Genomic DNA, 57,671 nt, shown 5'->3' on the forward strand with positions numbered 1-57,671 from the left:
CGACGTGGTGCGGATGGCGACGAGGCCGACGCAGAAGTTGATGGCGCCGACGAGGAGGCCGGGAAGGAGCCGAGAGAAGGAAGAGACAGAAGGCCGCCGGGCTCATTAAGCCCGGAAGGACCAGGTAGACCGGGCCGGGGAGGACGCCGATGGGGACCGTGAAGAGGACGAGGCGGAAGGCGCTCTCGCCGAGCGCCTGCGAGGAAGGGTCATGGCCCGGATGTCGACGGGCTTGGTAAGGCGTCATCACGAGCCGCCCCTCGCGGACCCGGCTCGCGATCTCGCGGTCGACCTCATTGAAGTAGATGCTGCGCAGGGCCACCCGTCGTGACGTAAGTGAGCATCTGCGGGAAGGTGAAACCGCCGAGCGTAGCGCCGTCGCCCTTCTCGTGGAAGAGGGCGCGCCAGATGTAGTACCAGACATTGGCGTTGAAGAAGTACGTCAGGATGCCGACGAAGTAAGCGCGCACGGTAGGCGGGAGGTTCAGGAACGACGCGTGCGCGCGAAGGCGAGGTAGGGCCGCGCGAAGGCGAAGGCGGGCCGCGCGAAGGCGAGGGCGGTCGTCTCGGACATCTCTCTGTCCGCCGCCTCAGCCCCGGCGGACGCCGCGATGGGCGACGACGCCGGGAGCGCCGCCCTCGGCCAGGAGCGTCCTCAGCGGGCTTGCGGAGTGCGGCGTTCTCGCGGTAGATGCGGGCGACGACCTCTTCGATGTCGGGCTCGCCGACTGCGAGGTCGAGGACGGGGAGGTCGCGGACGACCCCCCGGAGGACGTCGGCGGTGGAGACCTCGCGCTTGTCGACGACGATCTGGTACCGGCCCTGCGAGACGCGCGCCGCGCGCCTCACAGGCCGACAGCGAGCTCGGCCGGAGTCGCCCGCGGGATCAGGTTCAAGTCGAAGCGGATGCGCGCCTCGAGGAGGTGCCGGTCGCGCAGGCCTCGCAGGCTGCCGTCCCAGAGGACCTGCCCGTGGTCGATGGGGACGACGCGCTCCCACAGCTCCTCGATGTCGTCGAGGTCGTGCGTGGTGAGGATGACGGTCGTGGCGAGGCGCTTGTTCGCTTCCTTGAGGAACGATCGGACGTTGGCCTTGGCGACGACGTCGAGGCCGATGGTCGGCTCGTCGAGGAAGAGGAGCGTCGGCTCGTGGAGGAGCGAGGCGGCGAGGTCGCAGCGCATCCGCTCGCCGAGGAGAGCTTGCGGACCGGCTGCGGGAGGAGGCGCCCGACGTCGAGAGGTCGTCGAAGACCTTCATCCTCCTGGCGTAGTCGGCCTCAGAACGCCGTAGATCTCGCGCAGGAGCCGGAAGCTCTCGACGACCGCGATGTCCCCAGAGCTGGGTCCGCTGGCCGAACGACGCCGATCGACTTCGTGTAGGCACGGCGGTCGCGCCGAGGACGTAGCCGAGGGCGGAGACCTCGCCGGACGTCGGCGTCAGGATTCAGTGAGCATCTTGATGGTCGTCGACTTTCCCGCGCAGTTCGGGCCGATTTAGCCGACCATCTCGCCGCGGTCGGTCGAAGGAGACGCGGTCGACGGCGGTGAGGTCGTCTCCGCGCGGAAGAGCCCCTTGAGCGCCTTAAGCGAAAGGCGGGCGACTTCCGTGTGACCTCGAACGTCTTGACGAGGTCGCGGACGCGGACGGCGGGCTGGCTCATTCGCCGGTGGCGGAGTCGTCGTCGAGGGGCTCCCCGTCGGGACCGCCCTCCGGCAGCTCCGACGGGCCGGTGGGCACCGCTGCGGCGACGGCGCGGCGGCCACGGCGATCTCGCCCTTGATCCCGGGGCGCTTCGCGAGGATCGCCGCAACTGCGGACGCGGTGCCGCGCAGGATCTCCTCGTGGAGCTTGGTCAGCTCGCGCCCGAGGCAGACCTGCGGATCGCCCCAGGCGCGGCCCATCTCCTCGAGGGAGGCCACGATGCGGAAGGGGGACTCGAAAGAGATGCGGGTCTCATCGCGCGGCGAAGCGCGCGTACCAGCGGATCGCTCGCCGTGGCGCGGGGGCGGAAACCGAGAGGGAAAAAGGAATCGCGGGAAAGCCCGAGACGGAGAGGATCGCGGCGACGGCCGAGGGCCCCGCGATCGGCTCGACGCGGTACCAGCTCCGGCGACGGCCCGCGGCGAGAGGCGTCCCGGGTCGGAGACGCCCGGCGTGCCGGCGTCGGAGACGAGCGCGAGCGTCTCGCCCGCCGCGAGGCGTTCGAGCATCTCGGGAATCCGGCGGAACTCGTTGTGCTCGTGGCAGGAGACCCGCGGCGTCGTGACGCCGTACCTGGCGAAGAGGTTGCCGGTGCGGCGGGTGTCTCCGCAGAGGACGAGGCTCGCGTCGCGCAGGGCCGCGAGAGCCCGGGGAGAGGTCTTCGAGGTTGCCGATGGGAGTGGCGACGACGAGGAGGCGCCCGGGGGCGCCAGCGGAGGAGGTCACTCCCGGATGCTACCAGCGGGAACCGATGGGCAAGGCCGCCGCGCGCCGGCCGGGCGTCGTACGATCGGGTCGATGGGGATCTTCGCCGCCGCCCTTCTGCTCGCTCTCGTTTCGGGCGGGGCCGCCGCGGCAGAGAATCCTCCGCCGCCGACGACCGGGCCGGCGGTGACGCTCGACCGGATCGCGGCGGTCGTCGGCACGAGGTCGTCCTGGAGGGGGAGATCTCGCGGCTCGCGGCGATCGGGTTCCTGCCGCGGCGGGAAGGGGAGGCCGAGCTCGCCTACCGCGACCGGCTTCTGGACCTGCGGGTCGTCGAGCTGCTGCGCGAGAAGGAGCTGCGCCTCCTCACGGGCCTCGAGCCCGACCCGGCGGAGGTGAACGCGAAGCTCGACGTGGTGGCGGCCCGCTACGAGGCGGGGGCGGGCGAGCCGTTCGACCGCGTGCTGGAGAGGGCGCGAACGAGCCGCGACGAGGTGCGCGACTGGATCCGGCGCGGCATGGCCCTCGAGAGCTACGCCCGCGAGGCTCCTGCCGACGGTGAAGGTGACGGACGAGGGATGCGGGCCTTCTACGACGGGCCGTTCCGGACGGAGGCCGCCGCGCAGGGCGTGGAGACGCTCCCTCCGTTCGCCGAGGTGCAGGACCAGGTCCGCGAGCTCCAGCGCGAACGCCTCCTCAACGAGGAGGTGGAGAAGTGGACGGAGGGGCTCCGCGCGAAGACGCGGGTCCTCGTCTACCGCCGTCCGCCGATCGACTCCTCGGCGGGCAGCGCGAGCCGGTAGGCCCGGCGGTTCGCCAGGACGCGCCGCACGTAGGTGCGTGTCTCGGTGTAGCTGATCGCCGCCAGGAGCGCCTCGGCCGGCCGGTCGCTCCCGCCGCTCCAGAGGACGGTCTGGCCGGCGCCGGCGTTGTAGCCAGAGGCGGCGAGAGCGGCATCGTTGCCGAAGCGGTCGAGAAGCGAGCGGAGCGTCTGCGCCCCGAGGCGGATCGAACGCGCCGGGTCGTAGAGCTCGGCGTAGGCGGGGGGCTCCTCGTTCAGCTCGCGCGCCGCCTCGCCCGCGGCGGGGAGAGTGAGCTGCATGAGGCCGCGCGCGGCCGCGGGAGAGGCCGCCTCGCGGTCGAACCGGCTCTCCTGGCGCATGACGGCGTAGAGGAGATCCCTCGGGACGCCCAGCTCGGCCGCCGTCTGCGCGACCAGACGGTCGAAGGGGCGGGGGGCGAGGCCGCGGCGGACGGTGCGCGGGGCGAGGTCGAGAGAAAGTCGCGCAGGACTTTTCGGGAGAGGGCGTCGGCGGCCTCGAGCGCCGCGGGGCCCGCGTCGGCGTCCTCGGCGAGACGCGCGGCGACGAGGCAGCCGAGGAGGGTGTCGAGCCGGCGCGCGTCGCGGACGATCGGCTCGGCGTCCTGGGCGAGGCCGAGCTGGAGCCGGCAGGCGGCGGCGTCGCCGCAGAGGTCTGGAAGAGTCTCGTCCGGGGAGCTCGGGGGCGAGGAGGATCTCCGCGTAGCCAGGAAGGCGCGAGTAGGCGAGCCTGAGGGACGCGAGGGCGGCGGCGTCGCCGAGCATCGCCGCGGGGAGGAGGCGCTCGCGGGCCGCGCGGGAGTTCCCCGACGAGAGGAGCTTCTCGCCCTCGCTGCGCGAGGATTTCACGAACTTCTCGCGGACGCCGGCGGGGAGCGTGGCGATGCGGGCGGCGGCCTGCTCGGCGGCGAAAGAGCCCGGGACCGACGCGAGGACCGACGCCCAGCTGGCGAGCGCGGCCTCGGGGAGCCGCCGCGTGTGAGCGACGAGGCCCCTCCAGAAGGCGATCTCCGAAGCCCAGGGCTCCTCGAGGCGGCGCGCCTTCGCGAGCGCCTCGACCGGCGCCAGGGCCCGGGCGGCCCCTGCGCCGTCGCCGGCCTGCGCGCGCCTCTCGACGAGGAGGAGGAGCGCTTCGATACGGCCGGCCTCCGCCGCGATCTTCGGCCGGAGAAGGAGCTCCTCGGCGCGGTCGAGCTGGCCGCGCCGGATCTCGAGGCGCGCCCGCTGGAGAACGGCGAGGCCGGCGGGCCCGGCCAGGCCGAGCTCGACGCGGCGGAACTCGGCGACGGCGCCGTCCAGGTCCCCGAGCTTCTCCTTCATTGCACCGAGGTTGAATCGGACGCGGCCGGCGAAGGAGGCCGTCCGTAGCCGTCGTCCTTCTTGTCGCGCGGGGCGCAGAACGTCTTCGGCAGCGCGGCGAGGAGCGTCTCGTGCCCCTTTGCGGCCTCGGCGAATCGGCCGCGGGAGCCGCGCAGGCGGGCGAGCTCGAAGCGGGCGGTCGCGGTCTCGGCGGCGTCGCGACCGGCGAGGGCGCGCCGCTCGCGCTCGGCAGCGAGCCGCTCGGCGAGCTCGAGGTCGCGCTGGGAGCGCGCCGTGTCGACGAGGAGGCGCAGGACGGCGTCGGGAAGGTCCTTCGGCTCCCTTCCCTTGAGCTCCCGGGCGAGAAGCGTCGCCGCGGCGTCGTCGCGCCGACCTTCGGCGAGGAGGGAGAGGCGCAGCGCCGTGGCCTCCGCGGCGGCCCCTTCGCGCTCGAGCCCTTCGGCCCGGAGCGCCTGGAGACGGCGCCGCTCGCGGGCCGGCGTCTGCGGCTGCGCGGCCACGAGTCGCGAAAGGGCGACCGGGTCGAAGCGGGTCTCGAGGGCGTCGAGGGCGGTGCGCAGGGCGCGTCGGGCGACGGCCCCCTCCTTTCGTTGGAGAAGCGGGAAGAGGAGCTCGAGGGCGCCGAGGCCGTCTCCTTCTGGAAACGGAATCGCGCGGCGGCGAGGCGCGCCGGGACGTCGAAGAGGTCGCCCGTCGCCACGTAGCGCTCGAACCTCACGAGCGCCTCGTCGAGGCGGCCGAGGCCCGCGAGGGCGCGCGCCGCGAGGAAGTCGAAGCGGCCGTCGGCGTAGCGCGCGGGGGCGAGGCGGTAGAGCTGTCCGAGGTGGGCGAGGACGTCTGGCCAGTCTTCGGCGCGGGCCGCCTCGGCGGCGTCGCGCTCGAGGGACCGGAGCACCTCGGCCGTGACGCGCGGCGCGGGGGCTGGCGCCGGCGCCGGTGTGGAGGCGGCGGGGCGGGCAACGGCCGCGGACGTCTGCGCGGCCGCCGGCGCGAGCGCGAGGAGCGCGGCGGCGGCGAGCGCCGCGCACGAAACCCCGCGCCGCATGCCGCTCACCCCGCGACGCGCGCGACGCGGGCGCCGAGCGAGGAGAGCTTCTCCTCCATCGCCGCGTAGCCCCGGTCGAGGTGGTAGATGCGCCTCACGAGGGTCTCTCCCTCGGCGACGAGGGCGGCGAGGACGAGCGCCGCCGAGGCGCGCAGGTCGGACGCGGTGACGGTGGCCCCCTCGAGGCGCGCCGGGCCCGTGACCCAGGCGGTGTGCCCCTCGACACGGACGCTGGCGCCGAGCCTGACGAGCTCGGCGGCGTGGAGGAAGCGATTCTCGAAGATCGTCTCCACGACGCGCGAGGTGCCCCTCGGCTTGCGTCATCAGCGCCATCCACTGGGCCTGCAGGTCGGTCGGGTAACCGGGGTGCGGGGCGGTCTCGACGTCGACGGGGCGGAGCGGGCCGCTCTGCGAGACGCGAAGGCCCGATTCGCCGGCGGAGACGTCGGCGCCGGCGGCGCGAAGGGCCGCGACGAAGGCGGGCAGATCCTCCTCGCGGGCGCCGCGGAGCGTGACGTCGCCCCCTGTGATCGCGGCGGCGGTGGCGTAGGTCCCCGCCTCGATCCGGTCTGCCAGGACGGCGTGCGGAACCGAGCGAGCCGGGGAGAGCCTCGAGCCCTTCGACGACGACCGTCGCCGTGCCGGCACCCGAGATGCGTGCCCCCATCGAGACGAGGAGCGTCGCGAGGTCGACGACCTCGGGCTCGCGGGCGGCGTTCTCGATCGTCGTGACGCCACGGGCGAGGGTCGCCGCCAGCATCACGTTCTCGGTGCCGGTGACGGTGACCTGCGGAAAGCGGACCGTGGCGCCGGTGAGCCGCCCGCGCCCGGGGCCGACGCGGGAGACGTGCGCGTGGATGTACCCCTTCTCGACGGCGATGCGCGCCCCCATGGCCTCGAACGCCATGATGTGGAGGTCGACGGGGCGGACGCCGATGGCGCACCCGCCCGGAAGCGAGACACGCGCCTCGCCGAACCGGGCGAGGAGAGGGCCGAGGACGAGGATGGAGGCGCGCATCGTCCGGACGAGGTCGTAGGGCGCCTCGGTGGAGACGATGCGGGAAGCGTCGAGCGTGACGGTCCCCGGCGCCTCGCCCGACACGATGACGCCCATGCCGGAGAGGAGCTTCTTCATCGTCCGGATGTCGGCGACGGCGGGGAGGCGGTCGAGCGAGACGGGGCGTTCGGAGAGGAGGGCGGCGGCGACGGCCGGAAGCGCGGCGTTCTTGGCGCCGGAGACGGCGAGCTCGCCGGAGATGCGGCAGGGGCCGGAGACGAGGAAGGCGTCCAAAGCGGGCGGAGTTTAGTACGGGGTCGGCGACGGAACGGGGTCCGTCGGCGCCCTGCTATCGCCGCCGGGCGACGACCGTACGCGGGATCCCGGCCGGGTCGAGGCGGACGTCCTCGAGCGAGAAGAGGGGCGACGCCTCGACGAGTCCGCTCACCTCGCTGGCCTGCCCGTAGCCGATCTCGAAGAGGAACGGCGCTCCGGGCCGGAGCCTCTCGGGGAGCTCCCGGAGGAGGACGCGGACGGCGTCGAGGCCGTCGTCGCCGCCGAAGAGGGCGAGATGCGGCTCGTGGTCGGAGACGGTCCTGTCGATGTGCGGCGCGTCGAGGCGCGGGACGTAGGGGGGGTTCGCGACGGCGAGGTCGAAGAGGGGCTGCGGCGCCAGGCCCGAGAGCCAGTCGGAGGCGACGAAGGAGACGCGCCGGGAGACGCCGTGGAGGCGGGCGTTCGTCCGCGCGAGCGCGAGCGCGGCCTCGGAGCGGTCGACGGCGACGACGTGCGCTTCGGGCCTCTCGAGGGCGAGGGAGACCGCGAGGATGCCGCTCCCGGTGCCGGCGTCGAGGATCGCACGGGCCGCGGGCGCGGCGGCGCGGGCCATCTCGACGATGGCCTCGGTCTCGCCGCGGGGAATGAGGGCGCGCGGGTCGACGCGGAACGTGCGTCCGAGAAACTCCCACTCGCCCAGGAGGTACTGGAGCGGCTCTCCCGAGGCGCGGCGCGTGGCGAGGGCGAGGAAGCGCGCCGCGTCCCCGGCGTCCGCCTCCTCGCGCCGCCGGGCGTGGAACCAGGCCCGGGGCCGCCCCGCCGCGAAGGCGAGGAGCTCCTCGGCCTCGTAGGGCGCGAACGAGGGGGAGGAAAGAAGGGAACGCCCTTCGGCGAGGAGGTCGGCCCAGGTCGGCACGCGCGGATCTTGCCATCGCATAAGCTTCGGGCGTGTCGCGCTCCCGAGCACTGCTCCTCCTCTCCGGTCTCGGCCTGATCGCCGCGGGAGGTCCGGCGGCGGCGGGCGCGTTTCCCCCGGCCGTCGAGAGGCTCCGCGCCTACCTGCGCCTCGACACGACGAACCCGCCCGGCAACGAGATCCGTGGGGCGCTCTACCTGAAGGAGCTCCTCGCGAAAGGCGGCGTCGCGTCGGAGATCTTCGAGCCGGAGCCCGGCCGGGCGAACCTGTACGCGAGGCTGCGCGGGACGGGCAGCGCTCCGGGGCTGGTGCTGCACCATCACATCGACGTGGTGCCGGCGAGCGCCGCGGGCTGGCTGCGCCCGCCGTTCGCGGCGGCCGTCTTCAACGACAACTCTCCTCCACGGCCGTGGCGTCCTCGACACGAAGGGGCTGGGCATCGCCCACCTCGAGGCGTTCCTGGCGCTGAAGCGCTCGGGAAAGGCCCTCTCGCGGGACGTCGTCTTCCTCGCGACGGCGGACGAGGAGCGGGGCGGGCGGCTCGGAGTCTCCGCGGTGTACGAGAAGCGGCCCGCCTGGCTCGCCGGCGTCGGGGAGGTCCTCGGCGAGGGGGGGGACGTCGAGACGATCGTCGACAAGGCCCGGTGGTTCGGCATCGAGGTGCAGCAGAAGGGGGCGCTCTGGCTGCGTCTCGAAGCGAGTGGGGCGGGCGGGCACGCGGCGTCCGCGGACGAGTCGGGTCCGGCCGTGCGCGTGGCCCGGGCCGCCGCGCGCCTCGCCGCGATGACGAGGCCGGTGCGCCTCGAGCCGGTCCTCGAGCGGCAGCTCGCCGCGCTCGCGCGCGTGCGCCTGACCGACCAGGCCGCGGCGCTGCGCCGCATCGCCGCCGACGTGGCGCGCGATCCCGAGGGCGTGCGTCGGCGGGTCACTCCGTGGCAGAGGCTCCTCCTCTCCGACACCGTGTCGGTGACCCGCCTCGGCACGGACAGCGACGCGGTGAACGCCCATCCGCAGAAGGCCTGGGCCGAGGTGGACGTGCGCCTGCTCCCCTCGACGAGCCCGGAGGCGTTCCTGGCCGACGCGGTGAAGGTGATCGACGACCCGGGCGTGAAGGTGACGACGCTCCTCTCGGCCAGGGGCGAGGCCGCGTCGCCGGAGACGGGGCTCTACACGGTGCTGCGCAGCGTGCTGGTGAGCCGCTTCCCGGGCGCCGTCGTCGCTCCCGTCCTCGGTCCCGGGCTTTCGGAGAACCGGGTCTTCCGCTCCCGCGGGATCCAGGCATACGGGGCGCTTCCGTTTCGCGTGAACTACTACGACGCGGCGGGAATCCACGGCGTGAACGAGAGGATGCGCGTCGACTGGTTCGCCGAGGGGGTCGAGACGGTGACGCGGATCGTCCGCGAGGCGGCCGCGAGCCCCGCCCGGGGCGTTCCGCCCCGCTGAACCCGTCGCGGCGGGGGCCTCTCGCCCGGCGGGACAGGCCGCGTCAGAAGCTCATGCGGTAGAGCATGAGGTAGATGACGACACCGGTGACGGAGACGTAGAGCCAGATGGGGAGGGTGACGCGGGCCAGCCGGCGGTGGCTCTCGAACCGCTCCCTGCGCGCGAGGACGAGCGTGCCGACCGCCAGGAACGGAACGGCGGCGGCGAGGACCGTGTGCGTCAGGAGGATCGAGAGATAGACCGTCCGGACGGCGCCCGTCCCCTGGAAGCGAACGCTCCCGACCGCGGCGTGGTAGACGAGGTAGGAGACGAGGAAGAGGACCGAGCAGGCGAAGGCCGCGGTCATGGCGCGCCGGTGGGCCTCGCGCCTGCCGGAGCGGATCAGGAAGAAGCCCGCGAGCAGGAGCGTCGCAGCCGTGCCGTTCAGGATGGCGTTGACGGTCGGGAGGTCGGTGAAGCTCACCGTCATTCCGGCAGCGCCGCCGCGAGGGCGCGGGCGTCCTTCTCGAGCTGGTCGACCGGGGGCTGCTCCATGCCGTCGTAGTAGCCGCGGATCGTCCCCTCGCCGTCGACGAGGACGAAGCGCGTGGAGTGGAGGATCGGCTCGACGCTGTCGGCGACGCCGTCCTCGATGGCGAGCTTGAAGCCGTCCTTGATGAGGGCGCGGATGCCGGGCCTGTCGCCGTGGAGGAAGGTCCAGCGTGCGGGGTCGGCGCCGAGCTTGCGTCCGTACTCGGCGAGGATCTCGGGAGTGTCGTACTCGGGGTCGACGCCGAAGGAGACGAAGCGGATTGCGGGCACCGCGGCCGTCCGCTCGGCGAGCGCGGCCATTCGCGAGGAGAGGATCGGGCAGCTGCCGCCGCACCGCGTGAAGATGAAGTCGGCGATCCAGACCTTTCCTGCGAGGTCGGCGCGCGTCACCGTCTTGCCCTGCTCGGAGACGAGAGTGAACTCGGGCGCCGCGCCGAGGCGGGGAAGGTCGGGGCCGCCCGAGGGGCGGCTCATCACGAGCCAGAGGCCCGCCGCGACCACGGCGAGGAGAAGGACGACGAGGACGGTGGCGACGGCGGGGGAGACCCGCCCAGCGGCGGCATCGGACTTCACGGCTTCTTCCTCCGGGTGCGGAGCGCGGCGCGGTCGGGACCGGCAGGATACCGGTTGATGACGGCGGCGGCGACGAGGACGGCGCCGAGGGCGAAGGCGAACGTGACGGCGACGGAGAGGCCGGACGACGGGAGGCCGGACGCCCCGGGGTCGAGGGCGTGGCGGAGGGCGGCGACGCCGTAGGTGAGGGGATTGACGGCCATCGCGGCCCGCAGCCAGGTGGGAGCCCCCTCGGCGGGGAAGAACGAGCCCGACAGGAACCACATCGGGATCAGGAAGAGATTCATGATCGCGTGGAAGCCCTGGGTCGACTCGAGCATCCAGGCGATGGCGAGGCCGAGGCCCGTGAGCGCGAGCGCCACGAACGCGAGGACGAGAAGGGCCGGAACGAGCGCCGCCACCGACGGCGTGTATCCGAGGACGGGCGCCAGGAGGAGAAGCACGCCTCCCTGCGCGAGGGCGAGGAGCGTGCCGCCCGCGATCTTCCCGGCCGCGACGGCGAGCGGGGAGACCGGCGAGACGACGACGGCCTGCAGGAACCCCTCGCGCCGGTCCTCGATGACGGAGATCGTCGAGAAGATCGCCGCGAAGAGGACGACGAGGACGACGGTGCCGGGAAAGAAGTACGCGACGTAGCTCGCGCCGCCCCCGCCCGGGACGCGGAACGAGGAGCCGAAGCCGGCGCCGAGGAGGAGCCAGGCCACGAGCGGCGGCGCGAAGGCCCCGACGATGCGGCTCGGCTGGCGGAGGAAGCGGACGACCTCTCGCCAGGCCAGTGCGCGTGCGGCCCTCACGCGACCCTCCCGTCATTCCCGTCGACGGCCCCGGCCTCCTCGAAGGGGTGGCCGGTCCGGTCGACGAAGACGTCCTCGAGGGACGGGGCGCCGAGCGTGAGGGAGCGGAAGCGCCCGGGGAATGCGGCCGCCAGGACGGGGACGAGCGCGGGGCCGTCGGGGCGCTCGACGCGCACCGTCGCGCCGACGGCGGCGACGCGGCCCGGCTTCGGCGCGAGGTCCGGCCCGAGGGAGGCGCTCACTTCGGTCGCGAGGGCCGCGGCCTCCTCGTCCGAGTCGGTCGCGAGGACGAGGACGTCGCCGCCGACCTCGCGCTTCAGGTCGGAAGGGGCGCCGAGGGCGACGAGGCGGCCGCGGTCGAGGATGCCGATGCGCCCCGCCTCCTCGGCCTCGTCGAAGAGGTGCGTCGTGAGGAGGACGGTGGTGCCGCCTCGGGCGAGCTCGGCGAGGAGAGCGCGCAGGCTGCGCCGCGCGAGCGGGTCGAGGCCGGTGGAGGGCTCGTCGAGGAGGAGGACCTTCGGGGCGCCGAGGAGCGCCTTGGCGATCTCGACGCGGCGCGCGAGGCCCCCGGAGAGGGTCTCGACGAGGTCCTTCGCGCGGTCGCCGACGCCCATCCGCGCGAGGAGCTCGCCGGCACGGGTGCCGAGCGCGCGCCCGCCGAGGCCGAGGATCGCCCCGTGGACGAGGAGGTTCTCCTGGACGGTCAGCTTGCGGTCCAGGCTCGGCGACTGGAAGACGACGCCGAGCCGGCGGCGCAGCTCGCGCAGGGAGCCGTCGGGCGAGAGGCCGTCGACGCGGAACGTCCCCCCGGACGGGGGGATCAGCGTCGCGAGGAGCTTGAAGAGGGTGGTCTTGCCGCCGCCGTTCGGTCCGAGGAGGGCGAAGAGCTCGCCCGGCGCGACGTCGAAGGAGACGCGGTCGAGGGCGAGGCGGTCGCCGTACGTTCGGCTCAGCCCCTCGACAGAGACGAGGGGAAGAGCGCTCATCCGCCCGTGACGCGGTCGGCGAGGAGGAGGACGACGATCGCCGGGAGCCAGGCGATGGAGGCGAGGAACATCGACTTCGCGGCCGCGTCGGTCGTCTCGCGGAAGAAGCGGACGGCGGTGCCCGCGAACCAGGCCGAGAGGAGGAGGGCTCCGGCGGCGTAGACGAGGCCCGCGGTCCCGAGGAACGTCGGCAGGACGCTGACGGGGACGAGCAGCAGGCCGAACGCGAGGGCGTGGCGCGCGGAGCTGCGCCCCGTGGGGTCGACGGTCGAGAGGATCCGGAAGCCGGCGGCTCCGTAGTCCCCGCGGTGCCTCCAGCCGATGGCGTAGAAGTGCGGCATCTGCCAGAGGAAGAGGATGGCGAAGAGTGCGAGGCCGGGCGCGCCGATCGCCCCCGCGGCGGCGGTGTAGCCGCCGAGCGGCGGCAGGGCGCCGGGAATGGCGCCGACGATCGTGGAGAGGGGCGAGCGGGTCTTCATGGGCGTGTAGACGAAGACGTAGCTCGTCAGCGTGAGAGCCGCGAGAAACGCGGTGATGCCGTTGGCGAAATACCAGAGCTCGCCGACGCCGAGGACGGAGAGGACCGTGGCGAAGGCCACCGCCTCGGCGAAGGAGAGACGCCCCGCGGGGAGGGGCCGCGTGGCGGTGCGTGCCATCCGCCGGTCGAGGTCGATCTCGGCGATCTCGTTGAAGGCGCTCGTGCCGGAGGCGACGAGGGCCGTGCCGAGGAGCGTGTGCAGGAGGAGGACCGCGTCGAGGCCCGCAAGCGGGCCGTCCGTGCCCGCGGCGAAGCCGAGGAAGGCGGTGAGGACGACGAAGACCGTGATGCGCGGCTTCGTCAGCTCGAGAAGGTCCGACAGGTGCCGCTTCATGCGGCCGCCGGAGCTCCGTCGCCCGCGGGGATCTCGGACGACGCGCGGGCCGTCGAAAGTGCTCCCAGGCGGGCGAGGAGCACCGCCGCGAGGACTCCCGTGATCCAGAGGAGGCCTCCGACGGCCAGGTGGGCCGAGGTGATCGCCACGGCCTTCGCGGTCCAGACGGACGTCGCGCCGAGAGCGACCTGCGCGCCGAGGAGGACGAGCCAGAGAGCCCAGAGCGTTCCGAAGGCGGGGACGCCGCGCAGCTTCCGGAGCGCGAGGGCCGCCGCGACGACGAGGGCGACGACGACCCAGGCGAACGTCCGATGGGCGAAGTGGGCGATAACGCCGCTCGCGGCCCAGTCGGCCCCTGTCGGCACGACCTTGCCGAAGGAGAGGGGCCAGTCGGGGATGGCGAGCCCGGCGCCCGTGTGCCGGACGATGGCGCCGAGGAGGATCTGCACGTAGCTCGCCCCGGCGGCCAGGAGCGCGAGGCGGTAAGCCCTCGAGAGCGCGGCGGGGTCCGGGGCGGTGCGCGGCGCCTGCTCGGTGAAGCGGCTCCAGGTGCGCGACGTGCGGAGCGCGATCGTCGCGGTGAGAGCGAAGACGATCTGGGCGAGCCCCGCGTGCGCGGAAGAGACGGCGGGCGGAAGGAGGAAGAGGACGGTGATCCCTCCGAGGACCGCCTGCCCGAGGATCGCGCCGAAGGCGGCGAGGCCGAGGCGGAACGTCGTCCTGTCGGTCCGGCCGAAGCCGAGGACGAGGATCTGCAGGCCGACCATCGTCGCGACGGTGGCGGCGATGAGCCGGTGGCCGTGCTCGTAGAGGATTCCTCCCACCATCGGCGGCATCAGCTTGCCGTAGGAGAGCGGCCAGTCGGGGACGGCGAGCCCGGAGCCGGTCGAGGTCACGAGAGCCCCCGCGACGAGCAGGAGGAAGACCGAGACGGCGACGGTGCGCGTTGCGACGCGGACGAACGTGCCGGGTTCCATTGCTCCTTCGTCCTCGGGTCTCATGCGGGCGGGGCGGCGGCGGCAGTGAACGTGAGGTCGTGGACCGTCGTCTCGCCGTCGGTGACGGTGACGGTGAACGTCTGTGCGGGAGCTTCTCGTGCCATGCCTCGACGGCGTAGGACCCGGCAGGGAGCCCCTGGATCTCGTAGCGGCCGTCGGGCCCGGTGACCGCGAAGAACGGGTGCGGAACCACGGCGACCCAGGCGCGCATCCAGGGGTGGACGTCGCACTTGAAGGGGACGATCTCGGGCTTGCCGAAGGTCCGCGTGTAGCGTGTGCCGGGAGCGGGCATGCCGAGGTTGAAGGGCTGGTTCTGCTTCGCCGCGGCGTGGACGTTGTGGAGCGTGGCGTCCGACGAGACGATGTCGAGCGGCTGGCCGGTCATCAGCGCCAGGACGCGCGGGGAGAACGCGCACCCGATCTGGTCGAGCTGCTTCGCCTCCGCCGGCGCGGCGTAGACGCCCGTCACCCCGGCCGTGACGCGGAGAAGGACGTTCGCGAGGGCGCCGTCGGCGCCGACGGCGTAGGCCGGCAGCTCCGTCTCGCCCGGGTTGTGGCCGGCGCAGAACGGATCGGTCGTCATCGTCACCTTGTCGTTGACGGGCGGCACCCCGGTCAGCGCAACCCGCCCCGACACGACGGCCGTCCCGAGCCGGCCCGCAGGTCCAGCCGGGGCCTTCGGGGCCTCGGTGACTTCAGGGCTGCAGGCGGCGACGAGGAGCAGCAGGGCGAGGGGTACGAAGACCCCCCGGCCGGCGCGGGAAGGGGGGAGGCTCTGCATGCGGCTTTTTCTTGCAGGAGTCGGGGCGGGGATCCGCCAGGCTCCAAAACTCTTTATGCTATTTCTGCCCCGCACCCCTGTCAATCGACCGCCAGCCGGAGGGGGTCTGGTCTACGCTCTACACTCTGCTCCGCGGAGCAGAGTGTAGAGCGTAGACCAGACCCCCTGGGAAGGGAGACGCCACGGAGGGAGATCCTCGGGGAGTGCCCGTTCCGCTACGATGCCCGGCGGCTGCCCGAAGGGGAGGAAGCGTGAGGATCGAGAAGGTCGTCCTTCGGCTCGTCGAGATGCCCCTGAAGTTCCGGTTCCGGACGTCGTTCGGCGAGACGGCGGCGAAGAGGTTCCTCCTGGTCGAGGCGGTCTCGGAGGGCTTCTCGGGCTGGGGTGAGTGCGTCGCCGAGGACGGGCCGTTCTACTCCCCCGAGACGACGGACTCGGCCCGGTCGGCTCTCTCGCGGTTCCTGATTCCGCTCGTCCTCGGAAGGGACCTTCCGGACGCCCCTGCCTTCGACCGGCTCGCCGAACGCGTCCGCGGGAACCGGATGGCGAAAGGGGCGCTCGAGGCGGCCCTGAGGGACCTGTTCGCCAGGGCGGACGGCGTGTCGCTCGCGCGCAATCTCGGCGGCCCGCGGACGGCGATCGAAGTCGGTGTCTCTCTCGGCCTGCAGCCGACGGTCGAGGCGACGGTCGAGAACGTGCGCAGGCACGTGGCCCAGGGGTACCGGCGGATCAAGGTGAAGATCGAGCCGGGGTCCGACGTGGACCGGGTGGCGGCCGTCCGGGAGGCATTCCCCGACCTGCCGCTGACGGTCGACGCGAACGCCGCCTACACGCTCGAGACCTCGGGCCCTCTCGTCGCGCTCGACGCGTTCGGCCTCGACTACATCGAGCAGCCGCTGCACCACGAGGACCTCGTGGACCACGCGCGCCTCGCCGGGCGGCTTTCGACCCCGATCTGCCTGGACGAGTCGATCCGCTCCGCCTCCGACGCCGCCGCGGCGATCTCGCTCGGCGCGTGCCGCGTCCTCAACGTGAAGCTCGGGCGCGTGGGCGGGTACGGCGAGGTCCTCCGGATCCACGACGTCGCCACGGCGTCGGGAGTCCCCCTCTGGTGCGGCGGGATGCTCGAGTCGGGCGTCGGGCGCGCGCACAACATCGCCGTGGCGGCGCTCCCGGGGTTCACGAAGCCGGGCGACACGGCGTCGTCCTCGCGCTACTTCGACGAGGACATCGTCGAGCCGCGGCCCGAGGCGGCGGACGGCCTGATGCCGGTGCCTCAGGGTCCGGGTATCGGCGTGGAGGTGCGGCGTGACGTGCTGGCGCGCTTCACGCTCGAGACGCTGGAGCTGCCCGCGTGACCGAAGCGCCGGGCGCGCTGGAGCTCCTCGCGCACTTCTCGGCGAGGACCGGCGCGATGCTGGGCGACCTCGAGGCGCTCGTGACGAGGGAGAGCCCGTCGTCGGACGCCGCGGCGGTCACGGCGCTCGCCGGATGGGTCCGCGCGCGCCTCGCGGAGTCCGGCGTTCCCTCCGAAATCGTGGCGTTCGAGGGCCGAGGTGACGGCGTCCTGGCCCGGCTCGGCCCGGAGCGCGGCGGGACGCTCCTCCTCGGGCACCTCGACACGGTGTGGCCTGCCGGAACGCTCGCCCGGCAGCCGTTCCACGCCGGGGGCAACCTCGCGACCGGACCGGGGGTCTTCGACATGAAGGGAGGCGTCGCCGTCGTCCTCGCCGTCCTCGCGGCGGCGTGCGAAGGAGCGTTCGCGCCTGCGCGGGGCGTCTCCCTCCTCCTCACGTCCGACGAGGAGGTGGGGAGCGGCGCGTCGCGCGAGCGGATCCTCGAGGAGGCGCGGCGGCGGGAGCGCGTCTTCGTTCTGGAGCCGTCGGGCGACGGCGGCGCGGCGAAGGTGGCGCGCAAGGGGGTCGGGCTGGCCGTGGCGCGCTTCCACGGGGTGCCGGCCCACTCCGGGCTGGAGCCGGAGAAGGGAGCGTCGGCCCTCCTGGAGATGGCCCGCTTCGCCCTGCGGGCCGACGCCCTCGCCGACCGCGACGCGGGGACGACCGTCGTTCCGACGCTCGCCTCCGCGGGAAGCGCGCGAAACGTCGTTCCCCCGGCGGCGGAGGTGACGGTCGACTTCCGGTTCTGGACGGCGGCGGAGGGAGAGCGGATCTGCGAAGGGCTGAAGGCGTTCGCACCCTCCGACGGGAGGGCCGGCGCGGAGATCTCGGCGGTCGTCTCGCGCCCGCCGATGGAGCCGACGCCGGAGTCGCTGGCACTTCACCGGACTGCCCGTGCGCTTGCGGCGGCCCTCGGCTTCGGCCTGGCGGCGGCGCGCGTCGGCGGGGCCTCCGACGGCAACCTGACGGCGGCCGCGGGAATCCCCACGCTCGACGGGCTCGGTCCGCGTGGCGGCGGTGCTCACGCGCGCGGCGAGCACGTCGAGCTGGACGACCTGCCGCGGCGCGCGGCGCTCGTCGCCGCGCTCCTGGCGGAGGTGGAGGCTTGAGGGCGCGGCGCGTTCGGGTCCGCGAGCTGCGGAGCCCGGCGGAGTTCGCGGAGGCGTCGCAGGCCGCGAAGGCGGCGTGGGGATTCCCCGACCTGATGGTCCCGCCGCCACCCGACATGATCACCGCCACGCACTCGGGAGGGATGACGGCGGGTGCGTTCGAGGGGGAGGTCCTCCTCGGCTTCGTCCACGCGGTGCCGCGGACGAACCTGGGGCAGCCGGCGATCCACTCGCACCTCCTGGCGGTGAGGCCCGAAGCGCAGCGGCGCGGGCTGTCGGTCCTCCTGAAGCTCTACCAGCGCGAGTGGTGCCTGGCCCGGGGAATCGGGCTCGTCACCTGGACGTACGACCCGTTCATGCTCCGCAACGCGCGGCTGAATCTCGTGAGGCTCGGCGCGGCCGTTCCCGTCTTCCTCCCGGACTTCTACGGAAGGGTCGGCGGGATCTACGGCGACCTTCCGAGCGACCGGTTCGAGGCGCACTGGCGGCTCGACAGCCCGGGTGTCGAACGCGCCGTCCGCGGCGAAACGTCCGAGGTGCCGGCCGCGGACGCGGCGTCGCTCCCGGTCGCGGCGAGCGGTCCCGCGCGACGCCAGCCGGGCGGGGGGGGGGGCGGGCCCCCCGCGGGGGGGGGGGGGGGGGCGGGGGGCGGGGGGGGGGGGGAGCCTTTGCAGGCGGGTCCTGCTGCCGTTTCCGGCGGGGTTCCCGAAGGTCTTCCGCGACGACCTCGCCGCGGGTGTCGCGGCGCGGCGCCGGTTCGGGCGTACCGCGGCAGCGTTCTTCGCCGCAGGCTTCGAAGCGGTCTCGGTCGTCGAGAGGCCCGCCGGCCCGGCCTACGTCCTCGAGCGGCCCTGAAGGGCTTCTCCGGCCGCTACAGCGCCTCTTCCAGCCGGTCGCAGAGCGTCTCGAGAACCGTCAGCCGCGCCGCCTTCTTGTCGGTGGCCGAGACGAGCGACCACGGGGCGTCGTGCGTGGATGTGCGGGCGACCATCTCGTCGATCGCGGTCTCGTAGGCGGGCCACTTCTCGCGGTTGCGCCAGTCCTCGTCGGTGATCTTGTGCTTCTTCCACTCCACCTCCTGCCGCTCGCGGAAGCGCCGCAGCTGTTCCTCCGGCGAGATGTGGAGCCAGAGCTTGGAGAGGGCGATCCCCGACTCGACGAGCTGGGCCTCGAAGTCGTTGATCTCGAGGTACGCGCGCTTCCACTCCTCCTCCTTCGCGAAGCCCTCGACCCGCTCGACGAGGACGCGCCCGTACCAGGAGCGGTCGTAGATCGTGAAGCTCCCGCCGGGCGGGATGTGCCTCCAGAAGCGCCAGAGGTAGTGGTGCGCGCGCTCCTCGTCGGTCGGCGCGGCGATCGGGATCACGCGGTAGAGGCGTGCGTCGAGCGCCCACGTCACCCGGCGGATCGCCCCTCCCTTGCCGGCCGCGTCCGAGCCCTCGAAGACGGCGACGCTCGAGACGCCTTTCTTCTTCCCCTCCCAGGCGAGCCTGGCGAGACGCTCCTGCAGGCGCGGGAGCTCCTTCTTGTACTCGTCCTCGGTCACCGTCCGCTCGAGGTCGATGGTGGAGAGGATCCCCGCGCCCTTCGCCGCGTTCGCCGGGGCGGCCTTCGTCGCGCGCTTCGGCGGCGCCGGCGCCTTCTGGGCGGCCGCCTTCTTCAACGTCGCCTTCTTCTCCTCGGCCTCCCGCACGGCGGCGAGGCGCGCCTCGAGGGCCTCCACGAGCGCCCGCCCGACGGCGAGGTCGCGCCAGCGGTCGTCGGCGGCCTCGACGATCGTCCAGGGGGCCTCCGCCGGGTCGGTCAGCCGGAGCGCGCGCTCGGCGACGCCGACGAACCGGTCGAAGTGGCCGAAGTGCTTCCAGTCGAGCCGGGTGACCTTGAAGCGGGTCTCGGGGTCCTTCTCGAACTTCTTGAGCCGTTTCTTCTGCGCGTCCTTCGAGAGGTGGAACCAGCACTTCACGAAGAGGGCGCCGTCCTTCGCGAGCTCCTTCTCGAAGAAGGCCACGCGGGACAGGTCGGCCTCGAAGCGGGCGTTGCCGATCTTTCCGGTCGTGCGCCTCAGGATCGGCTCGGTGTACCAGGAGCCGAAGAAGATGCCGATGCGCCCGCGCGCGGGAAGTGTCCGCCAGAAACGCCACGCTGCGGGACGGTCGCGCTCCTCGTCGGTCCGCGGGCCGAAGACGTTCGTCTCGACGCCGCGCGGGTCGAGCCACTCGAGGAGCCGGTTGACGGTGTCCCCCTTGCCGGAGCCATCGGCCCCGGCGATGACGACGATGACGGGGACCTTCGTCTTCAGGAGCGCGAACTGCGCCGCGAGAAGCCGTGCGCGGATCGCGGGGAGCTCCGCCGCGTACTCTTCCCTGGAGAGCTTCCGTCCCAGCTCGGCCGTCTCGAACACGTTTCCCTCCCGGCCCGGGGCCCCGCGGGAGAGATGGGCGAGGGAAGAGGGGAGGTGCGGCGTCGCAAAAGGCAAGGCGTCGCGAAGAAGAGTCCCGGGGGCGTCAGGCCTTTGAGAGCTCCATTTTGAGCTTTTCGGCCTGGAAATGGGCGACGAGCGGGTCGATCAGCTCGTCCAGCCTGCCGTCGAGGACCTCGCCGAGGCGGTGGGAGGTGAACCCGATCCGGTGGTCCGTGACCCGGGACTGCGGGAAGTTGTAGGTGCGGATCTTCTCGGAACGGTCGCCCGAGCCGACCATCTTCTTGCGGTCGGCGGCGTAGGCCGCCTCCTGGCGCTCCCGTTCGACCTCGAAGAGGCGGGCCCTGAGGACGCGCATCGCCTTCGCCTTGTTCTTGACCTGCGAGCGCTCGTCCTGGCACTGAACGACGGTGTTCGTCGGGAGGTGGGTGATCCGGACGGCGGAGTAGGTCGTGTTGACGCCCTGGCCGCCGGGCCCGGAGGCGCAGAAGAGGTCGAGCCGCAGGTCCTTCTCGGCGATCTCGAGCTCGACCTCCTCGGCCTCGGGGAGGATCGCGACCGTCGCGGCCGAGGTGTGGATGCGCCCCTGGGACTCCGTCTCGGGGACGCGCTGGACCCGGTGGACGCCGCCTTCGTACTTGAGGCGCGAGAAGGCGCCCTCCCCCTCGAGGATGGCCTGGACTTCCTTGAGGCCGCCGCGGCCTCCCGATTCGGAGCGGTCGATGATCTCGACGCGCCAGCCGCGCGACTCGGCATAGCGAACGTACATCCGGAAGAGCTCCTCGGCGAAGAGGGCCGCTTCGTCGCCGCCGGTCCCGGCGCGGATCTCCAGGACGACGTTCTTGCCGTCGTTCGGGTCCTTCGGGAGGAGAAGGACCCGGATCTCCTCCTCGAGCTCCTCGACCCGGCGTTTCAGGCCCTCGGCTTCGACCTGGGCCATGTCGCGCAGCTCGTCCCCTCCGGGAAGGGTGTCGAGCATCTCGCGGGCGCCGGAAAGCTCGTCCTGCGCCTTGCGCAGCTCGCGGACTTTCTCGACGACGGAGGCGATCTCCCGCATCGCGCGGTGGATCTTCGTCGACTCCTGGTGGTCGGAAACGACGTCGGGGCTCCCCAGACGCTCCTCGAGCGACGCGTAGCGCCTCTCGATGTCCGCGAGCTTCTCGAGCATCCGTCGGTTCCCGGGTCAGTCGGGGAAGGGGAGGACCAGCCTCCTCAGCTGTTCGGGGTGGCGGTCGCGGCGGCCGCGACGGCCTTGTCCGACTTGGCGTAGCGCTTCTGGAAGCGCTCCACGCGGCCGGCGGTGTCGATCAGCTTGGCCTTGCCGGTGAAGAAGGGGTGGCAGCTCGAGCAGATCTCGAGCCGCAGCTCCTTCATCACGCTGCCGGTCTTCCAGGTCGCTCCACAGGAGCAGTGGACACTGACCTCCTGGTACTGGGGGTGGATCTTCTCCTTCACGGGTCGACTCCTTCTTCGCCTGGCCGCATGTGAGCCGGGCCGGAACCGGGGAAGATAGCACACCCTCCGGGAGAGGGCCCCGAGCCGGGGGCTAAACTCCGAAGAGTGCTGGTGCTCACGATCCACACGCCCGGCGAGCCGGTCAGCCGCTTCGTCGTCGACCGCCCGTCGCTGAACCTCGGCCGCTCCTCCACGAACGACGTCTTCCTGCCCGATCGGACCCTCTCCCGCGTCCACGCCCGCCTCGACCAGAAGCCCGAGGGGCTCGTCCTGACGGACCTCGGTTCCAGGAACGGAACCCAGCTGAACGGATCGAGGCTCCTCGAGCCGATCGTGGTCTGTCCGGGGGACCGGATCGTCCTCGGAGAGACCTCGATCGAGGTCTCGGAGGAAGCCCACTCCACGGCGCGGGTCGTCATCGACGGCGGCGTCGACAGGCTCGACCGGACGATGATCTCGACCGCGAACGCCGCCCTGAGCCTGCGGCGCCCGGCGGCCCGCGAGCTGACCGACGCCGCCGAGCTGAAGCGGCTCGCGACGTCGCTCCAGATCCTGAACGAAGTCTCCCTCGCGCTCCTCACCGACATCCCCCCGGCGGAGCTGTCGAACCTGATCCTGGAGAAGCTCTTCGCCTACCTCGAGCCCGATCGCGGCCTCCTGATGCTGCGCGAGGGAACGGGGGAGCTCCGCCCGGAGGCCGTGAGGTTCGCCGAGGGGATCGACCCCGCCGACATCCGCCTGTCCCGGACGCTCGTGGAGGCGGTCACCGGGCGGAAGCAGGGCGTCCTGATGATCGACACCGCGACCGACGTGAGGATCGGTGCGGCTGATTCGATCCGCATGCAGGGGATCACGTCGTGCATCGCCGCGCCCCTCCTGGTCGACGAGGAGGTCCTCGGCCTCGTCTATCTCGAGGCTCGGCTCGGCCGGAAGAGCTTCACGGAGGAAGACCTCAAGCTCCTGACGTCGCTGGCGAACACGGCGGCGATCAAGATCCAGAACCTGAGGCTCCACGAAGCCTCGGCCGCCCGGCAGCGGATCGAACGGGAGATGGCGCTCGCGTGGGACGTTCAGCGGCGGCTCTTCCCCGAGGTGGCGCCCGCGCTCCCCGACACGGAGCTCTACGGCCGCACGCTCCCCGCGCGGACCGTGTCGGGCGACTACTACGACTTCTTCGTGAGGAGCGACGGCACGGTGGACATCGTCGTCGCCGACGTCTGCGGCAAGGGCATGGCGGCGTCGATCCTGGCGGCGTCGGTCCAGTCGGCGTTCCAGGCGTGGGCGGCCGAGCACTTTCCGCCCGACCGGGTCTGCGCGCGCCTGAACGACCTCGTCCACCGCCGGACGAGCCCGGAGAAGTTCGTCACGTTCATCGCGACGCTCTACGACCCGGAGACGGGGTCCGTCGTCTATTCGAATGCGGGCCACAATCCCGGCATCGTTCTACGGGCCGCGGGAGGGCACGAGCTCCTTTCGGCGCAGGGGCCGCCCCTCGGGCTCTTTCCGGGGCAGGCCTACGGCTCCGGCGCGCTGACTCTCGAGCGGGGGGATCTCCTCGTCCTCTACACGGACGGCATCACCGAGGCCGCCAACCCCGACGACGACGAGTTCGGCCTGGAACGACTCGTCGAGCTGGTCCGCGGCGTCTCGTCGCGACCCCTCGGCGAGATCGAGGAGTCGCTCGGTGCGGCCCTGGCGACGTTCGCCGCCGGCGTGCCGTTCCACGACGACAGGACCGTCGTTCTCCTGCGTCGGCTCTAGCCCCGGAGCAATTCCGTCTAGGGGCCCTTCGACTCGAGCGACGGGCCGATCAGGACCGCGTTCAGGAAGACGGTCTCGGAGCCGCGCCAGACGCCCCTGAAGACCGGGTCGGCGGCGAAGGTGACGACACGCCCCTGGCCCGACTCCTCGAGCTGGACGACGGCGGCCCCTTTCCACCTCTCGAGCGCCTCCTTCCAGCCGAAGCCGGAGAGGAGCGGGTCGTCGGGCGCGACGGTGACGACGTTCGCCCTCGCCTCGGGGAGGCGTTGCGGAGGCTCGCCGTCGACGACGAGGAAGGCGGGTGACGCGGCGAGGCCGAAGAGAAGCGGGTGGCCCGGCAGCGCCTGCGTCCTGAGGGCCGCGCCGGGAATCGGAAGCGGCCGGCGCTCGAGGTCGCGCTCGAGGGCGGCCTCCGGGCTCGCGGGAGGGGGCTCGGGCGTGGACCTGGGCGCGTGCGCGGTGGGGGCTTCGGACACCGGGAGGTCCGGGTCTTCGTCCTCGCCCGGGGCGGGAGGAGGCTCCCACGCCGTCACCTTCGAGAGGTCGAGCGGCTTCTCCCGAAGAGCTTCCGCGCCGCCCCGGATGGCGACCAGGACGCCACCGCCGTCGACGAAGCGGCGGAGCGTCGCCGCGGACTTCTCTCCGAGGAGCGCCCTCTGGAAGCGGGCGTTGCCGTGCGGGACGACGAGGGCCGTGACGCCTTCGAAGCGGCCGGCCGCGAGCGACTCGGCCCGCCGGAGGGTGGGGCGGATGCCGAGGCCGTTCTCGAGAGCGAGGCGCAGGAACGCGACGTTTGCGGGGTCGGCGCCGTCGCCGGACAGCAGGACGACCCGCGGCCGCTTCAGCGGCAGGAGCGAGGAGGAACCGAACGAGGGGCCTGCGTCGGTCGCGGCGCTGTCGAGAGGAAACGCCCGCCCGCTGGCGCCCGAGACGGTCCGGCCCACGAGGCCGGAAAGGTCCTGGATCTCCTCGTTTCCCTCGCTTCTCACGACGTACGACCCGGCGGGAGCGGCGAGAGCGCCCGCCCGGGCGTCCCGCGTCGTGACCGACACCTGCACGCCGGTGGCGGCGAGGGTGGCGGCAACGCGCCGGCTCGCGGCGTCGCTCCCCGGCAGTAGCCAGCCGTAGCGGCCGCCGGCGGCAGAACCGGTCTCCTCGGGCTTCCAGGGGGCCACGGCGCCCGCGAGCGGCGTGCCCGCGGGCAGTGCGTGCGCCGCCAGGCCGAAGGCGACAGGGAGGCTCCAGGCCGTGACGTCGTAGAAGCGCTCGTCCTCCTCGACGAGGAGCCTCCGGCGTTCCTCTTCGAGGAACTGCGGCGCGAGGGAGGCCTGCGACTCGAGGACGACCTCGGCGAAGCGGCCGTGCGCCTGCGCGGTGTCGACGACGAGCGACCCGGCCGGGAGCGTCGCGCCCTTCGACGGGACGTTCGGGAGCGGACGGGTCGTGACCCCGACCTGGACGTCCTGGAGAGCGAGGAGGGAGGCGAGAGAGGCGAGGCGGGTGCGGTCCTGGCCGCCGGGGAGGACGAAGACACGGTGCCCCTCGCCGGTTCCCGACCGGAAGAAGCCTTCGTAGTCCGCGAGAATGCGGGCCCTGTTCGCCGCGACGGTCCGGAGGGTGGTCCTCAGGGCCGTCCAGTGCTTGAGGGAGCGCTCCTTGAGCGTGACGACGCGGCCGTCCTTGCGGCGGTGGGCCAGCCCCCCCTTGCCACCGACCTCGTACGTCATCCCCACCATGCCGCGGAAGGAAGGCCAGGAGTCGCCGTAGGCGGGGTAGAAGAGGTCGAAGGTCTCCCGGTTGAAGAAGCTCCAGCCCCGGGCGTCGAAGGCCTGGGCGTTCGCCTTCCCGAAGGTCTCGATCCACGTGCGGGTCGTCTCGGGGACCCGCGGGTGGACCGGCTCGGCCGGCGGAGGAAAGAAGTAGCTCTGGTCGGGGCCCATCTCGTGGATGTCCACGTAGACCTGGGGCGGGAGCGCGCGGAGAGCGGCGAGGCGCGCGCGGGTCTCGGGCTGCGTCGCCCAGGCCCAGTCCCGGTTGAGGTCGACGCCGAAGTGGTTCGTCCGTCCGGAGGGCCAGGGCGGGTCGTTCTCGAGGGCGTACGGGTCGGGGTCGGGCTCGTCTCCGGCCACGGAGCGCCAGAAGGCGACGTGCCGCTCGTGCCCGTCGGGGTTGGCGCACGGGTCGACGACGACGACGAGCGAGGAGAGGAGCTCCTCGATCCCCGGCTCGCGCGACGCGGCGAGCGTGTAGAGGAGGGCGGCGCAGGCTTCGGGGCCCGCGGTCTCGTTGCCGTGGATGCCACAGGCGATCCAGACGACGGCGGGCGAACGCTCGACGATGGCGCGAGCCGCCTCGCGCGAGGTCCCGCGCGGGTCGCCCAGGCTCTTCAACCCGGCCGCGATGGCGTCGAGGCGGGCGAGGTTCTCCGGGCTCGATACGGCGACGCGCAGCAGAGCTCGCCCCTCCGGCGTCGTGCCGTAGCTGACGGCCGAGACGCGCGGCGATGCGGCCTGGAGGGCGTTCACGTAGCGGACGAGGGCGTCGTGCGTCGTGAGGGCGTCGCCGATCCGGTGGCCGAGGACGGCGACCGGAGGCGGGACTTTCGGGTCGCGCTCGGTTTCCGAGAGGACGGGCCCCGAGGAGCCGCCGCGCGTCGAGAAGACCGGGTCGTCCGGAGCGGCAGCGAGCGCCCCCGGGGAGAGGACGAGGAACGCGGCGAGGAGAAGCTTCATGCGGGCTCTGGTTCCGCGGTGCGCGGCGCCCGGCGCGCGAGCATGCCGTGGCGCTTGAGCATCTCGTTGAGAGTCGTGGGAGAGAGGTCGAGGAGGCGCGCGGCGTCCTTCTGCACCCCGCCCGCACGGTGCATCGCCGCGGCGATGAGGTTCTTCTCGTACTTCGCCACGGCGTCGTAAAAGACGAGGCCGTCGGCGGGGAGGGCGTCGGGGCGCGGCACCGAGCGGCGGACCCCGTCGGGGAGCTGGTCGAGGCCGATGAGGCCGGGGCCGAGGACCACCGCGCGTTCGAGGACGTTCTCCAGCTCGCGGACGTTGCCGGGCCAGTCGTGGTCGAGGAGCGCCTTCATCGCGTCGGAGGTGACGGGAGGCACGGGGCGGTCGTTCTCCCGCGCGGCGCGCGAGACGAGCGCCTCGACGAGGAGCGGGATGTCCTCCTTGCGTTCGCGCAGGGGCGGCAGGTCGATGGTGATGACGCAGAGCCGGTAGAAGAGGTCCTCGCGGAACTTCCCTTCTTCGACGAGGCGGCCGAGGTCGGCGTTCGTCGCGGCGACGACGCGGACGTCGGAGTGAATCGGCTCCACGGCGCCGACGGGCAGGAACTCGCGCTCCTGCAGGACCCGGAGGAGCTTGGCCTGCGTCTCGATCGGCACGGTGCCGATCTCGTCGAAGAAGATCGTCCCGCCGTCGGCGACCTTGAAGAGGCCCTTCTTCTCGGCGACCGCACCGGTGAAGGCCCCCTTCGTGTGACCGAAGAGGTTCGACTCCAGGAGGTCGGGCGGCATCGCGCCCGAATGGACGGTGACGAACGGGCCCGAAGCGCGCAGCGAGAGGCGGTGGAGAGCGCGCGCGACGAGCTCCTTGCCGGTGCCGCTCTCGCCCGTGACGAGGATCGTGGAGCGCGCGGGGGCGGCCTGGCGGATCGTCTGGAGGACCTTTTCCATGGGGGCCGAGCGGCCGACCATCTCGGGGAAATCGGTCCCCGAGTCGAGGCGGGCCTTCAGCGCGCGGTTCTCGGCAACGAGGCGCCTTCTCTCGAGCGCCTGTGCGACGAGGTGGACGACCTCTTCGTTGCGGAACGGTTTGGGGACGTAGTGGAACGCCCCCTCTTTCATGGCCGTGATCGCGCTCTCGACCGAGGAGTAGGCCGTGACCACGACGACCGGAACGTCGGGCCGCCGCTGGCGCATCTCGCTGAGCAGGGTGAGGCCGGGCCGGTCGGGGAGCATCAGGTCGAGCAGCACGAGGTCGACCGACGGATCGGCAAAGAGCGCGAGCCCCTCGCCGGCCGTGGCCGATTCGCACGTTTCGTAGCCGGCCCGCGAGAGCACCGTCCGGAGGACCTCGCGGACGACCGGCTCGTCGTCGACGATCAGGATTTTCATGTCGCTGCGGGGAGGCTCACCGTGAACCGGGCGCCCTGCCCCGGGGAGGAATCGACCGAGAACGAGCCTCCGTGCGCGCGAATGATATCCCCTGCGATCGCCAGGCCGAGGCCCACGCCCCCCTGACGACCCTTCGTCGTGTGGAACGGGTCGAAGACCTTTTCCTGCTCCTCCCGCGCGAGGCCGGGGCCGTCGTCGTCGACGGTGAAGAGGACGTTTCCGCCAGCGGCGGCTGCGGCGATCCTCACGAGGCCCGGGCCGACACGCCCGTCTTTCGGGAGGGCCACGGCGTCGAGCGCGTTCTTCAGGAGGTTCACGAGGACCTGCACGAGGGCGTCCCCGTGCCCGAGGACACGGGGCAGCGATGCCGGGAGATCGACGTCGAGCGTCACGCGCCGGCCCTTCACCTCGTCCTCGAGGGCCTGGCAGCATTCCCGCACGAGGTCGGCCGGGTCCAGCGATGCCATCTCGCGCGGGCGGCCCCGGGCCAGGTCGAGCAGGCTCCCGACGAGACGCGCGGCACGGAAGGCCTGACGTTCGATCTTCTCGACGATGGGCCGCCGGGGGTCGTCGGCCGGGGTCTCGTCGAGGAGGAGCCGCGCGAAGCTCGCGACCCCCGTGAGCGGCGTGTTGACCTCGTGCGCGACGCCGGCGGAGAGGTTCGAGAGCGCCGAGAGGCGGTCCCTCTCCGCGAGGCTCTTCTCGAGGCGGGCCAGCTCGGTGGAGTCGGAGAGGACCCAGACCCGCGCGGGCGAGCCCTCGCGCGCACCGGGGAACGGGGAGACCGCGACGTCGAGGACGCGCGACTGCTGGCCGAGCGTGACCTCGACGCGCGCCGGGGCGTGAACGGAACGCACCGCCTCCGGGAGGACGTCCTCGGCGCGGCGGCCGGCGAGGTTCCCAAGGCCGTCGGCGAAGAGCCTCTCGAACGCGGGGTTCACGGACGAGATCCGGCCCTGCTCGTCGGTGACCACGATCGCCGCCGGCGAGCCCGTGACGACGTCCTCGTGGAACTCCTTCAGGCGGCGGTACTGCTCGGCCTGCGCCTCCAGCTCGCCGTAGAGGCGCGCGTGGTCGACGGCGAGCGCCGCGGAGGCGAGGACGGTCTCGAGAAGCTCGATGTCCTCTCCCGAGAGCGGGTCGCGCCCTCCCCGGTCCGCGACGGCGAAGAGGCCGAGGAGGCGGCCCGAGAGGGCGAGCGGAGCGATCGTCCGGAAGCCGGCCCGGCGCATCCTGGCGACGGCGGCCGTAGGACGCTCGTTGAAGGTGAGGCGCGAGAGGCGGGTCGTCTTCTTCGTCGCCTCGGAGGGGAGGTCCAGCGGTGGCAGGGGGTCGCCGCCGTCCAGTGACGTGGCGTCGAGGCGGCCGTCGGGAAGCGCCAGGAGGAGCGTCGCCCGTGGCACGCCGAGCCCGCTCATGACGCGCTCGGAAAGGAGCGGCCCGAGCTCGGCGAGGCGGCGAGGGCGCGAGAGGTCGCGGACGAGCGAGAGGAGGCCTTCGCGGTCCCCGAATCGTTCGCCGTACTGGACGCGGGCGAGGGCCGTCGAAAGGCCCCTGCGGACCGGGAAGAACGTGAGGGCGATGAGGAGCCCCGCGCCCACCTCTACGAGCCCGCGGCCGTAGGGAATTCCCGGCAGGACGTCGCCGAGGTCGACCACCTGTGCGAGCGAGAAGAGTCCTGCGCCGAGGAACGCCGCGCCGAGGAGCGCGACGGTCTCCCGCGTCAGGATCTCGACGTCCCAGAGCCGGTAGCGGGTCAGGGCGGCGAGGAAAGCGGCCGGCACGAGGACGAGCGGAACGATGGAGAAGCTGGAGACGACGGGGATCGGCCCCCCGACGAGGCGAGGCAGGAGGTCGAGAAGGACGACGGGGAGAAGACCACCCGCGGTCCCGGCGAGGAGGAAACGGACCTGCTTCTCGGCGAGGAGATCGAGCCGGCGCGTTGCGAGAGAGACGAGGCGGGCGACCGCGAGGGAGACGCCCAGGAGGAGGGCGGCCTGCTGGAGTCGGTCCAGGCGGAGGACGAGGGGGGTGGCGTCGACGTCGGGAGCGGGCGGGTTCAGGTACGTCGCGAGGGCGAGGAGGGCGAGGGCGAAGGCGGGGACGAAGAAGAGCGCGCCGGGAATGCGCATTGCCCGGCGGGGGAAGCGAAAGACGAACGCCAGCAGGAACGCCGGCAGGAAGGCGCGGGCGGCGTCTTCCAGCAGCGTCGTCGCCCTGAAAATCGCGTCGTAAGGCGGGGCTGGCGTGATGACGAAGACGGCCGCCGCCGTGAACGCGAAGCCTGCGAACAGGAAGTGGCTGGTCGGGTCGGCCTCGTGTGGTGCGGTCCTCAGGACGACGCCCGTCGTGACGAGGAAGGCGGCGCCCACGAACAGGAGGAGAAGGTAGCGCGTGTCCCACGGAGACGGCCCGATGCGCCCCTTCAGACGTACCGGCTGTCCGTCGCGCAGGACCGTCAGCTCGCGTTCTCCCCTCTCCATGGCACCTACCGGATCGGGAAGGGCCCGGGCCTCCTCACCGTCCACGAGAAGGAGGAGGTCACCCGGCCTGAGCCCGGCGGATTCGGCCATTCCCGCGACCCGAACCCTGAACCCGCTTTCTTCCGGCGTCAGGAGGATGCCCGACTGTCCCGTGGTGGCGACCTTCCTCGCTGCGGAGATGCCCATCGGAACCAGCAGGGCGAAGAAAGCCCCGAGCAACCCCCATCGGAGGAGCACGACGGCCCGCCTGCGCGATTCCCTCATTCCGGCTTGGCACAGGCAAATCGAATGCCAGCGATCCGGTTCGTTGGAGTGGCGAAAGTGGCCCTTTTTGAACAAGTTATCGACGTTCGAGGACCGAACGCGTCTATTTGTCCCGGGGAAATTGAATCGAAATCCAAAAAAACCCGGATGGGTCAGAACGAGAGCGAAAGGCCTCCGGCCAACTGTCGGTTCTGTCTAGGGTCCCCGTCTCCCTCCTGCCGGCTCCCCGTCGCGACCGAGAAGAGCGCCTGCCAGCGGGAACCGGCGGCGCGGAGGATAGGAACCGGGATCACCTGGGCGAGGGTCACGTCGACCGACCTGCGGCCGTTGCGGTACACGTCTGCCGTGCGGCCCAGCTCCTGCTCGAGGAGGCGGTAGCGGATAGAGACCGACGTGCCGCTCGGCAGGACGTCGATGCGGGCGCTCGAGACCCAGTAGCGGGCGTCGTTCGAGGTCGTTCCGGCGACCGTCCCCCCTCCCCGGACCTGACCGCCAAGAAGCGCGAGGCGCGCCGAGACGTTCTCCCGGATTGCGAACGTCAGTGAGCCGGAGGCTTCATCGGCCACGTCGCCCGGGAAGAGGTAGAGGGCGTCGACGCGGTCGATGACGTCGGTGTCGAGCAGGAGCTGGAATGCCTCCGAAATCTCCCGGCGGCTCGCTTCGAGCTCGAGCCGCCCGGTGCCGTGGCTCTCGAACCGCGCGCCGGCCCGGTAGAGCGCCCGGGTGGCCCGGACGAGGTCGGCGTCGTCGACTCCGATAATCCCGGAAACGAACACGCCTGTCTCTTTCTGTTCGAAGCGGCGCGAGGCGAACCCGTAGACGGTCAGGCCCGCGAGCGCCTCGACGGAGAGCGTGAGCTCGGGAGTCACGCCGCGGGAACCGACGGAATAGTCTCCGGTGCCTCCGGCCTCGACGAGGAGGGCGTCGAGGAGCCGGATTCCGGCGACGCCGCCCAGCCGCGCCTCGCGCTCGGGACGCGGCGCGGCCGAGGATGCGCCGGGGGTTCCGTTCGTGACGTCCGACCTGTAGCCGACGTGAACCCTCACGAAGCGTCCCTCGCCCAGCTCGCTCCGATACCCCGCATCGACCTCGAGGGCGCTTCCCTCCGAGCGGAAGAGCGCCTTCGGGAGCGCGGCGGGCTCGAGGTTCCGGTGCGTCAGGAGCCGGGCGGAGACGGAGGCGCGGGAGCCGTTGGTCCGGCTCGCGGCCCAGTCGACCGAGTGGGCGTCGAGCCGGGCGTCGGCGTTCTCGAGGCCCGGTATCTCGCTCCTCCGGCTGGAGACGCGAATGGACTGTCCTTCGACCGGAAGGACGTCGATGGATACGCTGGAGGCGCCGCCGACCTGCTGACCCTCTTCGGACATCACGCGGTCGTACCCGCCCGTAACTCCCCACTTGACGCCCCCGCCGAGGCTGCCGCGAACGTCGAGCGACGTCTGGGAGCGGGCTCCCGCCCCGTCCGCAGCGAAGCCCTGCAGCGACGCGACGGAACCCCGGACCGGCAAGGGAATGACCTGCGAGGCGGAGTTCGACGTGGCGACGGCCGACGCCGGGGACGGAGCCGCCGTGGGAGAGCCCTCGGCGAAGCCCTCGTCCCTGAGGACGTCCCCGCCGATGGACGCCCGGGCCGCCCACGGGTCCAGTGCTCCACCAGGTCCGGCCGGGAGGACTCCCTGTCGATCGCGGTCGAGCTCGAGGCGGACGAAGGACAGCCTGTCGGACGACGATCGATGGAGGACCTGCGCGGACGCAGACCGGAACCCCGGCACAGCCGCGAGGACCGAGTAGACCCCCGGCGCCGCATCAGAAAGGCAGAAGGTACCCTCGGCGTCGGTCTTCAGGATCCGCACCACGGATGCCGCCGCTCCCGTGAGCCCCCGGACGACGAGGGAGACTCCGGCGAGCGGGACGCCGTTGGCGCTCAGGACGCCCGAAAGGGGGGCGGTGGGTCCTGGAACGTCGCGGGGCGCGCCCAGCGCCGGTGCGGCGAGGAGTGCCACAAAACATCCGGCGAGCACGGCCGGGCGATGGGCCTTGGCGGAGCGCCTCAAATACAGGACTCCGACCCTCGAAAGGGCGTCCTCTCTCATCATGGGTCGCTGATCGGCTCCACGTCAACTGGAACTTCGACGGGAGACCGGATCGCGGTCAGGACTGGGCCGGGCCCATCCCCAGGACCATGCGGACCGTGTGCCGGGCGATCGACGGGTTCTCCTTCAGGCGGCGGAGGGAGTAGGCGTACCAGTCCCGCCCGTAGGGCACGTAGACGCGGAGGCGGTGGCCGGCCTGGAGGATCGTCCGCCTGAGAAGCGGGTCGACGCCGAGGAGCATCTGGAACTCGTACTGCTCGGGCCTCAGCTTCAGCCGGTCGATCGTGGCGAGCGCCTTCTGCACGCAGGCTTCGTCGTGCGTCGCGATGCCGGCGTAGCAGCCTGCCGACAGGTGCTTGTCGACGATGGCCGCGAAATTCTCGATGACGACCTGGCGGTCCTTGTAGGCGATGTCGCGCGGCTCGACGTAGATCCCCTTGCAGATGCGCACGTTCATCCCGGCGGCGACGAGCCGGTCCATGTCGGCGAGCGTCCGGCGCATGTAGGCCTGGACGACGACGCCGACGCCGGGGAACTCCTCCTTCAGGTCGAGGACGAGCTGGAGGGTCTTCTCCGTGTAGGGAGAGTCCTCCATGTCGATGCGGACGAACGTCCCCGACGAGGCCGCCTTGCGGCAGATCGCCCGGCAGTTCTCTCGCGCGAGCTGCGGGTCGATGGAAAGCCCGACGGCCGTCGGCTTGATGGAGACGTTGGCATCGAGCCGGGCGGCGACGATCGTGTCGAGGACCCGGAGGTACTCGTCGCGCGTCTGCTCGGTCTGCTCGCGCCGCGTGACGCTCTCGCCCAGGACGTCGATGGTGGCCATCGCGCCCTCGGTCGAGAGCTCGCGCACGGTGCGGACGGCGTCGTCGAGCGTTTCGCCCGCGACGTAGCGCCGGGCGAATTTCCTGACGACGGCCTTCGGGACGAACGGCAGCGTGCCGACGACGAGACGATCGAAGAGTGAGCTCATGTGGACTCCGGGTGGGTGTGGTGCAGCTGCCCGGCCTCGGGAGTCCGGGCCAGGACGAGGAGGTCGATGCGAGCGGCTCCCGCCGCGCCCAGGGTGCGGGCGGCTTCGAAGGCGGTGGCGCCGGTGGTCATGACGTCGTCGACGAGGAGGAGGCGTGCGCCTCGGGCGGCTCGCGAGGAGGCGAACGCACCGAGGACGTTTCCGCGGCGTCGGGCGGCCGGGACGGTCGACTGGGGTGGCGCCTCGAGGACGCGCGAGAGGAGAGCGAGAAGGGGCCGGTCGAGCCGCCGCGCCACCTCCTCTGCCAGGAGAGCGCCCGGGTCGTAGCCCCGGTCCCTGTTCCTGCGGGCAGTGGAGGGAATCGGGACGACGGCCTGGCAGTCCTGGTCCAGACCGCGCGTCCGCGCCGCCTCCGCCATCAGGGCTCCGGCGGGCGCGGCGAGGATGTCGTGGCCCCGGAACTTCAGGGCGTGGACGAGGCGCCGGGTGACGCCCTCGTATCGTGCGACGGCGGCCGCGCGCGAAACGGGGGGGGCGCTTTCGAGGCAGCCGTGGCAGAGGGGAGCCGAGGAAGGGAGGGCGCAGGTCTGGCAGGCGTCGTTGCCGTCGATGAGGGGAAGCGCCCGCCAGCACGCGCGGCAGAGGCCGCCTCCGCCGACACCGCGCCGGGCGGCGCCGCAGGAGGCACAGCACGACGGGAAGAGGAATTGGAGGAGGACCCGCCCGGGCAGGAGGGACTCGGTCCCGAAGGCGCCCGCCACATCCGGGATTCTAGACGACGAAGGGCGCGCCTCCGTAAGCCGGACATGCACATTGACGCCCCTTTCAGCGTCCCTCTATCCTGCTGCAGGATGAAAGCCCCTCGCCCGCCGCGCCTCGCGCGAGCGCTCCTCCTTTCCGCCCTCGTCGTCGCGTCCGCCACCCTGAGCTCTTCCGCCGCCGCCCAGACGTTCGCCGTCGGGGTAGGAGGGGGAATCCTCAACGACACGGGGTCCGCCGAGAACCTGGACAACTTCTCCACCGCCGCCGGGTACGGCTTCGTCGAGATGAAGCTCGACCCGGGGGTCCTCATGCAGGCGCGCTACACGCGCATGCAGCTGCCGCCGACGGCCGAGAACGGCCCGGACATCGACGTCGACGCGGCGACGCTGACGATCGCCTATCTCTTCAAGGAGGACTGGTGGCAGGCCGGCTTCGTGGCGGGCGGAGGGGGGTACTTCCTTCGTCCGAAGACTCCCGGCGCCGGGCAGGTCGAGACCGATCCCGAGGAGTCCGTGTTCGGCCTGAACGGTGGACTGCTCACCGTCTTCACGGTGAATCGCAGCATCGACATACGGCTGGAGGCTGTCGGACACCTCATCCGGGATATGTCGCGCCGGAAGCCGGTCATCGTCTCCGCGGCCGTCGCCTGGAGGTTCTGACGGAAATGGCGGGGTTCCCGCCCGACCTCTGGGGTCGGGCGGGAAGTGCGGCGGTGGGATATTCCTGGTAGGGCTGAAGTGAGGGGTATTGGGTGGTGGGCCCGATGGCGGGGAGCCAGCGGGGCTTTACGGGCGGGTTTTGAAGATCTGACGCCACCGTTGGCGTAGGAGTTTGTCTTCGATCTCCTGCTCCCTACTACGCAACAGGGATGCCAGAGGATTTCCGGAAACCCTCGACGGCGAAACCGCCCTCGTGAAAGGGCTTCCGCTGACCGCCTCCGTCCCGACGCGTGAGCGGTGTCTCAATTCGAGTCCGGGCGTGGATCATTTCGGCATCGGGTCGACCAGAATGGCACCGGCTGACCCGAGTCGACGCCGATTCAGGTGACGGGCAGGAGCGTCGAGTCTTTCTTGATGGAAAGTGAAAGGTCGACCCGCGTGCGAACGACGCCACGGATCGTCTGGATGCGCTCGCGGAGGACGGCCTCGAGCTGCTCGAGGTCCCGTGCGCGGACCTTCAGCCGATAGCCGTAGTCACCGGAGATCGCGTAGCACTCCTGGACGGAGAGGAGGTTCTCGATCTCGTCGAGAAACGTGCGCTCGAAGCTCGGGTGCTCCAGCTGGACGTCGACGTGCGCGACCGCAGCCATGCCGACCTGCCGGGGATCGAGCAGCGCGGTGAAGCGGCGAATGAACCCGCGGGTCTCGAGCTTCTTGATCCGCTCGTTGACGGACGGGGTCGTCAGGCCGACGTTCTCAGCGATGCGCGCCTGGGAGATTTTCCCGTCGCGCTGGAGCATGTCGAGGATCTGGCGATCGATCTCATCCATATAAAATTCGGGGAGGCGGGGAAACCTCCGAACTTTATATGGAGATACGAGGCTATTTGCAAGCCCTTTTGATCACGGAGGGGGAACTTCGACGCCCTTCGGCAGGACGATGACCCCTCCCTCCGAGACGTGGAACCGTCTCCGGTCGCTCTCCGGGTCGAAACCGATCTCCGTCCTGGGGGGGATCTTGACCCCCTTGTCGACGATGACCTTCCGGAGCCGCGAATAGCGGCCGACGTCGACGCCGTCCATGAGGACGCTCTCCTCGACACGCGAATAGGAGTTGACCCTCACGCGCGGGAAGAGGATCGACCGGTGAACGGTTCCGCCCGAGAGGATGCAGCCGTCGGCGACCATCGAGTCGGTCGCGACGCCCGTCCGGTTCGAGACCGGATCCGCGAAGACGAACTTGGCGGGAGGCAGATGCGGCGAGAGGGTCTTCAGCGCCCACTTCGCGTTGTAAAGGTTCAGCGGGGGGCTCACGGAGATCAGGTCCATCGAAGCCTCCCAGTAGGAGTCGACGGTCCCGATGTCGCGCCAGTAGGGAGCGAGCTCCTCGTCGCCGGGAACGCTGCTCAGCGAGAAGTCGTAGGCCCAGACGGAGGTGCCGCCGGCGAGAAGCGCCGGGATGATCGTCCTGCCGAAGTCGTGCGAGGTGTCCTGCAGGGCATCGTTCTCGAGCGCCTCCCGGAGCACCTTCGGGCGAAAAATGTAGTTCCCCATCGAGGCGAGGGCGAAGCCCGGAGCGCCCGGGATCTCCCTCGGCTCCTTCGGCTTCTCCTCGAAGCCGGTCACGCGGCCGCGCTCGTCCACCTCGAGGATCCCGAACCGCGCCGCCTCCGTCAGCGGCACGGGGAAGGCGGCGATCGTCAGGTCGTGCCCGCCGTCCTCGTGGAACGCGAGCATCGGGTTCACGTCCATCACGTAGACGTGGTCGCCGCCGAACACGCAGACCTGCGTCGGCTCCTCGTCGAAGATGAGGTCGAGGTTCTGGTAGACGGCGTCGGCGGTGCCGCGGAACCAGTGCGGCCCTCGCCGCATCTGGGCGGGGACCGGGTCGACGAACTGGCCGATCTCGGGGTTCAGGCGCCAGGCCCGCACGAGGTGCTCGATGAGAGAGTTCGACTTGAACTGCGTGAGCACCTTGATCTTCATCAGCCCCGAGTTGACGAGGTTGTTGAGGACGAAGTCGACGATCCGGTAACGCCCCCCGAACGGGACCGCCGGCTTGGCACGGTCCCGCGTGAGAGGGTAGAGGCGCTCTCCCATTCCGCCGGCCAGGACGATCGAGAGGACGTCGCGGTGTTGAAGAATCTTCACGGCCGATCCCGGTTATTGCCATTCTAGCCGTCGCGCACCGCGAACTGCCCGCAATCCGCTATCGTTCCGTGCATGGCGATGAAGGATCCGTACGAGGTCCTCGGCGTGTCACGCACGGCTGGAGATGCGGAGATCAAGAAGGCGTACCGGCGCCTCGCGAGGAAGTCCCACCCGGACGTGAACCTCGGCGACGCCGGGGCCCACAAGCGCTTCCAGGAGATCGCGGCCGCGTACGAGATCCTGAAGGATCCCAAGAAGAAGGAGCGGTACGACCGGTACGGAGACACGGGAGAGGCTCCCGAACCTCCGAGCGGCCAGGCCCGCCGCGGTGCAGGGCCGGAAGGGCCCTTCGGACAGGACTTTCGCCAGACGCCGTTCGGCAGGGGCGCCGCGGGAGGGGGCGGCTTCCGCTGGTCGGGAGACGTCTCCGACCTGTTCTCCGACCTCTTCGCGGGTTCCGGCTCCGGCATCGGTGTCGGCGAGGACGAGGATGCCGCCGCGGCCATCACGATCCCGTTCCGCGACGCGGTCCTCGGCGGCACCGTGTCGTTCTCGGCGCGCATCCCGCGCCGCTGCGCCCGCTGCCGGGGGACGGGGCGCGTTGCGAAGTCGGCGTGCGCGGCCTGCCACGGCTCCGGCGCGCTCGTCGAAACGGAGAGCCTGACGGTCCGCATTCCCGCGGGGGTCGACACCGGCGCGCGTATCCGCGTTCCCGGCAAGGGCCGGACGGAGAACGGAGACCTCTACCTCGCGATCACCGTCGAGAGGCACGCCTACTTCAACAGGGAAGGCGACGACATCGTCGCCGAGGTTCCGGTCACCGTCCCCGAGGCCTACCTCGGCGCCGAGATCGAGGTGCCGACCGTCAAGGGCCTCGTCCGGGCCCGGATCCCCGCCGGAACGGTCTCGGGCCAGCGGTTCCGGCTGAAGGGACGGGGCATCGAGAACCTGCGGACCGGAACGACCGGCGACCACTACTACCGCGTGCGCGTCGTCGTTCCCACCGTCCAGAGCGAGGAGGGCCGCCGTCTCGTCGAGGCTCTCGGCTCGCTCTACGTCCGGGACCTCCGCAGCGACCTGCCGCGGGGTGTCTGAGCAGCGTCCGGACTGGTCTGCTTCGGAAGGCGACCCTCAAAGCAAAGCGCCCCGGTGACCCGGGGCGCACGATGGCCTGGTGGAAGACCCGGCGTCAGTTCTTCTCGGCGAGGGCCTTGACGAGACGGGTGGCCTTTTCGGCAGAGAAGTCGCTGCGCAGTGCCAGCTGGCGCGCCTGAGCCTCCTCGCCGTCGTCGCTCCGGACGAACTGCATGGTAGACCCCTCGACCCAGTGGAACGTCGTGACGCCCTTCTGGGAGATCGTCGCCTCGACCTCGGAGAGCGTGTTCATGTTGAGCGGGATCCGGCCCGATCCGGCGCTGCGGCCGATCGGGACGTGCGCGCGGGCCCACGCCTCTTCCGGGACCTTCGTTGCGCCCTGGGGCGCGAGCTTGGTCAGGTCGTCGGGGAAGGTGATCCTGAGGACCTGCTGCTGCCGCGTCGCCAGGTTCGCGAAGGTGACGAGGACGCCCCCGTTGGCCGTCGGGTCCGCCTGGACCGCGGGGTAGGAGAAGGCCGAGACGGGCAGGCCGGTGGGGTCGGTGTAGCCGGCGGCGCCGGCCAGCTCGTTCAGGTTCCAGGCCTGGACGGCATCGACTCTCAGCTCACCGTCCTCGACGAAGATCGGGGAGTAGCGGGCCTGCGACGGTCCGCTCTCCTCCCACCAGATGAGGGAGAAGATGGAGCGCGTCTTCGTGACGGGGAGTCCCTCGGCGTCGAAGTCGACGTACTGCTGCCGCGTGACGACGACCTTCGGGTTGATCGAGAGGTAGATTCCCCGGTTCGAGAGAATGTCGTGACCTGACCAGGCGGCGTCGCGGCGGATCGCGACGTGCATGTCGGCCATGAGGCCACGGGCCTTGGTATAGGCGACGAAGAGGGTGCCGGTCGTCTCTTCGAACTCGATGGAGACCGAGCCCTCGTGGTTGAAGTCGACGGTGCCGTCGACGATCTCGACGACGGGGGGTTCGCCGGAAGGCGTCACGCGCAGGGCCAGAATCGGCATTTCGGCTTCGTTGGAGCCGTCCGGGAGGTTGGCGTAGTCGCCGTGACGCGCCGGGAAGACCTCGTACAGGGTTCCGTCAGGTGCCACGACGGCACCGTCGGCAAGCGCGGGGCCGGTTCCGATAACCGTCGCGGCGGCGACGGCCACGAGGGCGATGAGGAATCGGGCGAAGCGCGTCGGTTTCATGGCGCTCACCTCACGACCTGAGATTGATGACGTTCCGGAAGTCGAAGACCTCGAGGTAGGCCCTCAGGTTCCGGAAGTCGGGGTAGAGGGAAGCCAGGCGGTCGAAGTAATCGCGGGCGGCATCCTCGTCGCCGCCGAGGTGGCACGCCTCTCCGAGGAGGTAGAGGACGTTCCGCTCGACGGTGTCGTCGCCGGAGAGGGGGGCCCGCTCGAGGCAGGCTTCCCCGAAGTAGCGGGCTTCCTCGTACCGGTCGCCCTTGAGGTAGCCGAAGCAGAGGTCCATGAGCGGGAAGACGGTGTGAGCCGTCGCTCCGGCCTTCTCGATCGTCTCGAGGGCGTCGTGGACCAGCGGAAGCCCTTCCGAGGTCCGGTCGAGGGCGATGAGGCAATAGCCGAGGTTGTCCTGCCAGAGAGCCCGGAACAGCGCGGGAATGCGAACGGGGGGGGCGGAGACGTCGAGGGCCCGCCGGTAGCACTCCGCGGCTTCCTCGAAGCGGCTGTCGACGGTGAGAAGCGTGCCCTGGACGCTCTCGGCGCCAGCGAGGAGGACGGGGTCGCCGATCTCGGCGGCGTGCTGGCGGGCGAGCCGCGCGTAGAACGCGGCCTTTCGGAAGTCGCGCTTCAGCTCGTAGATGCGCGCCGCGGTGTAGGCGGCGCGGAAGGCCGTCTGCCCTTCACGACCGCGGAGGAGGATCTTCTTGAGCTCGAGGAGCTCGCTCTCGGCGGGTCCGGCCTCCGCCGCTGCCGCGGCACGGCAGGCGAAGATCCAGTCGACGAAGGAGGCATCGCCCGTCTGCTCGGCCGACGCGAGTGCCGCGTCATACCGCGCGAGGGACGCGGCGAACTCGCCCTTCTCGAGGTGTTCGAGGGCCTCGGCGCGCATGGCTTCAGACCGGCTCCGGAGCATTGCGGGATCGCGAGAGATGGCCGTCATTTCGTCCCTCGTCCTCACTCGGGCCGGCCCGGACCGCCGGGGCGGCCGAACGGAATGGGAGTACCGCCCGGCGCCTGGTCCGACTGGGCCTCGGCGGGGGCAGGCTCGGGCCGCCATCGTGGCTGCCGGTTCTGCTGCTGGATCTTCTTGAAGGCGATGAAATCGCGAACGTCGCGGCGCGAGTCTTCGTCGAGCTCTTCGAAGTCGGCGACGAACTGCTGGGTATCTCCGGCGGCATCGGGTGCCGGGGTCTCCTCGGACTCGGCGGCCTCGGTGACCGGCTCCTCGAAGAAGTGGCTCATCGACAGCTCGAAGACCTGGAGGATCCGGAAGAGGGTGTCGAGGCCGACCTTGTATTCGCCGTTCTCCATCCGCGACAGGTCCGACTGCGTCACGCCGATCCGACCGGCGAGGTCGGCCTGGGTCAGGCGGCGGCTCTTCCGTATTTGACGGATCTTTTGCCCGACCACGATAATCTGCGAACGGCGCACGGTGGCACTCATCGACACGTACTCGAAGCTAAGATTAGGCTCTCCCGGGTCCCTGTCAAGTAGATCCTCGGAACCTGCGACTGTCTTGCGCCCCTCTTGAGACGAAACCTGTTCCTCCTGACCGAGCTCGTCCGCCGTGACCTTTCGGTCCGGTACGCGGGGAGTTTCGGCGGCGCTGGCTGGGCGCTCCTGAACCCGCTCATTCTCTGCGGCCTTTACAGCTTCGTCTTCTCTCTCATCGTCCGGATACCCCCGCCCGAGGGTTTCCGGGGGACGTACACCGAGTTCCTCCTGGCCGGGCTCCTCCCGTGGCTCGGCCTTCAGGACGCATTGATCCGGAGCGCCTCGGCGGTGACGGACCAGGCTCACCTCGTCAAGAAGATGTCGTTCCCGGTCGGGATTCTCGTCGTGGCCAGCCTCCTGTCGGCACTCGTCCTGCAGGCAGCCGGTCTCTGCGTCTTCGCGATCCTCTCCGGCGGCTTCGGAGCGGGGGAGATCCACCTCCTCCCGCTCGCTCTCGGCTTTGCCTTTCAGGCGCTGATCCTTGCTGGCCCCGCCTTTGCATTTGCGGCCGCCAGCGTGCTGTTTCGAGACGTCTCCCAGCTGATCGGCCCCCTCCTCACCGTCGTCTTTTATCTGACGCCGATCCTCTACCCGGAGTCTCTCGTTCCGCCCGGCCTGGCATGGGCACTGGATGCCAATCCGGTCCGGGATGTCGCGGGGTTCTTCCGCGCCGGCCTTATCGGCACCGAGGCCCCCCCGGCGGGGAGAACCCTGGCCTGGGCCTCCGTTTTCGCCGTGCTAGCATTTCTGGGGCATCGATTCTTCGAGCGGAGCCGGAAAGTCTTCGCCGATGTTCTCTAGGCCGCAGCCCGATCGATTCAGGCTGCGGGCCGGAAGCCTGCCGCCCTTGCACACACCAGGAGAAACCTTGAAGAGACTCTGTTTCCTCGCCCTGCCCCTCGCTCTGATCTCCCTCCCCGGCTGCACCTCTTCTTCCCAGGCGGGGAAGGGGGCTGCGGCACCCGTCCCGGCAGAGGCTCCGGTTCCCACGGCCGAGCAGGAGGAGCGCGCCAGACAGGCCGTGGAGTCCGCCCGCCGGATGGCCGGCGCGCCGCCCGTCGATCTGGAAGCGAACCCGGAAGAGCCGTGGATCATCGTGACGGACGAAGCGACCGGAAAGAAGCTCCAGCGGGTCCCGAAGAGCAAGACGCTGAAGGTCGTGGACGGCAAGCTCCGGCATACGCTCCTGAATCCGGCCATGTTCACCATGGACTTCGTCCGCGAGGACGAAAAGTACTACTACGTCGTCGCTCCCGACGACGCTGCGACCGCCCGTCGGAAGGCGGCCGAGGTGGTTCCCGACGGCCTTGCGCCGATCATCGAGTTCCCGGAGAGCGAGTACGAGGTCGTGACGCCGAAGACCTCCCGCACCCGGCTGCGTTTCGAGGAAAAGTCCGCGGGCCTTCCCACGTCGGGGTTCTGGCGCTCCACCATGAAAGTCGCGGACCTCGACGGAGACGGCTCGCCGGAGATCGTCACGGGTCCCCCGAGGCTCGCGGGCGGGACGTTCCGGGTCTTCCGCTTCGACGGCGCGGCGTGGCAGCCCGTGACCGTCCAGGTGGACCCCGCCGAAGAGGGGGTCCGGTTCGGGTACGGCGGAGTTGCCGTCGCCGACATGGACGCCGACGGAAAGCCCGACGTGCTCGGTATCGGCCACGGTTCCGGCCCGGTCGTGGCGTACAACCTCGGGGGGTGGAAGTTCCGCCTCGAGGCGCGCGGGATGCCCCGGCAGATGACCGGCCGTTCCCTCGGCGCCGGGGACGTCGACGGCGACGGCCGGCTCGACGTCGTCGCGGTCTCGGACGACCCCGAGTCTCTCCGGAGGGCGGAAGCCCAGGAAAAGGCCACCATGTACACCGCTCCCGGCTCCAATCCGACCGGGCGAACCGAAGGGGAGGGCTACCGGGAGGGCTTCGACATGCGCGCGTTCTTCCAGAAGCCCGACGGTCGCTTCGAGGAATCGACGGCCGGATTCGAGATGGCCTGCTTCGGCTATTCGATGAGCCTCGCCGCTCCGCCTCTGGCCGGCGGGCCGCCCTTCTTCGTCTCCGGCTGCCGGTACCAGGGCGGCCGGGCCCTCCTCTACGAGTGGGACGCTCCTGCGAAGGCATTCCGCTCCGTGGGCCGAGGCGTCGTGGAGAACTACAGCTTTCACAGCGGAACGGCCGTCGGAACCTACCGGGGTTTCCCGGCAGCCTTCGCGTCCTACGTCAAGGGGAACGCGCCCGGAGCCGTCGCCCGGCCGATCCGGGGACACGGGGTGTCGATCTACTACCGCGACCGGGACGGCTGGAAGGCCAGGAGGCTCGTCAAGGTCCTCGCGGAGGCCGGGGACGAGTCGCAGGGCCTCGGAGTGGGCGACCTGAATGGCGACGGCCTCGACGACGTCGTCTGGGCGGACGATTCCCTGGGCCGGGTCCGGGTCTTCTTCCAGACCGCCGGCGGCGATTTCGAGGAGCTCGACGCGGCCCTTCAGCCGAGGTTCGTCAACCATTCCATGGACGTCAAGGTCGTCGACGTGGACAGGGACGGAAAGAACGACGTCGTTCTCATGTACGAATTCCGGACCACCGACAAGTCCCGCGCGGGCGGACTGCGGTTCTTCCGGAACCTCGGATGATCCTCGCCGCGGCGAGGGAGTCGGGCTTGCCGACGGGATATGGGGAGAGAGCATATTTCTCGTCCCCGACGCTTGACTTTTCCGAATAGCGCCCCTACTCTTTCCCGGAGCAGCATGAATGCGTCTTTCTTTCCCCGCCGTTCTTCCGGCCCCAAGGGCCGTTCGAGTGCGCGGATTCGCCTTGTTTCCATCGAACTAACGGGAGGTGATTCGGTATCGGGGGAGTGCGTGACTCTCTGCCGCGTCGTTTCTGTCTCATCGAACACCATCATTCAGCAGGAGAGAAAATGAAGAAATTTACTGTCTTGGTTGCACTGGCGCTCCTCGCGGCGACCGGCACGAGCTACGCGGTGACGTGCTCGACCGACAACGTCCCGGGCGCCACGCTGCTCGTTCCCTACTTCCAGGTGAGCGGGTCCGCCGCCGCCGGCGCCATCGCGCCGGGCGGGGTCGACACCCTCGTCGCCATCACCAACGTCTCCGAGTGGGGCGCCATCGCCCACGTCACCATCTGGAACAAGCAGTCGGCCGCCGTGCTCGACTTCAACGTTCCGATGACGGGCTTCGACGTTGCCTTCTTCTCGATGAGGGACGTCCTCAACGGGAACCTCAACGTCAACCCGAACACCCAGGTGCTGCAGGCGAAGACTGGCGACGATCCCTGCCAGGACGACGACTTCATCGGCAACGACCAGGACCTGTTCACCCGTTTCGAGAACCCGGACAGCGGCGACTTCAACGACTCCATCGGCTTCTACGCCACCCCGGCCTTCTCGGGCAACTTCCGTAACCGCGTTCTCGACTCCCTCGACGAGTCGCCGGCCTACTCGAGCCTCGGCACGCGTCCCGCGAACGACGTCGACAACCCGGCCTGCGGCATCGGCGCTTCGGACGGCGTGTTCACGTCGAGCTTCTCGGGCTACGTCACGATCGACGTCGTGAACTACTGCACGAACTTCTTCCCGAACCAGTCGACCTTCTACACGAACGACGCGATCGCGACCATGGGATGGGATGACAACTGGGGCCCGAACGTCCTCATGGGCGACGTGTTCTTCATCGACCCGGCCGCAGCCGGCGGGAACATCTCCGGCGACGCCGCCATCTCCCTCGAGTTCGACGTGCGCCTCGAGAACACCGATGTCTGGGCTGACTCCGACAACAAGACCTTCTACGGTCGCTACGGCCAGCAGTTCGACGACGCCGCCGGCCCGGCTCCCTCCGACTACTGGTTCCTCGGCGACGGCCGCGAGCCCCTCGGCACGGCCTACGCCTTCCGTTACCTGAACGATGCGGCCGCCGGCCTCACGACCTGGGCCGTGATCTGGCGCTCCGACCGTTGGGACGCTGACGACGACAGCGACGACGAGACGGTCATCATCGCCAACAACCTCTGCGACAAGTCGTCCAATGCCACCGGTAACAAGATGACCGCCAACGGTCGCCAGATCTCGGTCTCGACCTGGGACAACGACGAGAACCAGAACCAGCAGACCGGCGGCGGGCCTTCGGGCGACGAGCCGATCGACGTCTACACCAACGTGTGGTGGGAGAGCAACCGGATCCTCGTCACGGGGAACGGCGACCTCAACCCGGCCGGCTTCAAGGGCGGCTGGACTCGCCTCACCTTCAACCGCAACTACAGCCCCCTCTATCACCAGGCTCACGTGAGCGTCCAGCACACGGCTCCTGGCGCGTTCGTCAGCGTTGGCCACGACGCCACCCTGATCGACCACCAGTTCCTCTGCCCGGCGGGCTTCCCCTTCGCCGAGCCCGGCAACATCGCCTACGGCACGGCCGTCGAGTAAACGGAACTGAATCAAGGGAATCGTCCCTGAGGGCGGGCGGCGAAAGCCGCCCGCCCTTTTTTCGTTTTTCGTGGGATTTCGGCCCCCTCCGACACTTCCCGGCGGCCGCGACTCGCCGCCCCGCCGGTTCGCCTCTCGTAGGGATCTCTGGATAAGGTATGATTCTCGAGGTTCGGTCTTTTCGCCCTGGGCGCGCCTGGCTCGCCACGGGGTATTCGCTTGTGGGGTGCCATTCAAAGGGGGTTCCATGATTTTGTTCGCTTCGCGGAGTCGCGCTGCTCGGAACGCAGGGCTCGTCCTCTCCATGCTCGTGCCCTTCGCGGGGCCGAGTTCGAGGGCCGACGCCCAGTGCCAGGTCCTCTCGGCGCCTTCGAAATTCGATCCGCCGTCATCCGGCCTGCCGTCCTACCTCCGCTTCCAGTCACGGAAGGACGCGTTGAGCATGGGCGGGTCCCCGGGCGCGCAGCGCCTGACCATTCGCTACAACTACGGCTTCCTCGTCTACAGCCTGGCGAATCCCGGCGCCCCCGCCAGGATCTCCATCGAGGACCTGCTCGGGACGGACAAGTACCCGAAGAGCGGTGACGGCCAGGAGCGCATCGGTCCCGTCGCCATCTCGCCGGACGGCACGCGCGCCTACGGGTCCTGGACGGATGTCTCGAACCACGGGACGATCGTGATGAACGCGAGCGGATCGTCGTATTACCCGGTCGGGGACTTCCTCCCGGCGGGTGACGGGGTCAGGGCCCTCGCCGCCCTGAAGGTCGGGAACCGGCAGCTCGCGTTTGCCACCAGCAGCCAGGGGATCTTCGCCTCGGACATTACGGACTACCAGACCATAGCCGGCCCGGCGCAGAAGAACGGAATCCCCTCGGCGCTGATCGCCAACGCGGGGATCTCCTCTCCCTCGGGTATTACGGCGCTGGAGGCTGCGGGCGCCTACCACGTGGTCTCCTGGAACAGCGACGGCCTGGCCATCGTCGACGTCTCGAATCCCGGTCTCCCGGGCGCGGGCCTCACGGCGAGCTTCTCGGGCCGGGGCTACGCGATGTCCCAGCTCGGGCTCTCGGGCGCCGGCTCCATCACCGCAGTCGCGGCCGCGAGTCATCCCCAGAGCGGCGACCTGTACCTCCTGGCGGAAGCCTCGACGTCGCTGGGAGGGGGCATCTATGCCTCCACCGGCGTCACGTTGAACCGGGTCGACCGCTCGACGGGAAATCTCACGCTCGTCGGGTCCTACCTGCCGCCGGCCGGCGCGAGAAGGTCGCAGAAGCAGATCGTCCTGCTTCCGTTCGACTCCGACGTCGTCGCGTTCTTCCTCGAAGGCAAGGACAGCGGCGGGCTCCAGCCGGAGGTCCATTCCTCCTCCGACTTTGCGAGGAACCTGGCGGAGGCGGCACCGGCGTTCCCGGAGCCGACCCAAGCGCTCTCGCTCAAGGGGCTGAGGGTGTCCGGCGGGAACGTCTTCCTCTACATCCTCGACTCCATCGGGAGCTACGTCGCCTCCCTGGACTGTTCCACGGCACCCACCCCGGCGAGCGCGGCACTGAGCGTCGAGGCCGTTCCCTACTCGGGAGGCGCCGCCACACCCGTTGCCGACGGGGGCTCGGTCTTCATCGGCGACCAGCTTCGGATCAAGCCGGCCTTCTCGCCGACCGACGCCATCCAGCCGCTCCTCTCCTGGCGGCTCGACTACGACTTCCACGACGGCAACGCGCTCGACTCGAGCGCGACCACCTACCGGCTGAAGCAGCCCGACTCCGTCCTCACCGCGGGTGCGGCGTTTCCGGCCCAGGTCACCCTGATCGGCCCGTGCGACCCGGCACAGGTCCCTCAGAGCGGCCCGGCGCCCGAGCCGTCGAGCGGCGCGGGCTGCTGGGAATCGGTCACGACGAACGGGGACTGGACGGTTCCGGCGGGAACGCCGGACTTTTCGGCCGCCGCGCCCGCCGACAAGCAGCTCACGATCGGCTTCGAAGCCCAGAACGCGCTGAACGAGGGCTCCTCCTCGCTGGCGAAGCACCGGATCGCCTGGAAGGTGCCGCGCCAGTTTCTGAAGAACACCTCGATTCTCTCGGGCGGGGCGCTCGAGGACCTCTCCGAAGGCAGCCCGCTGACGTCCGGCCTGAACTGGTACATCTCGCAGACTCCCGTAGGGCAGGCGGGGGACGACGTCCTCACGCTCCAGGCCTGCACCGGGACCACCTGCACGCCGAGCCCTGCGCTCGTGCAGCCCGGCAACTACCGCTACTGGGTCACCGTGCCCTACCGCGGCGGCTTCCGGACGGCCCCGTGTCCCGGCCTCCAGGCAGACCAGGTCACCTGCTCAGGGGACGCGGCGAAGGTCGTCTCGGTCACCGACGTCGTCCTGTCGCTCACCGCACCGGCGCAGGTCCTCGTCGGGACGAGCACGACCACGGTGCCGAGCACCTCCAAGAAGGGTGTCTCGGTCACCGCGTGCCCCGCAACGACGAACGGCTTTTCCTACAACTTCTGCGTCCTGAACGGGGGGAGCTGCCCGGAAGGGGCCTACGTCACGACGGGCCTGACGGCCCCGAATCCGTTCCCGGCGTCCGGCACGGGCTCGATCACGGTCCCCACGCCGGCTGTCGGCACCTGGGGCCTTCGGGTCCGTTACACCTACACGACCGCGGGGGACTGCAGCGCTCCGACGGTGGCCCAGTGGCCGGCGTCCGGCTGGTCGCCGCTCACGGTCCTCCAGGCCGTACCTTCCATTCGCCTGCGCAACTCCAGCGACACGTCCGACATTCCGAAGTCGATCGGCATCTACTGGGAGCTGACGACCGGCCAGACGGCGAGGCTCTACGCCGAGCTGAACGGCGTTCGTGACACGAACCCCCCTCCAGGCCTGGCCTGGAGATACAGGCCGGCGGGCACGCTCTCGGAAACCACGATTTCGGGAGGGCAGGGGGCGAGCTTCTCCATCTCCACCGCGGGGGAGTACGAGATCGTCCTGAGAGGCTACGGCCTCGACGTCATCGCGAGCGCGGGCGTCAGCGCGGCGACCGGCGGAGGCGGAGGCGGTGGAGGTGGTGGTGGCGGCGCGCCGACCGTGTCCTCGGTGACGGCCTCCAACTATTCTCCGAGCGTCGGGCAATCGGTCACTTTCTCCTGTAACGCCACCCAGGGAGGCGCGCCGATCACCTCCTACGACTGGGTTCTCGCGAGCGGGGTGACCAGGTCGACCTCCTCGTCGACCACCACCTACTCCTACAGCACCGCGGGGACGAAGACGTTCTCCTGCACGGCCAACGACAGCGCCGGGCTGTCGAGCAGCACGCGCGTGAGCTCGCTGACGGTTTCGGGCGGCAGCGACGTCGGATCGTGCGGGTTCGTCATCAACAACGCGCAGGGCGCGAAGGTCTCGTACGACCCGGTGACGCAGAGCTACGACGCGGCGAGCGGCCAGCCCCTGACCTTCGTGGCGTCCGGAGTGACGTCGACCGTCAGCTGGAACTTCGGCAATGGCGAGACGGGCTCCGGCAACCCCGCCACCTATACGTACAACGTGACCCAGAATGCCTCGTACACGGTGGCGATGTCTTCCGGCGGCTGTTCCAAGAGCTACCTCGTCTACGTGTCGGCCCCGACCGGACCGAGCTTCACCGTAGCCGACGCCGGAACGGGTACGGCCCTCGCGGCCCCGACGGGAGTCTGGGAGGCCAACGCCGGCCAGAGCCTGAGGTTCACGGCGAACGGGACGGTGGGGCCGGTCAGCTGGGACTTCGGCGACGGCCAGATCTCGAACGACGCCGCGCCGGTCAAGATCTACACCCCGCTCACCCACACGACCTACACCGTGACTCTCCACAACAACGGTCTGATGACGCAGAAGAGCATCAAGGTCAACGGATCCACGGGTGCGCCGCTGACCGGGAACTACACGTACCGGTACGCGGACGGATCGACGGTGAGCCGATCGGCCGTGCAGCCCAACCAGGCGATCGTCTTCACGGGCGCCGATCAGGCGACGTCGTACACCTGGGACTTCGGCGACGGCTCGGCTCTCGCCACCGGCTCGCCGAAGGAGTACACCTTCACGCGCGGCGGGACGTTCACCGTGAAGCTCACCGTGGCGCGCAGCGGAGTCCCCGGCACGGCCACCACACCGTCGCCGTTCTCGTTCACCGTGCTCGCACCGCCCGACCCGCTCCTGTGGGTGGCAGCGGGCATGGCCTACGCCGACGGCGGGAACGGCGCGCGTTGGCAGTCGGACCTGTCGATCTACAACCCCGGAACGCAGGCGGCTACGGTCTCGCTGGCGTTCGTCGCGGGCGCCGGGTGGGATGGCGTCACGAACGCCGACTGGCGGACGCTCGGAGTCGGTCCGGGCGAAACGCGCGCCTTCTCGAACATCCTCGCCGGCTTCTTCGGCCTCGCGAAGGGCGCGTGGGGCGTCGTCCTCGTCCGAGGCGACAACGTTCCCGTCTCTCCCGTGGTCGTGAGCCGCACGTACAACGCGGCAACCGCCGAGGAGACCGGAACGTACGGCCTGTCGGTCCCGGCCATGTCGGTGTCCTCCGGCGTGAAGCCCCAGTCGGCGGCGGCGTCGACCTTCCTCGCCGACCTTCGGCACGACGAGGCGTACCGGACGAACCTGACCGTGGCCAACCTGAAAGAAGAGACGGCCGAGGTCGAGGTCATCTTCCGCGACGCGGGAGGGAACGTCCTCGGGGCACCCGCGCGCGTGACGGTCGAGCCGCGCGGGGTGAAGCAGCTCAACGCGGCCCTTTCGACGGCCCCTGCGGTCGGGACGGAACCGATCGGCGGCGCCGGCTGGAGCAGCCCGGCCCCGCACTTCTCGGCCGAAATCAAACTGAAGCGTGGAACGGGCGTCTATCCCTACGCCACCGTGATCGACCAGGGCACCGGCGACTCGATCGTCGTCACGCCCACACTCCGTCCCGCCGCCAGCTACCGTCTTCCGGGCATCGTCCGGGTGAAGGGCAAGAACGGCGCCTTCTGGGTGAGCGACGTGGCCCTCCTGAACCCCAGCGCCGTCGCGCGGAAGATCCGCGTCACGTACTCCTACGTGAAGCTCGGCACGACGCGCCGCATCGAGGTCTCCGACGTCTTCTCCCTCGCGCCGTATCAGCTCGCGGTCGCGGTCGACTTCGTGAAGTACTGGCTGGGCCTGGCGGAAGGCGACCAGGACGGCTACGCGTCGTCCTACCTCGACTTCGCGCCGGCATCCGACGACCCGGCGCCGACGGAACCGATCGTCGTCACCGGGAAGACCTACACGCCGTCGGGCACGGGCTCGGTCGGGCTCCAGGTGGATGCCTTCGTCTTCGAAGACGGCATGAGCGAGCAGGCCTCCCGCCGCAGGCTCGTACTCTCCGGCCTCGAGGCGAACGCCCGCTACCGCACGAACGTCGCGCTCTTCCTCACACCCGGCTCGACGGGAGGCGCCCAGGTGGACGTCCGCGTGCTCGACGCGTTCGGCCGGGAGTCGAAGAAGATTGCGTTCGTCGGCCTCGATCCCACGAATCCTTTCGTGCAGCTGAGCAGCGCGGACCTCTTCGCGGGCCTGAGCACGGACGACTCGTCCCGGGCGACCGTCGTCATCGACTCGCCCCGAGGCACCGGCCACGTCGGGGCCTACGCCACGGTCATCGACAACAAGTCCGAGGATGCGACCTTCGTCGCGGGCCAGCCGGCGCCCTGAGCCGGCCTGACAACCGACCCCCAAGCCCGAAATCGTCGGGCTCACCCCTCACTTCGGCCCAGGCCATCGCCCGGGCCGTTTTTTTTCGCCCGATCCGTCTCCGGGGCAAGAACCGATGAACGACCGGCGTCGGCCCGTCGGCCGGGCGAATCCGCCGGGACCGAACGGCCGGTCGGTTTTGTGCGAATTCCAATCAAGGCTCTTCCCATTGGCCTCCCGGCAGGTTCAGAATCCGCAGGTCATCAGCTGAAGTGAGGGGTGCGGGGATGGTGGCTAGCGGGAGGAGGCTCGGCCGTGGCGTCGATTCGGGGAAAGAGCCGCCTCGACCCGCCTGCGAGATTCGCTCCCTCATACCGACCGACCCCTTCGCGGGACTCACTCCCCGGTTCGGCGACGACACGAAAGTCCTCTTCGTGGTGGAGGGTCCCAAGGCCGTCGCCGTCCGCAGGAACATCTCCGTCCGCACGCTCCTCCGGCATTTTCGCGAGGGCGGAAGAAGCCTCTCCCGCGTTCGCCAGGAGTGCAGGGCCGATCTCGTCTCGGTCCTCCTCGAGAGCGGCGTGCCCGTCGGGACGGTCGCCAGAGCCATCGGCCTGTCGGGTCCCCAGGCGCTCGGAAGGTTCGTTCGCTCGTGCTTCGGGCTCACGCCGACCGCGCTGCGCGACGTGCTGAGAAGGCGGGCCGCGGCAAACCGCTGAGACTGCGGCGCGGCCGCAGCCGTGTCGCGTTTTGTTCATTGTGGCGGGCGATGCCCGTCGCATAGGTTGGGCGGCTGTGTGGGGGCTCGGACGGCTGCGGTCCTTGGCGTGCGTGCGATCGGGACGGAGTTCCGAGGGCGTCACGCGGTCCCGGGTCGCCCGGAGGCCTGAGGGTCGAGGGTCGATCGTGGTGATTCTTCTGGGGCTCGCCCTGGCCCTGCCCGCGGGAGCGGAGACGCGGGTGAGCGGAGAGATCCCGGAGTCCACGGTCTGGACGCTCGCGGGCAGCCCTTACGTCCTCGACGGCGCCGTCTACGTGCGAGGCGCGTCGGCGCCGGTGCTGACGATCGAAGCCGGGGTGGAGGTGAGGGCGGGGGACGGACAGCTGATCTCCGTGGGGGACGGGGCGGCAGGAACGCTGAACGCGATCGGGACGGCGGAAAGGCCGATTCTCTTCACGACGACGGGGACGCCGGTGGCGGGCGCGTGGCAGGGCATCCATCTCGGAAACGGCGCGGGCGAGAGCCGGCTGGAGCACGCCGTCGTGGAGGGCGGTGGATGGGCCTACACGGCGGGCATCCTCGTGGTGGGCAGCGCGCCGGCACTGAAGAACGTGACGGTGAGGACGACGCATCACCGTGGGATCCACGCGGAGGTGGGCGCAGCGCCGCGGATCACGGACAGCACGGTGACGGGAACGACCGGGGGAGACGGAACGGGGATCCACGTGAGCGCTGACGGGCGGCTGGAGATCTCGGACACGGTGATCCAGGGCAGCGCGAACGGAGCGATCACGGTGGAACCCGGGGCGGAGCTGAGCGGGCTGACGGGGCTGGTGTTGACGGGCAACGGGCAGGACGGGGTGAGGCACGGCGGGGGATACCTCGGGACGAGCGAGACGTGGAAGAGCTTCGGCTACCCGTACTACCTGATCGACAACGCCGTCTACGTGCAAGGTGCATCGGCACCGGTGCTGACGATCGAGCCCGGGGTGGAGGTGAGGGCGGGGGACGGACAGGTGATCTCCGTCGGGGAGGGGGCGGCAGGGACCCTGAATGCGATCGGGACGGCGGAAAGGCCGATTCTCTTCACGACGTCCGGGACGCCGGTGGCGGGCGCATGGCAGGGCCTGAACCTCGGAAGCGGCGCAGGCGGGAGCCGGCTGGAGCACGCCGTCGTGGAAGGCGGTGGATGGGGCTACACGGCGGGCATCCGCGTGGTGGGAAGCGCTCCGGTGCTGAAGAACGTGACGGTGAGGACGACGCATCACCGCGGGATCCACGTGGAGGCGGGCGCAGCGCCGCGGATCACGGGCAGCACGGTGACGGGAACGGCCGGGGGAGACGGAACGGGGATCCACGTGAGCGCCGACGGGCGGCTGGAGATCTCGGACACGGTGATCCAGGGCAGCGCGAACGGAGCGATCACGGTGGAGCCCGGGGCGGAGCTGAGCGGGCTGACGGGGCTGGTGTTGACGGGCAACGGGCAGGACGGGGTGAGGCACGGCGGGGGATACCTCGGAACGAGCGAGACGTGGAAGAGCTTCGGCTACCCGTACTACCTGATCGACAACGCCGTCTACGTGCAGGGTGCATCTGCGCCGGTGCTGACGATCGAGCCCGGGGTGGAGGTGAGGGCGGGGGACGGGCAGCTGATCTCCGTGGGGGACGGGGCGGCAGGAACGCTGAACGCGATCGGGACGGCGGAAAGGCCGATTCTCTTCACGACGACGGGGACGCCGATAGCGGGCGCGTGGCAGGGCATCCATCTCGGAAGCGGCGCGGGCGGGAGCCGGCTGGAGCACGCCGTCGTGGAAGGCGGTGGATGGGCCTACACGGCGGGCATCCGCGTGGTGGCAAGCGCGCCGGTACTGAAGAACGTGACGGTGAAGACGACGCATCACCGCGGGATCCACGTGGAGGTGGGCGCGGCGCCGCGGATCACGGACAGCACGGTGACGGGAACGACCGGGGGAGACGGAACGGGGATCCACCTTGCCTCGGGCAGCGCCGCGCGGATCGAGCGGACGACTTCAGACGGGAACTCCGGGGCGGGGATCGTGAACGAGGGATCGCGCACGTCGCTCCGCTTCGTGACGCTCGCGGGAAATGGCGGCGACGGGCTCTGGAGCACGGCGGGCGCCCTCTCGCTGCGCGACGGAGTGGTGACGGGCCAGCAGGCTCCCGTACGCAATTCAGACACGCAGGACCGCACCGTAGACGCCCGGCAGCAGTGGTGGGGAAGTGCGGACGGGCCGATGGGACTCGTGGGTCGCGTCGAGGCCGACCCGTGGCTGGGCGCGCCGCCGACCCCCGCGTTTGCCGTGACGTCGCTGGACGTTTCCACGAGGGCCTTTTCGCCTTCGACCTCGAGCGTCCGTTTCGACGTCGCGTTTCCTTCGGTCGCCAGGTGGGTTCTCGGTCTCTTCGGACCCGATGGCGCGGAGGCCCGGCGATTCGCGGGAACCGGCCACGTCGCGACCGTCACGTGGGACGGAACAGGTGCCTCTGGGGCAGCTCTCGCGGACGGGGAGTACCGCATGCGTCTCGAGGCGGCCGACGAAACGACGAGTCGTGCCGCAGCGCCGCTCGTTGGAAGGATCGCGCTCGACGGTTCTCTCCCCTCGGCCGTCCTCACGGCGCCATCGGGACTGGTGGGAGCGAAGGTCGGCGACGAGCTGACGATCGAGGGGAGCGCGGGAGGCGCGGGCTTTCAGTCCTACGTTCTCGAAGCGGGCGAGGGAGACTTCCCACCTTCCTGGACGATCGTCGACCGCGGCATCCTCCCGGTCGCGAACGGGAGGCTCGGGACCTTCACCACCGCGCTCCTCTCGCCGGGACGCTACACGCTGCGGCTTTCCGTGACGGGCGGCGCTGGCAAGGTCGCCTCCTCGACGGCGCGCATCGAGCTCGTCGAGGAAGGGGAGTGCCGTTGAGGGTCGGGCGGCAGAGCACGTGCCGCCGGATCGCGGGACGGGCGGCCGTGGCGGCTGCGCTCTTCTCTCTGCCTGCGGTCGCGCGCCCGGCGCCTGCGGAGACGACTATCGGCTCTGGTCAGCTCCGCCTGGTGGGGGCTTCGTTCGACGTGGAGCCGATTGCACAGGCCGTCCCGGTCGGAGTTCCGGCGGCGCTTCGGACGCTCTTCGGCGGTGATGCTTCCGGTCTCGCGCGGGCGGGACTGCGTGTTTCGGCCGAGCTCACCGGGCCGGGACTGCCGGCTCCGCTGACCCTCACGACGGCCCCTGGCGCCGACCTGCGCCTTCCGCCGCTCCAGGTGAGGGGCGAATACCGGCTGGAGGCGATCCGCCTGACGGACGGGGCGGGCACGTCGATTCCGGGCGCGCACTCCGTCGCGACGGTGGTCGTGACGGACGTCCTCGTGTCGAGCATCTCGTCCCGCGTCCTGACTCCCGCAGAGGTGGCGGACCGCGGCATCGTGGTAGACGACCGGAGCTTCAAGGCTTTTTCGTTTGCCCTCGGGCTCGCGATTCAGGGACAGACGATCGGTATAGAGCTGCCTGCCATCGTCTGGAACGGCAGGGAGTACCAGGCGATCGGCCCACCGCAGATCGTGGTCGAAGGACCGCCGCTCGAACGGTTTCAGCCGCCCACGATCGTCGCCGTGCCGCTCTTCGACGCGGAGGACGCCCCTCCTCCGTTCGAGGAGGACGGCTTCGACGAGGAGACCGTCGCGCCGCGCCCGGTCTTCGGTCTCCTGGTCTTTCCCGGGAACGTCCGCTTCCTGAACCAGTTCCTCTCAGTCGTACTGATGGTCCAGAACGGGAGTCCGGAGGGCTCGGGGCTGGTTCTGAGAGACGTCGCGACGACGGTGCGCCTTCCCGCGAGCGCTCTCCGCCTGGCCGGGACGACGCCGGCCGTGGCCGACGGCCAGCCGATTCCCGTCCGCCACCCCGGTCCCGACGGCGTCCTCGACACGACGGACGACCTCGTGGTCCTCGCCGCCCTCCAGGCCGGTTCGGCAGAGCTGGTGGCCGAGGGGCTCCGAGTCGGGACGCACGAGGTCGTCTGCGAGATCGGTGCGACGCTCGACGGTCTCGCGGGCCAGCCGGCCCGGCGTCTGTCGGGCCGGGCCCGGGGAAGCGTCGTGATTCGAGACCCGAGCTTCGGCCTGACCTTCCATCATCCCGAGGTCGTCCGCAGGGACGAGGAGTACGAGCTGCGGGTCACCGTGGCGAACACGTCCACGGTGCGAGCGAACCAGGTTTCGCTCGCCCTCGATGCCGCAAGCCTGACAGGGGCCGTACCCCTCGACGTTCCGCCCGGCACTGACCCACTCGCCGCATTGGGCGACATCCCGCCGGGAGACGCGGCCGACGCGCGGTTCCGCCTACGCGCGACGCGCACCGGCCGGGTCGTCGCGTCGGCCTTCACGTCCGACGGGGCGGTCTCGGGTTCGCTGCGCCTCCGGGCCGGCGTGACGAACGACGGCGTGCCCCTCTCGCCCGACACGTTTCTCTTTCCCTCTTTCGTCGCCGCGCTGCCTGCGCCCTTCGTGGACGCGGCGACGAGACTGATCGGCATCGCGCACGGCCTCGCGACGGCCGATGCGACGGTCCCGGGGAGCCTCTCCCCGCCCGACTTCTCCGACGGCTCGGTTCGCGCACGCGCGACCGAGCTCGTCGCAGCCGCCCGGAGGGCGCGCATCGGCCAGCCCATTTCCTCGGCCGTTGCGGACGTCCTCCTGAGCTGGCTCGGTACCCGGGACGAGATCCCGGGGTTCGACCTCGTCCGCCGCGGAAACACCCGTGGACGTGAGCTGGAGGCGGCCGCGGCTCTCAGCCTCGAGGAACTCCTCAGGACGGGAGGACGATCCGCTCTCGACCAGTTGCTGGTCGATGCCGCAACTGCGAACGGGGAGCCGGAATTCCCGGGACGGAAGCCGACCGGGCCTGCGGTCGTCCTACTCGAATCGGCCGGCCCGGCAGATCCTGTGGCGCGCCTGCGGCTGCGGGAGGTGCGAACCGGCGCAGAAACGTCCGGCGGACCCGAGGAGGCGACCGTCCTCCGGGAGGTGCCGTACGCCGCGCTCTTGGCCCTGGTGGCGCCTGGAGGCGGCGCAGCGGGGCTCATAGGTCGCCTGCCGGAGCAGGGGCTCGAGGTGGCGATCGAGGGCCGCCGAACCGGCCTGGTCGGGCTGGATGTTCTCTTCCCGGATGGGCAGGGCGGTCTCTCCCGCGTGAGGTTCGGCGGCATCCCGGTGCGGGAAGGCTCGCTGACGACGGCGCGGATCGTCGTCGGAACTCCTCTCGTCGTCCTCAGCTCCTCGATCGACGTGCCGAGAGTCGCGAGCGCCTCGATGGCACCCCCTTCGCCGTTCGCGGCGGTCGCGGCCGTCCAGGACGTCGATGCGAACCCGCTCGGGAAGGTCGTCACGCTCCTCTTCAACCGGGCCGTCGACGCGAGAGCAGCGTCCGACACTCGACTCTGGCGCCTCCCGACGACGACGAGCGGAGGAGGCATTCTGGAACGGGCGGTCGAGGCGGTCTCGACGTCGACGGACCCCCGCCTCGTCTCGCTTCTCGCCGCCGGCGTCGTGAGTCCCGTCCGCCCGGGAACGGCTCGCGGCGACCTCGTCCCATCGAGCACGGGAGAGGGGTGGAGCGGGGAGCTCGCGGTCACCGCCAGACTCGCGGTCGAGGGGGGTGAGCTCGAGGGGCGCGTCCTTGGCCCCGACGGCACACCTCTGCCGGACGTACCGGTTCGTCTCTCAGAGTCGGCGACGGACGATCTTTCCGGGCGGACCTTCGAGGCGACGACGGCGACGACGCGGACCGACGCCCGTGGCTCCTTCGCATTCGACTTCGTGCGCCGGCAGGATGGAAGACCCTTTCGCCTCGATGCGAACGATCCGGCCTCAGGGGCGCGGGGCTGGGCGGCCGGCTCGATACGGCAGAACGGCGATCTCGTGCACGTCGACGTCGCGCTGCTCGGGAGAGGGACCGTGCGCGGCACCGTCGTCGACGGGACGGGAGCCCGCGTCGCAGGGGCGATCGTCCGTTGCCGGTCCGCAGTCGATTCGTATCTGAGCTCGCAGTTCAGCGCGGCCGACGGGTCCTTCGTCTTCCTGTCGGTGCCCGTGGGTACCCTTCAGCTGCAGGCCGAAGAGCCGCGTACGAGAGAGACGACGTGGGGCACGGCGCGGCTCGACGCGCCCGGGGCCTCGAACGAGGTGACGCTCGTGCTGGAGGCGCGCCCAAGGGCGCGCCTCTCGGGGCGGGTCCTGCGCGGCGCCGGCGGACCCTTCGCGGGCGCCTGGGTTGCGGGCTATGGCGAAACGGGCGAGTACTTCGGCGCCCGGAAGACTCCGGAGGACGGAAGCTTCCTGTTCGAGTCGGCTCCCGCGGGGGCGGTGAAGCTCGAGGTCCTCGACGGATCCGCGCACGCGCCGGTTCTCGTGCAGCCCCTCACGCTTCTTCCGGACGGCGTCCACGACGTGACGCTCGTCGTCGAGGTCGTCACTCCCCGGTTCGGGGCGGTGAGCGGGGTCGTCCGGAGGACATTCGAGGGCGTGACCATTCCCGTAGCCGGTGCCCCGGTCTGGGTTTCACGCGGTGGCATCCGAACGACCAGTGCCGCAGACGGCTCGTACCGTGTCGGCGACGTGCCGGTCGGGGCGACGACGGTCTGGGCACAGCTTCCGTCCTCGGGCCGGGCCACCTCGGTC

41 protein-coding genes and 1 pseudogene (1 of these 42 running past the window's edge) are annotated in these 57,671 nt (G+C 70.8%); 15 read left to right on the forward strand and 27 right to left on the reverse strand.

The features are described 5' to 3' along the window. Positions 1-293 precede the first annotated feature (293 nt). From IPN03_24085 to IPN03_24095, 3 genes are all read right to left on the reverse strand, one after another. Positions 294-470 carry a hypothetical protein gene (locus tag IPN03_24085; GenBank protein ID MBK9376708.1) on the reverse strand — a complete coding sequence of 59 codons (177 nt, stop codon included), beginning with the start codon at positions 468-470 and terminating at the stop codon, positions 294-296. A 375-nt stretch (positions 471-845) separates the two neighbouring features. Beyond that, positions 846-1,181, reverse strand: coding sequence for a hypothetical protein (locus IPN03_24090; GenBank protein MBK9376709.1), 336 nt, complete (start codon positions 1,179-1,181; stop codon positions 846-848). Positions 1,182-1,493: 312 nt separating this feature from the next. Beyond that, a complete protein-coding gene (locus IPN03_24095; protein MBK9376710.1) occupies positions 1,494-1,919 on the reverse strand; it encodes a hypothetical protein in 426 nt (141 codons plus the stop codon). 321 nt (positions 1,920-2,240) lie between these two features. On the opposite strand from IPN03_24095, the gene IPN03_24100 reads away from it, so the two are divergent. Next, the gene (locus tag IPN03_24100; GenBank protein MBK9376711.1) at positions 2,241-3,209 is read left to right on the forward strand and encodes a hypothetical protein; all 969 of its coding nucleotides are present in this window, start codon (positions 2,241-2,243) and stop codon (positions 3,207-3,209) included. On the opposite strand, the gene IPN03_24105 is transcribed toward IPN03_24100, so the two are convergent. From IPN03_24105 to prmC, 4 genes and pseudogenes are all read right to left on the reverse strand, one after another. After that, the gene (locus IPN03_24105) at positions 3,161-4,546 is read right to left on the reverse strand and encodes a lytic transglycosylase domain-containing protein (GenBank protein ID MBK9376712.1); all 1,386 of its coding nucleotides are present in this window, start codon (positions 4,544-4,546) and stop codon (positions 3,161-3,163) included. The genes IPN03_24100 and IPN03_24105 overlap by 49 nt on opposite strands. Next, positions 4,543-5,046 (reverse strand): hypothetical protein, encoded by a 504-nt coding sequence (locus tag IPN03_24110; protein ID MBK9376713.1) that lies wholly within the window; start codon positions 5,044-5,046, stop codon positions 4,543-4,545. The genes IPN03_24105 and IPN03_24110 overlap by 4 nt, the downstream gene beginning before the upstream one ends. A 550-nt stretch (positions 5,047-5,596) precedes the next feature. Beyond that, positions 5,597-6,882: pseudogene (gene murA / locus IPN03_24115) on the reverse strand (UDP-N-acetylglucosamine 1-carboxyvinyltransferase). A gap of 55 nt (positions 6,883-6,937) precedes the next feature. Next, the gene (gene prmC / locus IPN03_24120) at positions 6,938-7,780 is read right to left on the reverse strand and encodes a peptide chain release factor N(5)-glutamine methyltransferase (GenBank protein ID MBK9376714.1); all 843 of its coding nucleotides are present in this window, start codon (positions 7,778-7,780) and stop codon (positions 6,938-6,940) included. Positions 7,781-8,098: 318 nt separating this feature from the next. On the opposite strand from prmC, the gene IPN03_24125 reads away from it, so the two are divergent. Then, complete coding sequence (locus tag IPN03_24125) at positions 8,099-9,223, forward strand: M20/M25/M40 family metallo-hydrolase (protein ID MBK9376715.1); 1,125 nt, start codon at positions 8,099-8,101, stop codon at positions 9,221-9,223. A gap of 43 nt (positions 9,224-9,266) precedes the next feature. On the opposite strand, the gene IPN03_24130 is transcribed toward IPN03_24125, so the two are convergent. The 6 genes from IPN03_24130 to IPN03_24155 are packed head-to-tail and all read right to left on the reverse strand — an operon-like array spanning position 9,267 to position 13,956. Further along, the gene (locus IPN03_24130) at positions 9,267-9,692 is read right to left on the reverse strand and encodes a DUF420 domain-containing protein (protein MBK9376716.1); all 426 of its coding nucleotides are present in this window, start codon (positions 9,690-9,692) and stop codon (positions 9,267-9,269) included. Further along, positions 9,689-10,327 carry an SCO family protein gene (locus IPN03_24135; GenBank protein MBK9376717.1) on the reverse strand — a complete coding sequence of 213 codons (639 nt, stop codon included), beginning with the start codon at positions 10,325-10,327 and terminating at the stop codon, positions 9,689-9,691. Before IPN03_24135 ends, IPN03_24130 begins: the two co-directional genes overlap by 4 nt. Then, a complete protein-coding gene (locus IPN03_24140; GenBank protein ID MBK9376718.1) occupies positions 10,324-11,121 on the reverse strand; it encodes an ABC transporter permease in 798 nt (265 codons plus the stop codon). Before IPN03_24140 ends, IPN03_24135 begins: the two co-directional genes overlap by 4 nt. Next, positions 11,118-12,107: an ABC transporter ATP-binding protein gene (locus IPN03_24145; protein ID MBK9376719.1), complete on the reverse strand. Its 990-nt coding sequence runs from the start codon at positions 12,105-12,107 to the stop codon at positions 11,118-11,120. Before IPN03_24145 ends, IPN03_24140 begins: the two co-directional genes overlap by 4 nt. Beyond that, positions 12,104-12,979 carry a protoheme IX farnesyltransferase gene (cyoE, locus tag IPN03_24150; protein MBK9376720.1) on the reverse strand — a complete coding sequence of 292 codons (876 nt, stop codon included), beginning with the start codon at positions 12,977-12,979 and terminating at the stop codon, positions 12,104-12,106. Before cyoE ends, IPN03_24145 begins: the two co-directional genes overlap by 4 nt. Further along, complete coding sequence (locus IPN03_24155) at positions 12,976-13,956, reverse strand: heme A synthase (protein MBK9376721.1); 981 nt, start codon at positions 13,954-13,956, stop codon at positions 12,976-12,978. Before IPN03_24155 ends, cyoE begins: the two co-directional genes overlap by 4 nt. Positions 13,957-14,267: 311 nt before the next feature. Between IPN03_24155 and IPN03_24160 the strand changes: the two genes are divergently transcribed. The 3 genes from IPN03_24160 to IPN03_24170 all read left to right on the forward strand — a co-directional run bounded on the left by IPN03_24160 (position 14,268) and on the right by IPN03_24170 (position 17,264). Beyond that, the gene (locus IPN03_24160) at positions 14,268-14,435 is read left to right on the forward strand and encodes a hypothetical protein (protein ID MBK9376722.1); all 168 of its coding nucleotides are present in this window, start codon (positions 14,268-14,270) and stop codon (positions 14,433-14,435) included. Between the two features lie 574 nt (positions 14,436-15,009). Beyond that, positions 15,010-16,116 (forward strand): o-succinylbenzoate synthase, encoded by a 1,107-nt coding sequence (gene menC, locus IPN03_24165; protein ID MBK9376723.1) that lies wholly within the window; start codon positions 15,010-15,012, stop codon positions 16,114-16,116. A gap of 56 nt (positions 16,117-16,172) precedes the next feature. Beyond that, positions 16,173-17,264 carry a M20/M25/M40 family metallo-hydrolase gene (locus IPN03_24170; GenBank protein MBK9376724.1) on the forward strand — a complete coding sequence of 364 codons (1,092 nt, stop codon included), beginning with the start codon at positions 16,173-16,175 and terminating at the stop codon, positions 17,262-17,264. A gap of 871 nt (positions 17,265-18,135) precedes the next feature. Here IPN03_24170 and pap read toward each other — a convergent pair. The 3 genes from pap to rpmE all read right to left on the reverse strand — a co-directional run bounded on the left by pap (position 18,136) and on the right by rpmE (position 21,138). Continuing rightward, positions 18,136-19,665 carry a polyphosphate:AMP phosphotransferase gene (gene pap / locus IPN03_24175; protein MBK9376725.1) on the reverse strand — a complete coding sequence of 510 codons (1,530 nt, stop codon included), beginning with the start codon at positions 19,663-19,665 and terminating at the stop codon, positions 18,136-18,138. 103 nt (positions 19,666-19,768) lie between these two features. Beyond that, positions 19,769-20,851, reverse strand: a complete 1,083-nt coding sequence (gene prfA / locus IPN03_24180) for a peptide chain release factor 1 (GenBank protein MBK9376726.1) — start codon at positions 20,849-20,851, stop codon at positions 19,769-19,771. 44 nt (positions 20,852-20,895) lie between these two features. Further along, positions 20,896-21,138, reverse strand: a complete 243-nt coding sequence (gene rpmE, locus IPN03_24185; protein ID MBK9376727.1) for a 50S ribosomal protein L31 — start codon at positions 21,136-21,138, stop codon at positions 20,896-20,898. Between the two features lie 111 nt (positions 21,139-21,249). Here rpmE and IPN03_24190 point away from each other — a divergent pair, with 111 nt between their 5' ends. Then, positions 21,250-22,899, forward strand: a complete 1,650-nt coding sequence (locus IPN03_24190; GenBank protein MBK9376728.1) for a SpoIIE family protein phosphatase — start codon at positions 21,250-21,252, stop codon at positions 22,897-22,899. Positions 22,900-22,916: 17 nt separating this feature from the next. On the opposite strand, the gene IPN03_24195 is transcribed toward IPN03_24190, so the two are convergent. From IPN03_24195 to IPN03_24220, 6 genes are all read right to left on the reverse strand, one after another. Continuing rightward, a complete protein-coding gene (locus IPN03_24195) occupies positions 22,917-25,631 on the reverse strand; it encodes a hypothetical protein (GenBank protein ID MBK9376729.1) in 2,715 nt (904 codons plus the stop codon). Further along, the gene (locus tag IPN03_24200; protein ID MBK9376730.1) at positions 25,628-27,016 is read right to left on the reverse strand and encodes a sigma-54-dependent Fis family transcriptional regulator; all 1,389 of its coding nucleotides are present in this window, start codon (positions 27,014-27,016) and stop codon (positions 25,628-25,630) included. Before IPN03_24200 ends, IPN03_24195 begins: the two co-directional genes overlap by 4 nt. Further along, positions 27,013-29,736 (reverse strand): PAS domain-containing protein, encoded by a 2,724-nt coding sequence (locus tag IPN03_24205; protein ID MBK9376731.1) that lies wholly within the window; start codon positions 29,734-29,736, stop codon positions 27,013-27,015. Before IPN03_24205 ends, IPN03_24200 begins: the two co-directional genes overlap by 4 nt. Before the next feature lie 179 nt (positions 29,737-29,915). Continuing rightward, positions 29,916-31,814, reverse strand: a complete 1,899-nt coding sequence (locus IPN03_24210) for a carboxypeptidase regulatory-like domain-containing protein (protein MBK9376732.1) — start codon at positions 31,812-31,814, stop codon at positions 29,916-29,918. A gap of 97 nt (positions 31,815-31,911) precedes the next feature. Further along, positions 31,912-32,826 (reverse strand): proline dehydrogenase family protein, encoded by a 915-nt coding sequence (locus IPN03_24215; protein MBK9376733.1) that lies wholly within the window; start codon positions 32,824-32,826, stop codon positions 31,912-31,914. After that, entirely contained in the window at positions 32,823-33,587 is a 765-nt protein-coding gene (locus tag IPN03_24220) for a ComF family protein (protein ID MBK9376734.1), read from the reverse strand. Before IPN03_24220 ends, IPN03_24215 begins: the two co-directional genes overlap by 4 nt. Positions 33,588-33,677: 90 nt before the next feature. Here IPN03_24220 and IPN03_24225 point away from each other — a divergent pair, with 90 nt between their 5' ends. Continuing rightward, entirely contained in the window at positions 33,678-34,247 is a 570-nt protein-coding gene (locus IPN03_24225) for a hypothetical protein (protein MBK9376735.1), read from the forward strand. A gap of 380 nt (positions 34,248-34,627) precedes the next feature. Here the strand turns inward: IPN03_24225 and IPN03_24230 are convergent, their stop codons facing one another. Together IPN03_24230 and glgC are read right to left on the reverse strand one after the other, a co-directional pair. After that, positions 34,628-35,077, reverse strand: a complete 450-nt coding sequence (locus tag IPN03_24230) for an Lrp/AsnC family transcriptional regulator (GenBank protein MBK9376736.1) — start codon at positions 35,075-35,077, stop codon at positions 34,628-34,630. Positions 35,078-35,149: 72 nt separating this feature from the next. Next, entirely contained in the window at positions 35,150-36,391 is a 1,242-nt protein-coding gene (glgC, locus tag IPN03_24235; protein ID MBK9376737.1) for a glucose-1-phosphate adenylyltransferase, read from the reverse strand. Positions 36,392-36,469: 78 nt separating this feature from the next. Here glgC and IPN03_24240 point away from each other — a divergent pair, with 78 nt between their 5' ends. Then, positions 36,470-37,492 (forward strand): J domain-containing protein, encoded by a 1,023-nt coding sequence (locus IPN03_24240; protein ID MBK9376738.1) that lies wholly within the window; start codon positions 36,470-36,472, stop codon positions 37,490-37,492. A 94-nt stretch (positions 37,493-37,586) separates the two neighbouring features. On the opposite strand, the gene IPN03_24245 is transcribed toward IPN03_24240, so the two are convergent. From IPN03_24245 to IPN03_24255, 3 genes are read right to left on the reverse strand one after another with little or no spacing between them, the layout of a single operon-like run. Further along, a complete protein-coding gene (locus IPN03_24245) occupies positions 37,587-38,684 on the reverse strand; it encodes a hypothetical protein (protein MBK9376739.1) in 1,098 nt (365 codons plus the stop codon). Between the two features lie 10 nt (positions 38,685-38,694). Then, positions 38,695-39,618, reverse strand: coding sequence for a hypothetical protein (locus tag IPN03_24250; protein ID MBK9376740.1), 924 nt, complete (start codon positions 39,616-39,618; stop codon positions 38,695-38,697). A 14-nt stretch (positions 39,619-39,632) separates the two neighbouring features. Next, complete coding sequence (locus IPN03_24255) at positions 39,633-40,121, reverse strand: helix-turn-helix transcriptional regulator (GenBank protein MBK9376741.1); 489 nt, start codon at positions 40,119-40,121, stop codon at positions 39,633-39,635. Between the two features lie 84 nt (positions 40,122-40,205). On the opposite strand from IPN03_24255, the gene IPN03_24260 reads away from it, so the two are divergent. The 7 genes from IPN03_24260 to IPN03_24290 all read left to right on the forward strand — a co-directional run. Continuing rightward, the gene (locus IPN03_24260; GenBank protein ID MBK9376742.1) at positions 40,206-40,973 is read left to right on the forward strand and encodes an ABC transporter permease; all 768 of its coding nucleotides are present in this window, start codon (positions 40,206-40,208) and stop codon (positions 40,971-40,973) included. A gap of 67 nt (positions 40,974-41,040) precedes the next feature. Next, a complete protein-coding gene (locus tag IPN03_24265) occupies positions 41,041-42,792 on the forward strand; it encodes a VCBS repeat-containing protein (GenBank protein ID MBK9376743.1) in 1,752 nt (583 codons plus the stop codon). Positions 42,793-43,079: 287 nt separating this feature from the next. Beyond that, on the forward strand, positions 43,080-44,600 hold the full coding sequence (locus IPN03_24270; protein ID MBK9376744.1) for a hypothetical protein: 1,521 nt from the start codon (positions 43,080-43,082) through the stop codon (positions 44,598-44,600). A 442-nt stretch (positions 44,601-45,042) separates the two neighbouring features. Further along, positions 45,043-50,289 (forward strand): PKD domain-containing protein, encoded by a 5,247-nt coding sequence (locus IPN03_24275; GenBank protein ID MBK9376745.1) that lies wholly within the window; start codon positions 45,043-45,045, stop codon positions 50,287-50,289. 269 nt (positions 50,290-50,558) lie between these two features. After that, the gene (locus tag IPN03_24280) at positions 50,559-50,987 is read left to right on the forward strand and encodes a helix-turn-helix transcriptional regulator (protein MBK9376746.1); all 429 of its coding nucleotides are present in this window, start codon (positions 50,559-50,561) and stop codon (positions 50,985-50,987) included. Positions 50,988-51,174: 187 nt separating this feature from the next. Then, positions 51,175-53,922, forward strand: a complete 2,748-nt coding sequence (locus IPN03_24285; protein ID MBK9376747.1) for a right-handed parallel beta-helix repeat-containing protein — start codon at positions 51,175-51,177, stop codon at positions 53,920-53,922. Then, a protein-coding gene (locus IPN03_24290; GenBank protein ID MBK9376748.1) for a carboxypeptidase regulatory-like domain-containing protein crosses the window boundary here: on the forward strand, positions 53,913-57,671 show its beginning. The gene runs 6,696 nt beyond the window's last position; the window shows 3,759 of its 10,455 coding nt (coding positions 1-3,759); it begins with the start codon at positions 53,913-53,915; its stop codon lies off the right edge, out of view. The genes IPN03_24285 and IPN03_24290 overlap by 10 nt, the downstream gene beginning before the upstream one ends.

It is taken from the genome of Holophagales bacterium, from assembly GCA_016719485.1.
Lineage (GTDB): Bacteria > Acidobacteriota > Thermoanaerobaculia > UBA5066 > UBA5066 > UBA5066.

Coding starts and splice junctions, on each gene's coding strand:
- IPN03_24160 (MBK9376722.1), top strand. CDS start 14,268: ATGCCGAGGTTGAAGGGCTGGTTCTGCTTCGCCGCGGCGTGGACGTTG.
- IPN03_24215 (MBK9376733.1), bottom strand. CDS start 32,826: ATGAGCTCACTCTTCGATCGTCTCGTCGTCGGCACGCTGCCGTTCGTC.
- prfA (MBK9376726.1), bottom strand. CDS start 20,851: ATGCTCGAGAAGCTCGCGGACATCGAGAGGCGCTACGCGTCGCTCGAG.
- IPN03_24270 (MBK9376744.1), top strand. CDS start 43,080: ATGAAGAAATTTACTGTCTTGGTTGCACTGGCGCTCCTCGCGGCGACC.
- cyoE (MBK9376720.1), bottom strand. CDS start 12,979: ATGAAGCGGCACCTGTCGGACCTTCTCGAGCTGACGAAGCCGCGCATC.
- IPN03_24105 (MBK9376712.1), bottom strand. CDS start 4,546: ATGAAGGAGAAGCTCGGGGACCTGGACGGCGCCGTCGCCGAGTTCCGC.
- IPN03_24225 (MBK9376735.1), top strand. CDS start 33,678: ATGAAAGCCCCTCGCCCGCCGCGCCTCGCGCGAGCGCTCCTCCTTTCC.
- IPN03_24145 (MBK9376719.1), bottom strand. CDS start 12,107: ATGAGCGCTCTTCCCCTCGTCTCTGTCGAGGGGCTGAGCCGAACGTAC.
- IPN03_24200 (MBK9376730.1), bottom strand. CDS start 27,016: ATGAAAATCCTGATCGTCGACGACGAGCCGGTCGTCCGCGAGGTCCTC.
- IPN03_24245 (MBK9376739.1), bottom strand. CDS start 38,684: ATGAAACCGACGCGCTTCGCCCGATTCCTCATCGCCCTCGTGGCCGTC.
- IPN03_24130 (MBK9376716.1), bottom strand. CDS start 9,692: ATGACGGTGAGCTTCACCGACCTCCCGACCGTCAACGCCATCCTGAAC.
- IPN03_24170 (MBK9376724.1), top strand. CDS start 16,173: ATGCTGGGCGACCTCGAGGCGCTCGTGACGAGGGAGAGCCCGTCGTCG.
- IPN03_24195 (MBK9376729.1), bottom strand. CDS start 25,631: ATGAAGCTTCTCCTCGCCGCGTTCCTCGTCCTCTCCCCGGGGGCGCTC.
- IPN03_24155 (MBK9376721.1), bottom strand. CDS start 13,956: ATGGAACCCGGCACGTTCGTCCGCGTCGCAACGCGCACCGTCGCCGTC.
- IPN03_24255 (MBK9376741.1), bottom strand. CDS start 40,121: ATGAGTGCCACCGTGCGCCGTTCGCAGATTATCGTGGTCGGGCAAAAG.
- IPN03_24275 (MBK9376745.1), top strand. CDS start 45,043: ATGGGCGGGTCCCCGGGCGCGCAGCGCCTGACCATTCGCTACAACTAC.
- IPN03_24230 (MBK9376736.1), bottom strand. CDS start 35,077: ATGGATGAGATCGATCGCCAGATCCTCGACATGCTCCAGCGCGACGGG.
- IPN03_24090 (MBK9376709.1), bottom strand. CDS start 1,181: ATGCGCTGCGACCTCGCCGCCTCGCTCCTCCACGAGCCGACGCTCCTC.
- IPN03_24240 (MBK9376738.1), top strand. CDS start 36,470: ATGGCGATGAAGGATCCGTACGAGGTCCTCGGCGTGTCACGCACGGCT.
- IPN03_24250 (MBK9376740.1), bottom strand. CDS start 39,618: ATGACGGCCATCTCTCGCGATCCCGCAATGCTCCGGAGCCGGTCTGAA.